The 57,671-nt window shown below is 42.8% G+C and carries 52 protein-coding genes and 5 pseudogenes (2 of these 57 only partly in view); 33 read left to right on the top strand and 24 right to left on the bottom strand.

Features of this window, described 5'->3' with window-relative positions; all coding sequences use genetic code 11:
- The 8 genes and pseudogenes from radC to IPP77_11965 all read right to left on the bottom strand — a co-directional run.
- Window positions 1–462 carry the 5' portion of a DNA repair protein RadC gene (radC, locus tag IPP77_11930; GenBank protein ID MBL0310348.1) on the bottom strand. 240 nt of this gene lie to the left of the window's left edge, so the window shows 462 of its 702 coding nt (coding positions 1–462); it begins with the start codon at window positions 460–462; the stop codon falls past the left edge of the window.
- A gap of 161 nt (window positions 463–623) precedes the next feature.
- Window positions 624–806 (bottom strand): hypothetical protein, encoded by a 183-nt coding sequence (locus tag IPP77_11935; GenBank protein MBL0310349.1) that lies wholly within the window; start codon window positions 804–806, stop codon window positions 624–626.
- Window positions 807–1,681: 875 nt separating this feature from the next.
- A complete protein-coding gene (locus tag IPP77_11940; protein MBL0310350.1) occupies window positions 1,682–5,977 on the bottom strand; it encodes a T9SS type A sorting domain-containing protein in 4,296 nt (1,431 codons plus the stop codon).
- Window positions 5,865–7,883 (bottom strand): hypothetical protein, encoded by a 2,019-nt coding sequence (locus IPP77_11945; GenBank protein MBL0310351.1) that lies wholly within the window; start codon window positions 7,881–7,883, stop codon window positions 5,865–5,867. Before IPP77_11945 ends, IPP77_11940 begins: the two co-directional genes overlap by 113 nt.
- Before the next feature lie 26 nt (window positions 7,884–7,909).
- Window positions 7,910–8,380 carry a hypothetical protein gene (locus tag IPP77_11950; protein MBL0310352.1) on the bottom strand — a complete coding sequence of 157 codons (471 nt, stop codon included), beginning with the start codon at window positions 8,378–8,380 and terminating at the stop codon, window positions 7,910–7,912.
- A gap of 218 nt (window positions 8,381–8,598) precedes the next feature.
- Window positions 8,599–10,137 carry a hypothetical protein gene (locus tag IPP77_11955; protein ID MBL0310353.1) on the bottom strand — a complete coding sequence of 513 codons (1,539 nt, stop codon included), beginning with the start codon at window positions 10,135–10,137 and terminating at the stop codon, window positions 8,599–8,601.
- A 114-nt stretch (window positions 10,138–10,251) separates the two neighbouring features.
- A pseudogene (locus IPP77_11960) lies at window positions 10,252–12,421 on the bottom strand (copper-translocating P-type ATPase).
- Between the two features lie 52 nt (window positions 12,422–12,473).
- A pseudogene (locus tag IPP77_11965) lies at window positions 12,474–13,992 on the bottom strand (asparagine--tRNA ligase).
- A gap of 398 nt (window positions 13,993–14,390) precedes the next feature.
- On the opposite strand from IPP77_11965, the pseudogene rpoN reads away from it, so the two are divergent.
- A pseudogene (gene rpoN, locus IPP77_11970) lies at window positions 14,391–15,892 on the top strand (RNA polymerase factor sigma-54).
- A 72-nt stretch (window positions 15,893–15,964) separates the two neighbouring features.
- Here rpoN and rplL read toward each other — a convergent pair.
- Complete coding sequence (rplL, locus tag IPP77_11975) at window positions 15,965–16,342, bottom strand: 50S ribosomal protein L7/L12 (protein MBL0310354.1); 378 nt, start codon at window positions 16,340–16,342, stop codon at window positions 15,965–15,967.
- A gap of 1,434 nt (window positions 16,343–17,776) precedes the next feature.
- Between rplL and IPP77_11980 the strand changes: the two genes are divergently transcribed.
- The 3 genes from IPP77_11980 to IPP77_11990 all read left to right on the top strand — a co-directional run bounded on the left by IPP77_11980 (window position 17,777) and on the right by IPP77_11990 (window position 23,830).
- Window positions 17,777–18,028, top strand: a complete 252-nt coding sequence (locus IPP77_11980; GenBank protein ID MBL0310355.1) for a hypothetical protein — start codon at window positions 17,777–17,779, stop codon at window positions 18,026–18,028.
- A 154-nt stretch (window positions 18,029–18,182) separates the two neighbouring features.
- Complete coding sequence (locus IPP77_11985; GenBank protein MBL0310356.1) at window positions 18,183–22,742, top strand: PKD domain-containing protein; 4,560 nt, start codon at window positions 18,183–18,185, stop codon at window positions 22,740–22,742.
- A complete protein-coding gene (locus IPP77_11990) occupies window positions 22,739–23,830 on the top strand; it encodes a PorP/SprF family type IX secretion system membrane protein (GenBank protein ID MBL0310357.1) in 1,092 nt (363 codons plus the stop codon). Before IPP77_11985 ends, IPP77_11990 begins: the two co-directional genes overlap by 4 nt.
- Before the next feature lie 102 nt (window positions 23,831–23,932).
- Here IPP77_11990 and IPP77_11995 read toward each other — a convergent pair whose 3' ends face one another.
- From IPP77_11995 to IPP77_12010, 4 genes are all read right to left on the bottom strand, one after another.
- A complete protein-coding gene (locus IPP77_11995) occupies window positions 23,933–25,534 on the bottom strand; it encodes a POT family MFS transporter (protein ID MBL0310358.1) in 1,602 nt (533 codons plus the stop codon).
- A gap of 84 nt (window positions 25,535–25,618) precedes the next feature.
- On the bottom strand, window positions 25,619–25,972 hold the full coding sequence (locus IPP77_12000) for a DUF86 domain-containing protein (protein MBL0310359.1): 354 nt from the start codon (window positions 25,970–25,972) through the stop codon (window positions 25,619–25,621).
- Entirely contained in the window at window positions 25,953–26,255 is a 303-nt protein-coding gene (locus IPP77_12005; protein ID MBL0310360.1) for a nucleotidyltransferase domain-containing protein, read from the bottom strand. Before IPP77_12005 ends, IPP77_12000 begins: the two co-directional genes overlap by 20 nt.
- A gap of 71 nt (window positions 26,256–26,326) precedes the next feature.
- Window positions 26,327–26,695, bottom strand: coding sequence for a hypothetical protein (locus tag IPP77_12010; GenBank protein MBL0310361.1), 369 nt, complete (start codon window positions 26,693–26,695; stop codon window positions 26,327–26,329).
- A gap of 388 nt (window positions 26,696–27,083) precedes the next feature.
- Between IPP77_12010 and IPP77_12015 the strand changes: the two genes are divergently transcribed.
- Together IPP77_12015 and pdxH are read left to right on the top strand one after the other, a co-directional pair.
- Window positions 27,084–27,566, top strand: coding sequence for a hypothetical protein (locus tag IPP77_12015; protein MBL0310362.1), 483 nt, complete (start codon window positions 27,084–27,086; stop codon window positions 27,564–27,566).
- Between the two features lie 91 nt (window positions 27,567–27,657).
- Window positions 27,658–28,299 carry a pyridoxamine 5'-phosphate oxidase gene (pdxH, locus tag IPP77_12020; protein ID MBL0310363.1) on the top strand — a complete coding sequence of 214 codons (642 nt, stop codon included), beginning with the start codon at window positions 27,658–27,660 and terminating at the stop codon, window positions 28,297–28,299.
- A gap of 58 nt (window positions 28,300–28,357) precedes the next feature.
- Here pdxH and IPP77_12025 read toward each other — a convergent pair whose 3' ends face one another.
- Window positions 28,358–28,576, bottom strand: coding sequence for a 30S ribosomal protein THX (locus IPP77_12025; GenBank protein MBL0310364.1), 219 nt, complete (start codon window positions 28,574–28,576; stop codon window positions 28,358–28,360).
- A 109-nt stretch (window positions 28,577–28,685) separates the two neighbouring features.
- The gene (locus tag IPP77_12030) at window positions 28,686–28,961 is read right to left on the bottom strand and encodes an HU family DNA-binding protein (GenBank protein MBL0310365.1); all 276 of its coding nucleotides are present in this window, start codon (window positions 28,959–28,961) and stop codon (window positions 28,686–28,688) included.
- A gap of 198 nt (window positions 28,962–29,159) precedes the next feature.
- On the opposite strand from IPP77_12030, the gene IPP77_12035 reads away from it, so the two are divergent.
- Window positions 29,160–29,360 carry a hypothetical protein gene (locus tag IPP77_12035; GenBank protein MBL0310366.1) on the top strand — a complete coding sequence of 67 codons (201 nt, stop codon included), beginning with the start codon at window positions 29,160–29,162 and terminating at the stop codon, window positions 29,358–29,360.
- 7 nt (window positions 29,361–29,367) lie between these two features.
- Here IPP77_12035 and recG read toward each other — a convergent pair whose 3' ends face one another.
- The 3 genes from recG to IPP77_12050 form a co-directional block, all read right to left on the bottom strand.
- Window positions 29,368–31,470, bottom strand: coding sequence for an ATP-dependent DNA helicase RecG (gene recG, locus IPP77_12040; GenBank protein MBL0310367.1), 2,103 nt, complete (start codon window positions 31,468–31,470; stop codon window positions 29,368–29,370).
- A 62-nt stretch (window positions 31,471–31,532) separates the two neighbouring features.
- Window positions 31,533–31,844: a nucleotidyltransferase domain-containing protein gene (locus tag IPP77_12045; GenBank protein ID MBL0310368.1), complete on the bottom strand. Its 312-nt coding sequence runs from the start codon at window positions 31,842–31,844 to the stop codon at window positions 31,533–31,535.
- A gap of 34 nt (window positions 31,845–31,878) precedes the next feature.
- Entirely contained in the window at window positions 31,879–32,634 is a 756-nt protein-coding gene (locus tag IPP77_12050; protein MBL0310369.1) for a hypothetical protein, read from the bottom strand.
- A gap of 169 nt (window positions 32,635–32,803) precedes the next feature.
- Here IPP77_12050 and IPP77_12055 point away from each other — a divergent pair, with 169 nt between their 5' ends.
- The 5 genes from IPP77_12055 to IPP77_12075 are packed head-to-tail and all read left to right on the top strand — an operon-like array spanning window position 32,804 to window position 36,984.
- Window positions 32,804–33,670: a hypothetical protein gene (locus tag IPP77_12055; protein ID MBL0310370.1), complete on the top strand. Its 867-nt coding sequence runs from the start codon at window positions 32,804–32,806 to the stop codon at window positions 33,668–33,670.
- Window positions 33,671–33,716: 46 nt separating this feature from the next.
- Complete coding sequence (locus tag IPP77_12060) at window positions 33,717–34,205, top strand: hypothetical protein (GenBank protein ID MBL0310371.1); 489 nt, start codon at window positions 33,717–33,719, stop codon at window positions 34,203–34,205.
- 43 nt (window positions 34,206–34,248) lie between these two features.
- Window positions 34,249–35,544 carry a hypothetical protein gene (locus IPP77_12065; protein ID MBL0310372.1) on the top strand — a complete coding sequence of 432 codons (1,296 nt, stop codon included), beginning with the start codon at window positions 34,249–34,251 and terminating at the stop codon, window positions 35,542–35,544.
- Between the two features lie 34 nt (window positions 35,545–35,578).
- Window positions 35,579–36,523, top strand: coding sequence for a hypothetical protein (locus IPP77_12070; GenBank protein MBL0310373.1), 945 nt, complete (start codon window positions 35,579–35,581; stop codon window positions 36,521–36,523).
- 14 nt (window positions 36,524–36,537) lie between these two features.
- Complete coding sequence (locus IPP77_12075; GenBank protein MBL0310374.1) at window positions 36,538–36,984, top strand: hypothetical protein; 447 nt, start codon at window positions 36,538–36,540, stop codon at window positions 36,982–36,984.
- 170 nt (window positions 36,985–37,154) lie between these two features.
- Here IPP77_12075 and IPP77_12080 read toward each other — a convergent pair whose 3' ends face one another.
- Window positions 37,155–37,421, bottom strand: coding sequence for a hypothetical protein (locus IPP77_12080; GenBank protein MBL0310375.1), 267 nt, complete (start codon window positions 37,419–37,421; stop codon window positions 37,155–37,157).
- A gap of 110 nt (window positions 37,422–37,531) precedes the next feature.
- Between IPP77_12080 and IPP77_12085 the strand changes: the two are divergent.
- A pseudogene (locus IPP77_12085) lies at window positions 37,532–38,365 on the top strand (IS5 family transposase).
- Here the strand turns inward: IPP77_12085 and IPP77_12090 are convergent.
- The 3 genes from IPP77_12090 to IPP77_12100 form a co-directional block, all read right to left on the bottom strand.
- Complete coding sequence (locus IPP77_12090) at window positions 38,358–38,666, bottom strand: hypothetical protein (GenBank protein MBL0310376.1); 309 nt, start codon at window positions 38,664–38,666, stop codon at window positions 38,358–38,360. The pseudogene IPP77_12085 and the gene IPP77_12090 overlap by 8 nt on opposite strands.
- A gap of 725 nt (window positions 38,667–39,391) precedes the next feature.
- Entirely contained in the window at window positions 39,392–39,703 is a 312-nt protein-coding gene (locus IPP77_12095; protein ID MBL0310377.1) for a hypothetical protein, read from the bottom strand.
- A 27-nt stretch (window positions 39,704–39,730) separates the two neighbouring features.
- Window positions 39,731–40,003, bottom strand: a complete 273-nt coding sequence (locus IPP77_12100) for a hypothetical protein (GenBank protein MBL0310378.1) — start codon at window positions 40,001–40,003, stop codon at window positions 39,731–39,733.
- 596 nt (window positions 40,004–40,599) lie between these two features.
- Here IPP77_12100 and IPP77_12105 point away from each other — a divergent pair.
- The 12 genes from IPP77_12105 to mscL all read left to right on the top strand — a co-directional run bounded on the left by IPP77_12105 (window position 40,600) and on the right by mscL (window position 47,949).
- On the top strand, window positions 40,600–41,079 hold the full coding sequence (locus IPP77_12105; GenBank protein ID MBL0310379.1) for a transposase: 480 nt from the start codon (window positions 40,600–40,602) through the stop codon (window positions 41,077–41,079).
- 223 nt (window positions 41,080–41,302) lie between these two features.
- Window positions 41,303–41,872: a 50S ribosomal protein L5 gene (gene rplE, locus IPP77_12110; GenBank protein MBL0310380.1), complete on the top strand. Its 570-nt coding sequence runs from the start codon at window positions 41,303–41,305 to the stop codon at window positions 41,870–41,872.
- A gap of 37 nt (window positions 41,873–41,909) precedes the next feature.
- Entirely contained in the window at window positions 41,910–42,179 is a 270-nt protein-coding gene (gene rpsN, locus IPP77_12115; protein MBL0310381.1) for a 30S ribosomal protein S14, read from the top strand.
- Between the two features lie 40 nt (window positions 42,180–42,219).
- Window positions 42,220–42,621 (top strand): 30S ribosomal protein S8, encoded by a 402-nt coding sequence (gene rpsH, locus IPP77_12120; GenBank protein ID MBL0310382.1) that lies wholly within the window; start codon window positions 42,220–42,222, stop codon window positions 42,619–42,621.
- A gap of 21 nt (window positions 42,622–42,642) precedes the next feature.
- Window positions 42,643–43,200, top strand: a complete 558-nt coding sequence (gene rplF, locus IPP77_12125) for a 50S ribosomal protein L6 (GenBank protein MBL0310383.1) — start codon at window positions 42,643–42,645, stop codon at window positions 43,198–43,200.
- A gap of 54 nt (window positions 43,201–43,254) precedes the next feature.
- On the top strand, window positions 43,255–43,608 hold the full coding sequence (rplR, locus tag IPP77_12130; GenBank protein ID MBL0310384.1) for a 50S ribosomal protein L18: 354 nt from the start codon (window positions 43,255–43,257) through the stop codon (window positions 43,606–43,608).
- Window positions 43,609–43,637: 29 nt separating this feature from the next.
- Window positions 43,638–44,156: a 30S ribosomal protein S5 gene (gene rpsE, locus IPP77_12135; protein MBL0310385.1), complete on the top strand. Its 519-nt coding sequence runs from the start codon at window positions 43,638–43,640 to the stop codon at window positions 44,154–44,156.
- A gap of 59 nt (window positions 44,157–44,215) precedes the next feature.
- On the top strand, window positions 44,216–44,395 hold the full coding sequence (gene rpmD / locus IPP77_12140) for a 50S ribosomal protein L30 (GenBank protein MBL0310386.1): 180 nt from the start codon (window positions 44,216–44,218) through the stop codon (window positions 44,393–44,395).
- Between the two features lie 66 nt (window positions 44,396–44,461).
- Window positions 44,462–44,914, top strand: coding sequence for a 50S ribosomal protein L15 (gene rplO / locus IPP77_12145; GenBank protein MBL0310387.1), 453 nt, complete (start codon window positions 44,462–44,464; stop codon window positions 44,912–44,914).
- A gap of 93 nt (window positions 44,915–45,007) precedes the next feature.
- Complete coding sequence (secY, locus tag IPP77_12150) at window positions 45,008–46,360, top strand: preprotein translocase subunit SecY (GenBank protein MBL0310388.1); 1,353 nt, start codon at window positions 45,008–45,010, stop codon at window positions 46,358–46,360.
- A gap of 91 nt (window positions 46,361–46,451) precedes the next feature.
- On the top strand, window positions 46,452–47,252 hold the full coding sequence (map, locus tag IPP77_12155) for a type I methionyl aminopeptidase (GenBank protein MBL0310389.1): 801 nt from the start codon (window positions 46,452–46,454) through the stop codon (window positions 47,250–47,252).
- 325 nt (window positions 47,253–47,577) lie between these two features.
- A complete protein-coding gene (mscL, locus tag IPP77_12160; GenBank protein MBL0310390.1) occupies window positions 47,578–47,949 on the top strand; it encodes a large-conductance mechanosensitive channel protein MscL in 372 nt (123 codons plus the stop codon).
- A gap of 130 nt (window positions 47,950–48,079) precedes the next feature.
- Here mscL and gyrB read toward each other — a convergent pair whose 3' ends face one another.
- A complete protein-coding gene (gyrB, locus tag IPP77_12165) occupies window positions 48,080–50,032 on the bottom strand; it encodes a DNA topoisomerase (ATP-hydrolyzing) subunit B (protein ID MBL0310391.1) in 1,953 nt (650 codons plus the stop codon).
- Window positions 50,033–50,265: 233 nt separating this feature from the next.
- Here gyrB and IPP77_12170 point away from each other — a divergent pair, with 233 nt between their 5' ends.
- On the top strand, window positions 50,266–50,898 hold the full coding sequence (locus IPP77_12170; GenBank protein ID MBL0310392.1) for a carbonic anhydrase: 633 nt from the start codon (window positions 50,266–50,268) through the stop codon (window positions 50,896–50,898).
- Window positions 50,899–50,971: 73 nt separating this feature from the next.
- On the opposite strand, the gene IPP77_12175 is transcribed toward IPP77_12170, so the two are convergent.
- Entirely contained in the window at window positions 50,972–51,460 is a 489-nt protein-coding gene (locus IPP77_12175; GenBank protein MBL0310393.1) for a methylated-DNA--[protein]-cysteine S-methyltransferase, read from the bottom strand.
- Between the two features lie 41 nt (window positions 51,461–51,501).
- Here IPP77_12175 and IPP77_12180 point away from each other — a divergent pair, with 41 nt between their 5' ends.
- The 7 genes and pseudogenes from IPP77_12180 to IPP77_12210 form a co-directional block, all read left to right on the top strand.
- A complete protein-coding gene (locus IPP77_12180; GenBank protein ID MBL0310394.1) occupies window positions 51,502–52,134 on the top strand; it encodes an SDR family oxidoreductase in 633 nt (210 codons plus the stop codon).
- A 91-nt stretch (window positions 52,135–52,225) separates the two neighbouring features.
- Complete coding sequence (locus IPP77_12185; protein MBL0310395.1) at window positions 52,226–53,173, top strand: ribose-phosphate pyrophosphokinase; 948 nt, start codon at window positions 52,226–52,228, stop codon at window positions 53,171–53,173.
- Between the two features lie 42 nt (window positions 53,174–53,215).
- Window positions 53,216–53,875 (top strand): 50S ribosomal protein L25, encoded by a 660-nt coding sequence (locus IPP77_12190; protein ID MBL0310396.1) that lies wholly within the window; start codon window positions 53,216–53,218, stop codon window positions 53,873–53,875.
- Window positions 53,876–53,889: 14 nt separating this feature from the next.
- Window positions 53,890–54,453, top strand: a complete 564-nt coding sequence (locus tag IPP77_12195) for an aminoacyl-tRNA hydrolase (protein ID MBL0310397.1) — start codon at window positions 53,890–53,892, stop codon at window positions 54,451–54,453.
- A 69-nt stretch (window positions 54,454–54,522) separates the two neighbouring features.
- A complete protein-coding gene (locus tag IPP77_12200; GenBank protein MBL0310398.1) occupies window positions 54,523–55,134 on the top strand; it encodes a fumarylacetoacetate hydrolase family protein in 612 nt (203 codons plus the stop codon).
- Between the two features lie 68 nt (window positions 55,135–55,202).
- Window positions 55,203–57,228 (top strand): annotated as a pseudogene (locus IPP77_12205) (tungsten formylmethanofuran dehydrogenase).
- A gap of 264 nt (window positions 57,229–57,492) precedes the next feature.
- A protein-coding gene (locus IPP77_12210; GenBank protein ID MBL0310399.1) for a hypothetical protein crosses the window boundary here: on the top strand, window positions 57,493–57,671 show its 5' end (the start). Its footprint extends 277 nt past the window's final position; the window shows 179 of its 456 coding nt (coding positions 1–179); its start codon is at window positions 57,493–57,495; its stop codon lies off the right edge, out of view.

Below are 57,671 nucleotides of genomic sequence, written 5' to 3' on the forward strand. Positions count from 1 at the left end.
GCCCGAGCTGATATGACGATGACTCATCACTCGGTTTGATTTGTTTAGAAAGAGAGCATAGAACTCTTCGTGATGCAGATCAGCTAGTTCAGGATAAATGTATTCAAATGAATCACGGCTGGAGCGGATGATTGGCTTTTCTCTGATCTCGCAAGACTGCCTTCTTCTACCTATTTCCAAAGCGGCCACGACAGTGATGGATTTGGTATCACCTAAACCCTTCTCCAATTTCTTTATATCGGCCACCGTAAGTTTCCCGAGTTCATTCAAATCGCCGTTCACTTTATGGAGCATCTTTTTGGCAATGTCTAAGGCAGAAGAACCCTTTACACCTGTTCGCAGTAAAATGGCAATCAATTCTGCGTCACTGAGCGCCGATTTTCCTTTCAGCAATAACTTCTCCCGTGGACGGTCTTCCTCTGCCCAACTTTTAATAGACAAAAAATCTGCGTTTGTTTCCATAAAGCTAACGTATTAATTAATTCTCCATTTTTCTAAGAGGCTGTTTGGATTTCTGCATAAAAAATGTGTATCGCACAGAGCCACGGAGCATTACGGAGAAAATACCTCAGTGTTCTCCGTGCCTTCGTGCGACATATCAAATTCATAACAAAGTCCGTTGTTCAAATCCAAATAACTTCTAAGTCTGGTGATTCACAAGAGCATTTTAACTGTAAATAGACGGTAGGGTTTATAATTCCTTCTAGGTATTGCTTTTGTAAGGCATTCAGCCAAAACGCATCTGCAATGATTTCTACTCCATAGCCGTTGGAAATTCTTTTCTGCCGGGCTTTACCGTTTATCAACTGTCTATTTAAGGTTAAATATATGCTAGACGCATGGGTCTCAAGACATAGGTAGTAATCGAAACACAATCATCCGTGGCTAAAGCCATACCTCTTTACACCAGCCAATCCGCCATGAATGGCGGTTTATAACATCGTGCTCCCGCATGGTGAAAATACCGCTTTTATCAGATAGCTTTAGCCATGAGGATTGCAAAGACTCCCCGTTTTAAGCTAACAAGCACCCATCTCCAACTAACAGGGACCGAATAGTAGCTAACAGGGACCTGTCTTTAGCTAACAGGTACCGAGTAGCAGCTAACAGGGACCTGTCTTTTGCTAACAGGTACCGAGTAGCAGCTAACAGGCACCTGTCTCTTGCTAACAAGGACCGAGTAGTAGCTAACAGGCACCTATCTCTTGCTAACAGGGACCGAGTTGTAGCGAACAGGCACCTATCTCTTGCTAACAGGGACCGAGTTGTAGCGAACAGGCACCTATCTCTCGCTAACAGGGACCGAGTAGCTACTAACAGGTACCGAGTAGCTGGAGATGGGTACCGAATAGCAATAAGTCGGTCAAAAATGGAAAGAGAAGAGGACAATTTGGCGTGGAACCGGGAGAAACAGCAGAATCTGATACCCACTTACGACTTCTCCTTTTGTAACTTAGATTTTCAGACAACCATGATTGCCGAATTAACTAACCTAGTAAGGAAAAGACGAAGACGGAAAAATGACCTCGTGTCCGCCATATAAGTTTTGCTTGGATCGAATAAACAGCTCTTCTCCCTATTTTAGAATCCAATCTTTAAATCTCCAACTGACTATTTGCGGTTAAACAAAAAAAGGGCTGTCCTTTCGGACAGCCCTTTGAGAAATTAATTGATTGATCTATTATTTCCCTACTGACAGTTTACCAGTTTTGGTTTCGCCATCAGAGTTCAAACGATAGAAGTAAGTTCCGGCAGAAAGTTGAGATACATTGAACTCAGTATGATATTTAAACTGAGCCTCTGCACTGCCTTTGTAAAGTTCAGCTATTTTCTGACCGCTTACATTGTAGATTTCTAAGGTAACTTGCTTTTTAGCATCCTCAAAAGTCAAATCAATGTTCACCATCGAATTCGCTGGATTAGGGAACACAATAACAGAAGATTCGTTCAACTTTGATTCATCAACGATTGCAAGTCCTTGCTCATCGTTTGATGCGCGCAAAGTTCTGCATTTGCTAACAAGCCCTGCATCAATAGTCTGATTGCATTCGCAATTAGTCAAAGTGAAACAACTTGTCTTGCCGTTATTGCAACCTACATCGCTGTCTTTAGAATCATCTGATCCGGCATTCTGAGTAGTAAAGGAATATCCAGAAGGAAGATTGCTGAAACCAATATAGTAACTTCCAGCAGGTAGATTTGTAAACAAATACATGCCCTTACTGTCCGTATATTTGGTAGCTACTACACTATTGTTGCTGCAATTGTAAAGTGTAACTTTTACGTTCTTCACTCCACACTCATTTGCATCCTGTTTGCCATCCTTGTCCTTGTCATCCCAAACGAAGTTACCGACTTGGGCACATGGGTTGTTATACTTCAGACCAGCATCTACAGTCATTTTGCACTCACACTGAGCCAAATTGAAACAATCTGTCTTTCCAGTGGTAGCATTTGGATCGCTATCCTTAGAATCGTCAGACCCGTTGTTCTGAGTAGTAAATGAATAACCAGAAGGTAGGTTGCTGAAACCTACATAATAGCTTCCGGCAGCTAAATCCTTGAACAGATATTTGCCGTTGCCATCAGTATAGTCTGTACCAACAACACTGTTGTCGCTACATTTGTACAAAGTGACTTTTACGTTCTGGATACCGCCTTCGTTGCTATCTTGATAGCCATCTCCATCTGTATCTTTCCAAACATAATCGCCTACTTGAGCACATGGTTTGTTATTTACCAAGCCAGCATCAACTGTCTGATTACATTCGCAAACACCCAAATTAATACAAGCCGTCTTTCCGGTAGTAGTATTAGGATCGCTGTCTTTTGCATCATCCGATCCGGCATCTTGCGTTGTGAAATCATATCCAGCAGGCAGATTGCTGAAACCTACATAGTAGCCTCCGGCAGATAAGCCAGTGAAAAGATACTGACCATTTGAACCAGTTGTCTTTGTAGCAACTACACTGTTGTCGCTGCATTTGTACAAGGTAACTTTTACGCTACATACACCGCCTTCGCCAACATCCTGTTTGCCATTTCTGTTTGTATCATACCATACAAAGTTGCCTAATTGGGCACATTTTGGATCGCAGAACAAACCAGCATCAACTGTCAGATTATTTTCTCCGGCAGCTAAAGTGATACAAGCAGTATTTCCAGTTGTTCCATCAGCATCGCTGTCTTTGGCATCATCACCACCAGCATTCTGCGTAGTGAACATATATCCACCAGGAAGGTTACTGAAACCTACATAGTAGCTTCCGGCAGTCAATCCAGTGAACAGATATTGACCATTTGAACCAGTCATCTGTGTCGCAACCACACTGTTGTCGCTGCATTTGTACAAAGTAACTTTTACGTTTTTCACGCCAACTTCACCTGCATCTTGGATGCCGTTTCTGTTCTTGTCGTTCCAAACAAAGTCACCGATAGAAGCATCGCAAGGACACTGAGTAATTGTTTGGCTACAAGTTGCTGTGTTTCCACAAGCATCTTCTGCATCCCAAACACGAGTAATAACAGTACAACCGTTTTCTTCAACGATACAAGTACTCTTCACCTTGATTTTAATGTCACCACAACCACCAGATGGTTTTGGCTCATCAAAAGGCAAGCTAGGAAGACAAAGTGTTGCTTTGCAGTCCACCATCTTGTTAGCAGAACAAATCAAAGTAAATGGTGTAGTTGATTTTATTACTGTGAAAGTTGAAGAACACTCTTCACGTTGAGTTCCGCAAGCAGTGCTTCCGCTTTCTGCAACAAAAGTAAAGCTGATTTGACCTCCACAAGCCATCTTCTCTGGAAGGGCTGGAAGATCACCAATGTTAGTGGTTGTATTACATCCACCGGTAGCTTTGAATCCTGCTTTCCATGCGTTATATGCATTCAGAATTTGAGCTTCTGAAGGGCAAGATGGCAATTCTACTGGAGTACATTCCACTGACAATTTTTCTGTTTTGCCCACCTCGAAGGTAGAAGTACACTCGTCACGAGCGATACATTTTCCTTGACCATTTTGAGCAATTAAAGTGAAGCTGATTTTACCACCACAAGTGATATCTTCAGGAAGACCTGGAAGATCAGCAATGTTGCTGTAAGGATCGCATCCACCGCTTACACCGAAGTCTGCTTTCCATGCTTCGTAAGCTATCTGAATAGCTTCTTGGCTACTGCAAGCATCCAGTTTAACTGAAGTTGCGCAATGAGCTACTAATTTAGGAGCTTCGCCTACCTTGAAGGTAGAAGTACAACTTTCGCTAGGTAATCCGCAAGAAGTGTTTCCATTTTCTGCAGTTAGCGTAAAGCTAATTTCTCCACCGCAAGCAATACCTGTAGGAAGAGCCGTGATGTCAGCGATGTTGCTGGTTGGGTTACAACCGCCACTTACACCAAATCCTGTTTTCCACGTATTGTATGCTGCTAAGATTTCTCCTTCGGTGCTGCAAGCATCCAAACTAACTGGTGGAGCACATACTACAACCAATTTAGTAGATACACCCACTTTGAAGGTAGAAGTACACTCGTCGCTACCTGGACATCTGTCTAAGGCGTTCTGAGCTGTGAAAGTAAAGCTGATTTCGCCACCGCAAGCGATGTTCGCAGGCAGAGCCGGAATATCAGAAATGTTGGTAGTAGGATTACATCCACCGTTAACACTGAATCCCATTTTCCAAGCATTGTAAGCTGCATGAATGTCAGCATCGTTTGTACAACCAGCAAGATTAACCGGCGGAGAACAAGTAACTACTGGTCTCGCTGTAGTTCCTACTTTGAAGTAAGAAAAACAATTGTCGCTACCAGCGCAATAGCCTTCTCCATTCTGAGCAACAAAAGTAAATCCAATAGAATCACCACAAAGGATGTTTTCAGGAAGTGAAGGAACATCTGCTTTGTTGTTGGTAGCATGACATCCACCTGTTGAACTAAATCCATCAACCCATGTAGCATAAGCAGCAGCAATAGCTTCTTGACTTGTGCAACCAGGAAGGGTTACGGACTGAGAACAAGTAACAACCGGTTTGTCTGTTGTTCCTACTTTGAAGTAAGAGAAACATGCATCACGGTCAGCGCAATAGCCCTGTCCATTTTGTGCTATGTAGTTAAATCCAATTGAGTCGCCACAAAGGATGTTCTCTGGAAGTGCAGGAATATCACCTTTGTTGTCATAAGCATGACATCCACCTGCTGAACTAAATCCACCAGCCCATGTAGCATAAGCAGCAGCAATATCTTCTTGAGTTGTACAACCAGGAAGGTTTACCGACTGAGAACAGGTAACTACCAATTTCTCAGCTACCCCTACTTTGAAGTAAGAGAAACACTCATCACGTCCAGCGCAATAGCCCTGTCCGTTCTGAGCAGTGTAGGTAAATCCGATTGAATCACCACAAGCGATAGTTTCAGGAAGACCAGCACTGTTGTCAGTTGCATGACATCCGGTATTATTAAATGTGAAGCCTGCTTTCCATGTAGCATAAGCAGCGTTTATGTCTTCTTTGCTCATACAAGCATCGAGACTAACTGACTGAGAACAAGTAACAACCGGTTTGTCTGTTGTTCCTACTTTGAAGTAAGAAAAACATTCGTCGCTACCAGCGCAATAGCCGTCTCCGTTCTGAGCAACATAGGTAAATCCGATAGAATCACCACAAAGAATGTTTTCAGGAAGGGAAGGAACATCAGCACTGTTGTCTGTAGCATGACATCCGGTATTATTAAATGTGAAGCCTGCTTTCCATGTAGCATAAGCAGCATTAATCGCTTCTTGAGTGGTGCAACCAGAAAGGTTCACCGACTGAGAACAAGAAACAACTGGCTTGTCTGTTGTTCCTACTTTGAAGTAAGAAAAACATTCGTCGCTACCAGCGCAATAGCCTTCTCCGTTCTGAGCAACATAGGGTGAATCCGATAGAATCACCACAAAGAATGTTTTCAGGAAGTGAAGGAACATCAGCTTTGTTGTCTGTAGCATGACATCCTGTATTATTAAATGTGAAACCTGCTTTCCATGTAGCATAAGCAGCAGCAATAGCTTCTTGAGTTGTGCAACCAGAAAGGTTCACAGACTGAGAACAAGAAACAACTGGCTTGTCTGTTGTTCCTACTTTGAAGTAAGAAAAACATTCGTCGCTACCAGCGCAATAGCCTTCTCCGTTCTGAGCAACATAGGTGAATCCGATAGAATCACCACAAAGAATGTTTTCAGGAAGTGAAGGAACATCAGCTTTGTTGTCTGTAGCATGACATCCGGTATTATTAAATGTGAAACCTGCTTTCCATGTAGCATAAGCAGCAGCAATAGCTTCTTGAGTAGTGCAACCAGAAAGGTTCACCGACTGAGAACAAGAAACAACTGGTTTGTCTGTTGTTCCTACCTTGAAGTAAGAGAAACACACATCACGACCAGCACAATAGCCTTGTCCGTTCTGAGCGATATAGGTAAACCCGATTGAATCACCACAAAGGATGTTTTCAGGAAGTGAAGGAATATCAGCACTATTGTCAAAAGCATGACATCCGGTATTATTAAATGTGAAACCTGCTTTCCATGTAGCATAAGCAGCATCAATAGCTTCTTGAGTTGTGCAACCAGAAAGGTTCACCGACTGAGAACAAGAAACAACTGGGTTTTCTGTTGCTCCTACCTTGAAGTAAGAAAAACACTCGTCACGTCCAGGGCAATAGCCTTGTCCGTTCTGAGCAATGTAGGTAAATCCGATTGAATCACCACAAAGTATAGTTTGTGGAAGTGTAGGTATTTGATCGAGGTTGTCATAAGTATGACATCCGCCATCTTTAGTAAAACCTGCTTTCCATGTAGCATAAGCAGCATCAATAGCTTCTCTAGTTGTGCAACCAGCAAGGCTTACAGACTGAGAACATGAAACGGTCACTTTAGGTGACTCTGGTACAGTAAATGTTGAAGTACATTCTTTAACTGAATCGCAAACAAGGTCTTTTACTTTATAAGTAATAGTAGTATGACCTCCACAATAATTGGGAGCACTAAACTCACTTAAATCTGTCTGAGCTACAGGACTCGTCCCGCCGCTAAAGCCAAATTGATCTTTCCATAAAGCAAATTGCGTATTGATTTCAGCTTGTGTAAGGCATGTAGGCTGATCACTATTTCCCGGACAATTAATAATTATTGGTTTAGATACTGGTTCTTTAATTGTATCGTTCACTGACGCGGTGCACTCGGCAGTTCCTGTCAATGTTAGAATATCAACTGATGCTGTAGTGGTATATATAATACCACCAGCACTTCCTGACAATCCAGGGAAAATGCCCGTTCCATTAGAAGCACCACCAGGTACTATAGAATAAGTAATTGGTTTAAGAGGATCAGAAGTGCCTAAAGCAGTAAGTATTGATTTCTCTCCATAACACAAAATGGGTGTATGGCTAGAAGTAACATCAACATTAAATACAGTTACTGATTTAGAGCAACTGTTTTGCTTTCCACTTTCAATGTTTGTTACAAGTAATGTAAGCAGAAAACCACCCGGACCAGTACCAGGGAATATCACAAGCGTATCTCTGAAACTGTTGGTACCGGGATAATATTTCCCTGTAGCATCAGATCTGATAAATGCGCCGGTAAAATTATCTCCAACAGGTAAATCATAAATCAAAGTTGGATTATTACCACTCTGCGCAATAAGAATGGGAACTAATATGTCTGCGCGCTCGTCAGAACTAGGACGTACGGCACAAGCCTCTAAGTTTCCACCAATGTTACAAGCAGGCGTTTGAGCATTGGAGAATAGCCCCAAGCCCACTAGTAGTATCAGCATCGTAGCAGTCTTCAGACTACTCGACACATCTTTAAAAATATCTGTCCACGGGGGACAATTTGTAATACTTTTTTTCATAGTGTATTGTTTAATTGGTTAGTAAATTAATTGTTAATAACAGAAACTGATTTACTGCAACTACAACTACCACCACTTGAGTTTGTGGTGTTGAGTTCTAAATTGAATCCGTTTGCAGGACCCGATCCAGGGCTAACAACAATCTGTTGTGTTGTGGTCCCGGTAGCAGCATTAAAACTGCGGGCGCCATAAGATTTGATGATAGCACCGGAGGTATTGTTTTGTAATGCATAAGAAAGAACTGTTGAGGCTTCTGTATTAGCAATAACAGCATCAATAACAATGTCGGCTGGTTGAGCCCTGCCGGTAGTAACAGATTCTAATGCTCCAGACAGATTGCAGGAAGGTGTTCCATTTCCACTCTGTGAAAAGGCATTAAAACAAAACGTGAGTAAAAGAAAACTTAGTGCTACAAGGACTTTGGAATAACCTAGCCTTGTTGGTTTACAGCAGGAGGCCGCACTTTTTTCGCGCCCTGCGTGTGTGTAATCATTCATAGTTAATTGGTTTTGTGAACGTTAAAAAAAAATACTTACGAACTGAATCGGTCTGCAACATACGCACAGAACATCATAAAAAACAAGGGGTACCCCCATATTTATTTTTGGAACAGTGCAAATCGGTCATTTTGGGGTTAAAATCATAGAAAATAGTACCAAATGAGATGTTCGTTAAAATGTTTTCTAAGCAAAATCGGAATAAATCATGGAGATAATTACTCCTGCACTGCTATCTTTTCAGCCACCATAGCTCCATTCTGTTGGCGAAACCAGATACCCTTTTTTAGATTTCTCTCCTGCAAAAAGCCCAATGCCTCTTCTCGCGTAGCAGCAGGGCGAATATTTCTTCCTGCATACCAAACCAATTGAGGTTCCGGGTCTTCTATATTGGCGAAAACAACTTCATCGGGCTTTGATTCTTTTTTAATTTGCTCGCCCCATACCTTATAATGAGTATCCGCTCCTGCTTTTTTGAAGAATGAAGGAGGATTTATCAAGTAGAATTGTCCCACCATAAGGAAAACAACCCCGGTAAGCCCCAACTGCATTCTAATCAAAGGGATAGTACCGCTCTTTTTTATCTTGTCATATAGCACGCCCAACAAGACACTGACAAAGAGCGAAGCATATAAAGCTGTAAAATCATGCTCGGAATAATTAAGAAAAACAATGTGGAGCAACAGAATAGGCAGTACAGAAAGCCAGATAAAGCGGTATCCATTCTCGCTGAAAATTATCTTCAATTTTCTTCTGCTGATAGCCAACCAGATAAAAAACAGCACTAATCCATAAACAATAAAATAGTGTAGGGAGTAATTCACTACCAGCGACTTGAAAAGTTTCAGATAGGAAATCAAGAAATGAAACAATCCCTGATCGGTGGGTTCTACGCTGCCACGAATAGCATACCGGTTAATCATTTCCGTCAGATAAGCCATCGAACCATTGATCTGGGAATACTGATAGACTATTAGTTGCAATACAATAAACGTCACGATAACCGTGCTCCAAACTAAAACTCGGAATCCCCTATTAGAACGAACGTGAAGCAGTGAATAGACCAGTACGCCAAAGGCAAAAAACACACCCAGCCAGGAAGTGTAAATCATCAGTCCCAGACAGGTTACATAAAAGAAAATGTATTTCAGCGAAGTAAATCTTTGCCGGATAATCATTTTCAATACGGTATAGACTCCGATAATAAAAAGCAGGTGTACGGCCATGTCGCTCATATACACATTGCTTTGAAACCACATAGTGACCGGCATGAAAATATACATCACAAAAGCCACAATCGCCGACCGGTAAGGATAGCTGCGCGCCCGAGTGAAACTCAACAAGCAAACAATAAAATATACAAACAGGCCACTTAGAAAATGGAATGACAAATTCACAATTTGCAGCGGCAAAACATCTGGTCTGACATGAAGGATTTTAAAAATAGCAAAGGGGAAATAGTAGGCAAAAGGCGGATGCGACACGTAGTAGTAGTTCCCTGCCTGATCTACCATTTTTCCTGAAGCATTCGCATGATTGTTGATGAACTTATCTGCTTCGTTGTTATAAGTCATCACCGGATTGAATCCATATTTTTCAATACCGTTATCATACCAAATCTGCATAATGCGAAGTGAAAGAGCCGTACAGAATTCATGATGCTTCGACAAGGGTCTGTCCAGAAGAGGAACACGAACCAAGACCGAGAGAAGAAAAATGCCGAATAGTAAGGGGAACGTTCTTTTAATAAACTGCATGCCGAATAATTACCGACGAAAATAAAAAAGTCTCTTTGTTTGATTCAAAACCCTTCGTTAGAGTTTAGAAGGGCTTAAACGATTTGATGGACTTAGTGTATCTATAGAGAGGATTTACTTGACCCATTTGAGTCGTAAACTATTTCCCACTACGCTCACACTGCTCATAGCCATGGCGGCACCGGCAATCATCGGGTTCAACAAAAAGCCGGTGAAGGGATAAAGGATTCCGGCGGCAATCGGAATGCCAATGATGTTATAAATAAAAGCCCAAAAAAGATTCTGGTGAATGGTATTCACTGTCTGCTTGGAAAGTTTTATGGCCTCCGGTATTTTACCTAAATCGGAAGAGATGATCGTCATCTTAGCCACCTCCATTGCTACATCGCTTCCCTTACCCATAGAAATGCTTACATCCGCCTGTGCCAGAGCCGTGCTGTCGTTTATTCCATCACCCACCATCGCTACTATTTTCCCTTTGGACTGTAACTGTTGGACAAAGGCCGATTTATCCTGAGGAAGCATTTCTCCTTTATAATGTTGTATGCCTGTTTGTGCTGCAATAGATTTCGCTGTGGCTTCGCTATCTCCAGTGAGCATGTACACCTCGATTTCCGATTGCTTGAGTTGCTCAATCGCTTTCGCTGAGTTTGATTTTATTTTATCTGCTATAGCAATAACCGCCAAGGCCTTGAAGCTATCAGCAAACCAAATAACTGTTTTGGCATCGCGGCTCCATTCCTCTGCTCGATGGAGCAATTTTTCATTTTGCTCAATATGGCTATCCGACAAGAACTTTGCATTTCCTACATAATATACTTCCGGCTCCTATCGTTGCTTTCACTCCTTTTCCGGTCACGCTTTCAAATCGTTTCAAAGGCATTGATTTTCTTTTACCCAGATGATGAACCACCGCTTCAGCAAGTGGGTGTTCAGATTGATTCTCCATACTGTATAGAATGTCAGATAGCTGCTCATCCGAGCTTAACCATTCTACATTTGTAACGGTGGGTTTGCCCTCGGTAATCGTGCCTGTTTTATCCAGCACCACCACATTGACCTTCTTTGCGCGTTCCAAACTTTCCGCATCTTTAATCAAGATTCCTCGCTCTGCTCCTTTCCCGATCCCCACCATAATAGCTGTGGGAGTGGCCAGCCCCAAAGCGCAAGGACAGGCAATGACCAACACAGTGACCAACGCAAGTATTCCTTGAATCAATCCATTTTGCCCTCCGAATATCCACCATCCGGCAAAGGACAACAAGGCGATAAGAATAACTATCGGAACAAAAACTCCGGCTATTTTATCTACCAGTTTCTGAACCGGTGCTTTGCTTCCCTGCGCCTCCTGGACCATCTTGATGATTTGCGCCAGCATGGTCTCTCGGCCTACCTTCTCTGCTCTAAACTGAAAATTTCCTTTTTGGTTGATGGTACCGGCCCATACTCTTTCTCCTAATTTTTTTAATACCGGTACCGGTTCTCCGCTAATCATACTTTCATCCACATAAGATTCGCCGATGGTTACCGCGCCATCCACTGCAATTTTCTCTCCGGGTTTTACCATGATGATATTTCCCACTACTACACTTTCAATGGGTATTTGCGTTTGATTTGAATCATCGCGAACGACCGTGACTGTTTTGGGCTGCAAGCCAATTAGTTTTTTGATTGAGGAGGAGGTATTCCCTTTCGCCTTTTCTTCCAACATCTTACCTAAAAGGATAAAGGCAATAACCACCGCTGCTGCTTCAAAATATACATGTGCCTGCATTCCTTTTTCATTCCAGAAATGAGGGAACAACGTATTGAACATACTGAATAAATAGGCCGTACCCGTGCTAACAGCTACCAGCGTATCCATATTGGCAGACCGATGTTTCGCCTGCTTCCATGCATTGATAAAAAAATCTTTCCCGAACCAAAGCACCACCGGAGTGGTAAGCACCCACATGATATAATTGCCATAAGGCATATCCATAAAGAACATACCAATGACCAGTACCGGTAAGGAAAAAAGAACTGCCCCAATCGTTTTTCTTCTCAGTTCTTGGAAACTCTTTTGATGTATGGCCTCCAGAGTTTCTGCCGCCTTATTGCTTTCCTCAATCAACAAATCATAACCTATGGATTGAACTGCTTTTTGCAATTCAAGTTCACCGATGACTTCCGGTTGGTACTCAACACTCAACGTGGCGTTGGCAAAATTCACGGCCGCATTTACAACCCCTTTTTGCGACTTAATAATACTTTCCACACTGATCGCGCAGGAGGCACAACTCATTTGCAATACCGGAAAAGTTTTTTACTGTGTTTCACGTTTAATGATTAAGCACCTACGGCAGCAACCTTCCATAAGAACGAGGAAACGGAATCGTTTCCCGAATATGTTGCAGGCCGCAAATCCATGCCACTAATCTTTCTAAGCCCAAGCCAAAACCGGCATGAGGGCACATTGCCGAACTTGCGCAAATCCAGATACCATTCAAAAGGCTTCCATAGGAAGTTCGTGTTCTACGATTTTCTTTTCAATCTATCAATATCTGTCTCGCGCTCGCCACCGCCCACTACTTCTCCGTAACCTTCCGGCGCCAACAAATCCACTCCTTTCGCGTAGCCCTTATCTGTTTCATCTTCTTTCATGTAGAAAGCCTTCACCTCTTGCGGCCAGTTATAAACCATCACCGGTTGTCCAAACATTTTTGTCAGCACCGTTTCATCACTTCCACCAAAATCATCACCCCGCTTAAAGTTCCTGGCACTATTCAGCCATAGCGGTATGTTGGCGAGTTTTTCATCTACGTCTTTCTCTTCCTGTTTCAGCTTATCAATTTTCGACTGGTTGAAATTGATTTCTCCTTTCTTCAATTCTCCGCCCGCAATCTTCTGCTCTCTTTCTTCAATCTCTTTTCTGATTCCCGATTTCTGACTTTTCAATTCTCCCTCCTCTCCTTCCAACATCTGCAAAGTTGTTCTACCCTGCACTTCTTTTTCGCCGCGAATGACGCTTACCGCCTCTTCATATTTCATCCGAATAAAAGGCTGCTTCACTTGGTCAAGGAAGGTTGTATCTCGTTCCAGAACGGACAACTCCGTTTTGCATTTCTCCAACACACTGTTTACTACATACTGAATAAACTCTTCAATCAAATCCATATCCATTTTCAAATCATAGAAAGCCATTTCGGGTTCTATCATCCAAAATTCGGAAAGATGTCTTCTTGTCTTTGATTTCTCAGCGCGAAAGGTGGGGCCAAAGGTGTAAATCAAACCCTGTGCCATCGCCATCGCCTCACCGTATAGCTGTCCGGACTGTGAAAGATATGCCGGTTCACCGTAATAATCGGTTTCAAACAAAGTGGAGGTTCCTTCACAGGCATTGCCAGTAAAGATAGGCGCATCCATCTGCACAAACCCTTTGTCTTGAAAGAACCGGTGGATGGAATAAATAATTTCATTGCGCACGCGCATAATTGCCCACTGTCTTTTGGAGCGCAGCCACAAATGGCGTTTGTCCATCAGAAAATCTACCCCGTGTTCTTTGGGTGTGATAGGATAGTCCACCGCTTCAGAAATAATTTGCAGCGAAGTCACCTGCACCTCATAGCCCCCAAATTGCCGCTCGTCTTTCACGACCTTTCCTTTTAAAGAAAGTGAACTTTCCTGTCCCAGTTTTTTGACTGCTTCAAACAAATCATTGCCCACTACATTCAGGTCAATAATACATTGAACAAAACCGGTGCCATCGCGCAGGGTTAAAAACACCAGCCCTTTGCTGTCGCGCTTTTGTGCATTCCAGCCCCGCAATTCAATTTCACTTCCTTCTAACTTTGATATATCTTTGATGTACGCCATATTCTCTTTTTTCGAGTGGGCGAATATAGACACAATTAAAAAATATCAATCAGCCGCCCTCCCGCAATCTCTAAGGGCAATAAATTGGAGCACTATGATTTTCACTGTTTTTCCCCAAAACAGTCATTTCCAGTGATTTTGTACTGGATGAATAAGATTCATCGAAAGAGTTTAGTGGATAGTGATGTTGCTCGCTCAAATTACGACTATCTAAATATTAGACCTCTTCGGTAAATGAAAAGCAAATCTGTGGGCTAAAGCCTCAATCTCATTTCTTGTCAGTAACCCCATATTAAGTATGAGGTTAACACATGCCAAACAACATGGGCTTTATCCTTGAATGACATTTTCCGAAGAAGTCTATTGAACTTACCCACTTAATTATTTAAACTTGCAAAGTGCTGAAACAAGGACTCTATCAGAAACAATTATTAAAACTATCGCCTCAGCAGATTCAACTCATGAAGCTGCTTCTGGTGCCTACCGCCAATTTGGAGCAGCGGATTAAAGAGGAATTGGAAATCAATCCGGCATTAGAAGAGAGTGAGGGTGGGATGGAAGAAGAAGACATCACCCTAGCCGATGAACCAAGCGTTTCGTTGGAGTCGGAAAAAGAAAATGAGGCTGCCGACGAAGAAATAAAGATTGACGATGAGGTGGACATGAGCGAGTATTATGATGAAGATAATGAAGGGGTAGCGGAATATAAAACCGCCGACCCAAGTGCTGTTCACAATCCAGAGGATGAAAAGAAAACTATTCCGACATCGGTAGATTCTTCTTTTCACGAATATCTGGAATCGCAAGTAGGGATGTTGGATTTAGATGAACGGCAAAAACAGATTGCCTTGCAGTTGATCGGCAGCATAGATGATGATGGCTACCTGCGCCGCGAGCTGGATGCTGTGATAGATGATTTAGCTTTTGGTCAAAACATTCAGACCAACGTAGAAGAATTAAATCAGGTGCTGACAGAAATAAAGAAAATGGATCCCCCCGGTGTGGGCGCGCAGACGATTGAAGAGTGTCTATTGCTTCAGTTAATAAGGAAAGAAGATCCCGGCATTTATACAGAGAAAGCGATTTTGATACTCAAAAAACATTTCGATCTTTTTGCCAAAAGACATTTTGAAAAACTACAGGAATTGTATGGTTTGGAGGATGAGCAGATGCGCTGGGTGATAGAAGAAATTACACAACTCAATCCCCGACCAGGAAGTGGCTTTACAGGCGAAACCAATCAAGCGAGGATTACCATCATTCCCGACTATATTTTGAGCAACAGCAGCGGTGAACTACAGGTTTCCCTTCACTCGGGCAATGCGCCTGAGTTACGCATCAGTAACCAATTCAAGGAAATGATTTCTGTTTACGAAAAGTCGAAAGATAAATCAAAGAGCCAGAAAGAAACCATGCAGTTTATCAAACAAAAAATTGAAGCTGCCCGATGGTTTATTGATGCGATTCACACCCGTTATAATACCATGATGCAGGTGATGCAGACTATTTTAGAGTTACAGCACGATTATCTTAGCACGGGCGATGAGACCCAGATAAAACCAATGATTTTAAAAGATATTGCCGACCGGATAAAAATGGATATTTCGACGGTGTCGCGTGTGGTAAGCAGTAAATATATAGAAACTGAATTCGGTACCATCCCGCTCAAATTCTTTTTTAGCGAAGGGGTTTCTACCGACAGCGGCGAAGATGCTTCTACTCGCGAGGTGAAGCGAATTGTGATAAATATAATTTCAGAAGAAGATAAGACGAACCCCATCAGCGATAAGGAATTAACCGATTTGCTGAATCAAAAGGGGTATAACGTGGCGCGAAAAACAGTGGCTAAATACAGGAACAACTACATATTCCGGTAGCTAGGTTGCGAAGAGTTCTTTAAAGCGGAAATAAATTTAGAGACATAAAAACCCCGAACAAAGCCGGGGTTTTCAATTAGATGATGAAATGAGATTTACTTAACCTCTACTTCAGCTCCTGCGTCCTCCAATTTCTTCTTGAGGTCTTCGGCAGTTGCCTTATCTACTTTCTCTTTGATTGGTTTTGGAGCGCCATCAACTAAATCCTTAGCTTCTTTCAAGCCCAGGCCAGTCAAATCTTTAACCAACTTCACCACGTTCAATTTTTGAGCGCCGGCTGCTTTCAGAATTACATCGAATTCTGTCTTTTCAGCCACTGCACCTGCACCGCCACCTGCCGGGCCTGCTACCATTGCAACTGCTGCTGCTGCTGGCTCGATACCGTAATCTGCTTTCAAAATGGTTGCGAGTTCTTGAACGTCTTTTACAGACAAGTTCACTAATTGTTCTGCTAATGTTTTTAAATCTGCCATGTTATCTGTTTTTTATTTTGTTAAACCATATTGTGCTTTCCTGATACGTTCGCCTAAATGTTCTCACACACATCGGTAAACTTATCCTGAAAGAACGACCCCGGTTTCGATTAAAGTTGGAAGCAATTCCGAAAACGGGACGGCAAAAGTAAAATTTCCAACCAGTTATACAAATATTTGTTCGGGACAAAAATAGGGATATGCGTTTCCAATCAATATTCGGGTATAATAATCTGCTTACACCGTTTAAGAATTATTAGCCCGACAGAAGTCGGAACTATCCAAGCAAAAACCAGGGATTCAATGTAAAATGGCAGCACGAAAGTAAATGCTTGGCAAATTATCTGGCTGCTTAAATCTGGTCAGGGACACCTATTTTTATCTGTTTTGATGTAAAAAGAGGCCGTTTGAAGCAAAACAGTTCGCGTTTGCATATAAACGTGAACTGTTTTGGTGCAAACGCGAGCTGTTTTGGTGCGAATAGATCAGGTTTGAGTGCGAACAGCATCTGTCTTGATGCAAACAGATGCTATTTTGGTCCATTTCGAAAGTGTTTTGATGCAGACACGTTCTGTTTGCATCAAAACACTTCAAGTTTGTATCAGATCATCATTGCAGGGGTGTAAAAGCCGGTTAATCAGGTATTAGAACTGTCAGCACTCATCCGCAGATGAGATGGATTCTATCCATTTGGAAGATGTCGGCATACATTTTTGTAGCCAGCATCTTCTTAAAGAACAGAAGCCGCCCTCACTATTACTATGCTCCTCCTTAACTTAACGGCATAGCATTTCAGGATTGAACAAACGCCATCGGATATGAGCTATGTGTGTATGAATCCTTCGGATTCAATACAAGCATCGGATACAAGAAAACCTCCATCTTGAATTATGAAAAGGTCTATTAAACAGTGGCACCCAAGTATTTTGACTATGCCCAGATTACACAAGTAGGAATTTGCGATATTCGTCAATAACTACATGGACTTATTCCTTCGTACATTTCCTTAAAACTAAAGAATTCCGCTCGAATAGGCGGTTTTCATTCAATAAACATGCATTTTTGATGTCAAAACACATGTTTTGCAACATTTTAATAAAAGAATGATTGTGGTTTTTCGTCTAATTCAATAAAATCTGGTGGAATTGTTAAAAATCGAACAGCAACCTGTCTATCTAAGGGCCATGGAATACGGCAAAAAACAACAATAACTGATTGCCCCGCAAATGTTTACAGCCGACCAAGCAATAGGACATAGCTTATGTTTAACTTTATCAATACATATACTGGAATGGGTTTTTAACATAAACTCAGCATTAATTATTGCAAGTTTGTAGTCCGGCACATGTTTAAAGAGACGCAAAGCATGAATTTTTGTAAAACATGAAAGGAAGCTAATAGAATCAGAATTAAAGAACAGAAAAATAAGGAATTATGAAACGGAGACCAAAACTTAGAGTCATTGAAATGAAATTGGGAAGAAATCAGGCAGTCGGTATGGCTGATTTTGAAAACAATAATATCCTAGTTGATCCTCGTCAAAAACCTTACGAGTATCTTAATACTATGGTGCATGAATTGATTCATCACATGGCTCCAACCTGGAGTGAAACGAGAGTTATCTGGTGGGCGGGAAGAATCTCGCGCTTCTTGTGGGTTCATAATTACCGGCAGGTGAAGCAATAGGGAGTTTTCCATTTCTCAATTTTATTTAAGTTTATTGTGGTGTCTGAATAATATTTATATTTGGACATGTTGGTTGCTATTGTGGAGGGCAACGTAACTCAATGGGACAACTGGTTTTTGTTTTAATTTATCTCCGTACAATGATAGGGCGCGCGTGAGAACGGTTTTACTTGCTTCATTTCTTTTAGTGTTATCTGCGAAAGCATTTGCTTTAGGAGAGTCGTTGTCGGGAATGAAGCGCCCCTCTGAAATGCGTTTTACTGAAAACAAAGGGCAGTGGGACGACCAAATACTTTTCCGGGCCAGTGTTCCTAATGGGCACGTTATCTTAGAAAAAAATGGGTTCTACTTTATCCTATATTCCGGAGAGGAGTTATCGCATCTGCACCACCCCAGTCAAACAAAAGAGGCGACGGTTAAAGGTCATGCCTTCAAAGAAACATTTGTCGGTGCAAATCCTCAGGCAGTTTTAAAGGGCAGAAGCGCCTATTCAGATTATGCCAACTTTTATATTGGCAAGGATCCAGCGCATTGGGCATCAGAAGTCAAAATTTATCCTCAAATAAAGTATGAGCAACTGTATCATGGAATTGATTTACTGTTTCAAACCAAAGGGGCAGATTTATTAAAGTATGATCTGATTGTTCATCCGGGTGCTAATGCTTCGCAGATAAAATGGCGGTACGAAGGGGTTGAACAACTGAAATTACGGAAAGGAGAATTATTAATCCGCACTTCGGTGGGCGATATTGTGGAGCAAAAACCATTTGCCTATCAAGAAATTAATGGTGAGAAAAAAGAGGTGCGTTGCTCTTTCTCCTTAGATAGCACCGAGGTGTCTTTTTCTATGCCGGAAGGATATGACGCTCGTTATGACCTTATCATTGACCCCACCATCGAATTTTCTACCTATACCGGTTCTACTTATGATAATTGGGGATATACAGCCACCTATGATTTCGACGGGAACATGTATGTGGGTGGATATGTCAATGGTTTTGGACAGCTTGCTCCGGGATATCCAACTACTTTAGGTGCTTTTCAAGCCACCTGGCAGGGTGGCTCAGGCTCCAATATGGGAAACGGCAATGGCATCGGCTTTGCTTGTGACATGGGCATCTCAAAGTTTTCGAGCAATGGAGCAGCCTTGCTTTATAGCACTTATCTTGGGGGAACTGACAATGAAACGCCGAACTCATTAGTAGTGGACGCGCAGAATAACTTGATTATTTATGGGGTAAGTTATTCTACTGATTTCCCGGTTTCTCCCAATGCTTATAATCCTATCTACGGAGGAGGAGGCGATATTGTAGTGACCAAATTTAATGCAGCAGGAACAGCATTGATCGGCTCCACGTTTATTGGTGGCGCAGGTATTGATGGCATGAACGGAGACCCCGGAGAATTTACTTCAGGGAATTTGAAACGAAACTACGGAGATCAAAATCGCGGAGAAGTGAACGTGGATAAGGCCGATAATATTTATGTAGCTAGTTGTACTTCATCGCCCAATTTTCCTGTTACCGCTGGTGCTTTTCAATCCACTTTAGGAGGTGTGCAGGATGGATGTGCTTTTAAGTTAAATGATAATTGCTCTCAACTTTTATGGAGTAGTTTCATCGGAGGTATTAGTGATGATGCTTGCTATTCACTCGACATTGGACCCAATGGCACACTTTATATTGCTGGCGGAACAATGAGTAATAATTTCCCAACTACTGTCGGGTCTTTAAACGCCACGTACCAGGGCGGAACTTATGATGGATTCGTTGCGCACATTAATAATACGGGAACCCAGCTATTGGCCTCCTCCTACATAGGCACCGTCGGAAATGACCAAGTGTATTTTGTCAAATTAGATGCCCACGGAGATGTATATTTTGTGGGTCAAACCACCGGTCAGTATCCGGTACTCAATGCTCCTTATTCTAACCCGAACAGCGGACAGTTTATCGCCAAGGTTAATTCATCATTAAGCATGGTCAACTATTCAACCGTATTTGGCAATGGAGACGGCCAGCCTAATATTTCTCCAACTGCCTTTCTGGTTGACACCTGCGAAAATGTTTATGTGGCAGGTTGGGGTGCAGGTATAGGCAGTATATTTTCTTCCTACAATCCTACTTTCCAAAATATTATGACCAATATGCCACTAAGTGCCGATGCGATGCAGACGACTACTGATGGTGTTGATTTCTACTTTTTCGTTTTGGGCAAAAACGCTCAAAATATCCTCTATGGCTCCTACTTCGGCGGTGCAGGAAATGGTTTTTCTACCGGTATAGAACACGTGGACGGAGGAACCAGCCGGTTTGATAGCCGAGGAGTTATTTATGAAGCCATCTGCGCGGGCTGCGGAGGAAATTCTATTACTCCCACCACACCGGGGAGTTGGTCGCCTACCAACCGCAGCAGCAATTGCAATGAATTGGGGTTGAAAATTGCTTTCAACCTAGCCGGAACCAGTGTCTCGATACAAGCCTCTCCCCGCGCCACCGGTTGCGTGCCACTCACGGTTCAATTTCAAAGTACGGTGACTAATACTCAATCTATTATCTGGCATTTTGGCGACGGCACCACTTCCACATTGGGAAACCCCGCACATACTTTTACTGATACAGGTACCTATTATGTGATGCTCATCGGCTTTGATCCCAACTCTTGTAACATTACCGATACTGCCCGTTTAATTGTTTGGGTTCGCAATGATTTCTTGTCGGCTGATTTTTCTCCATCGGTCACCATCACTTGCGACAGCAATCATATCGCTCTGTCTTCCTCCGGTTTTTCAACCACCAAATATTCATGGAATATGGGAGACAACACCAACTATACTACACAATCCGTACAACATAAATATACGTCACCCGGCAACTATAATATCCGGTTAATCATCACTGATTCTACCAAATGTAATTTGACGGATACCTTTATCCGACAGGTAACCATTTTACCGACCGTCCGAGCTGATTTTGCTCCAACCTCTTCGCGAGGTTGTATTCCACACACAGCGAGTTTCAACGTTCCTTTTGTTTCTACCGCCTCTTACCAATGGTTTTTTGGCGATGGAACAACGGGAAATACTTCCTCCGTTTCACATACCTATACTACGGTGGATACGTTCCATGTAATGCTGCTTGTGAAAGATGCTTCATCCTGCAACAAAACAGATACCGCCTACGGATTGGTCATTACCATTGATTCATCTACCAATGCCGATTTTCATTTTATACGAACCTTTATCAATTGCGACACGGTACTCATTACTGCCTGGTCTGATTATCAAGGGGAGGATTCGGAGGTATGGGATTTTGGCGACGGAACTCAAATAGCCAACACAGATACGGTATCACATATTTATTCAGTAGCCGGAACATACACCCTCACTCATTTTCTGACAGATTCCAAAATGGCTTGCCATCCAATAGACACATCCAAGATTACGACTAGTCTTAATCCACTGAACATATCCATCTCCATTCAAGATACGAGCGGTTGCTCTCCTTTGAATCTCCGTTTCGCAGGCACATCTGGATTACCAACGACTCAATATTTCTGGCATTTTGGTGATGGAGATTCTGCAAGTGGAAATAATGTTGTGCATCTATATCAGGGTTCCGGTACATTTCAAGTCAAGTTGGTTGCCGTTGATTCAAATACTTGCACCGGGATAGACTCCGTCTTTGCTCTTGTAACACTTGCAAACGATTCAGTAATCGCTGATTTCAAATTAGATATTCTGAATGATTGCGACTCTAACCTAGTGGTTGATTTGACGAACCAAAGTACCAACGCGGCACAATACTTTTGGAACTTTGGCGATGGTACTTCTTCCTCTGCTATGGACGAAAACCATACATATCATTCTCCCGGTTCTTATGCCATTACTCTGCTTGTGGTGGATAACAACCGATGCCATCCCATTGATTCTATGACGAAAACGGTGAGGCTTCTTCCAAATTCCAATGCTGAATTCAACGCGCTGAATGTGTGTGAAGAATATGCTGTTCAGTTTGAAAATCTGAGCAATCCCAACGCACGCTTTATATGGAATTTCGGTGATGCACATACCTCTACTTCCTTCGCTCCTGCTCATTATTATAAACCGTCCGGAGTTTATACCGTTCACTTGATAATAATTGATTCAGCCAGTTGTAATGTAAGAGATACGGCGATTCACAACGTAGAAGTATATCCGCAGCCAAGCGCCGGATTTCTGATTGCAAACGATACTTTCAAATTTGAAACACCCATCCAACTGCGCAACAACAGCATTGACTATGACCACCTTTTGTGGGACATGGGTGATGGCACTTTATTGGAGGACGAAACCGATCCGCTCTACACTTATCAGAAACCCGGTTGGTTCAGCATCTGCCTGATGGCTTCTAATGATGTTTGTATTGACACCCAATGTCGCAACGTTTACATTTCCTATTCGGGAATCATCGGAGTACCCAATGCCTTTTCGCCAAATGGCGATCACATCAATGATTTTGTTCGCGTCGAGGGCCGGGGAATTGTGGAAATGACCTTTCGTATCTTTAATCGCTGGGGTGAAAAGGTTTTTGAAACAAAGGATCAGCACCTAGGCTGGAATGGAGTGTATAAGGGCGCCCTGCAGGAGATGGATACTTATACCTATACTTTGAATGCAACATTGGTTGATGGGCAGTTTGTAACCATGAAAGGGAACATCACTTTATTGAGATGAAGACGAGTTTACAGTTGGCGGTTCACAGTTCACGGATATGGAAGAATCTTTCATACAAATTTGCCTTCTGTTTTTTTATTGTCCTCAACGGTCCATCGTTAACGGTCAAAGCTCAGGACATTCACTTCACTCAATTCTTTACCACGCCTCTCATCCTTAATCCGGCACAAACCGGTTATTACGACGGCAACTATCGAATCGGTTTCAACTTTAAAGCACAATGGCCTTGGGCGGCCCCAAACTCCACTTACAATTACCACACAGAATCACCCTACATTGATTTTTCTTTCGGCGAACGCAAAATTAAAACCGGTTGGATGGGCATTGGGTTACACTTCTTGAATGACGAAGCCGGTGATGGTCGTCTGACTTCTCGTCGGTTTGGATTGAGCTATGCCTATCATCAATCTTTCGACAAGAAACATCGCTACGTTCTTTCGGCCGGCGCTTCGCTGAACTATGTGGTGCGCTCTGTAGATTATGACAAATTCTATTTCAACAATCAGTGGATTGAAGATAACGGCTTTGATCCTTCGGTGAATTCAAACGAACCTTTCACCCATCAGTCTTTCAGTTTCTTTGATGTAAGTGCGGGTTTGCATTTTGGCGCTAGGGTGTCAGAGAAAGTGAAGCTCGGCGGCGGCTTTTCTTTATTACACATTAACCGTCCTAAAAATTCATTTTATGGAGGCAACGTACGTCTGGGCTTCCGCTATCAAGCGAATGTGAGTGCAGACTATCAAATCTCGAATAGCTTTTCTTTAAGTCTTCAGGCCTATTACGGTTATGAAAAGAAATCTTCCGAAATTATGTTCGGCTCTTTAGCAGGATATAGTTTTCAAAGCCGGAAGAATGTAGTGGGCGATCACATGCTATATCTCGGCGCATACTACCGCCTCAAAGATGCCCTAGCTCCGGTGCTGGGCTATCAATATAAATCAACGCGCATCTTGCTGAACTACGATATAACTCTTTCCAAGTTGATGCCCACAGGAAGAGCCAACGGCGGACCGGAACTTTCCATTGTTCACATTGGTAAATGGAATAAAGAATTTAACGGGAAGAAAGTTTATTGCCCCAGAATGTAAACAGCCCCCTAACCCCCAAAGGGGGAATAAAGACACTATAAAATCCAAGAGTAAAACTCATTCGTTATGGGTCACCAGTTCCTCCTTCGGGGGTTAGGGGGCTTACTCGTGGATATCAATCACCGAAGGTGTTGCAAAGGTTGGTTTGGGTTTAATCATCATCGTAACAAATACATAAACTACAGTTGTTCCCGCCATCACTCCACAGAACAACCAATAGTAGGAAGCTCCGTCAAACTGGCTGAAGAACCCGTGATTCTGAATATTGCTATTGATGGAAGATACAAGGTAATTACCCACCGAAACCGTTAACAACCAAAACGCCATCACCGTACTCTTCATACTGAGTGGCGCCTGCGTATAAGCATATTCCAGACCAGTAACGCTTACCATTACTTCTCCAGCGGTTAATATCACATAAGCCAAAATCTGCCAGCCTACATTTGGTTTCAAGCCGGCATCTAACTGCGATTGAATCCAAGCGATGATGACGAAAGACAAACAAGTGAGGAGAAAGCCCATACCAATTTTCCGAAGCGGCGTTACTTTAATTCCCCAATCATTCACCATCGGATAAAGGAAAATAGAAAACACCGGTACGAAAACCAAAATCAAAACGGCGTTGATAGATTGCACCTGCTCAGCCAGCCAGGTTCTTCCCATAAAATTCAAATCGAGTTGCGTCGCTTGTAACACCCACTCACTTCCATTCTGATCATAAAGCGCCCAGAATACCGGAATGAAAGAAAACACAACCAACACCTTCCACACTTCTTTAAATCCATCTATCCTGTCTGCCGGAAACATTCCTTTCACCGAATCCAAAAAGCCCACGTCGCTTTTCTTTTTGCCAAGGTTCAACAAGGCATGAAGATTTACATCCAAGAAAACATTGGTGGGATATAAATAGGAATCAATCAACTTAACAACCAACATCGCTACAATCAACCAGGCACTCAATTGCATTCCCATCACCACGGTTGCTTCCATGCCTTGTTGCCAAAGCAATAAGCGCAACACACCATAAATGCCCAACAATCCCAAGAGTTTCATCGCCAATTTTTTATGTTCCCCGGTAGGTTGAACCATATTATACCGTTTCCTTCCCATCCAGAAAATCACCGTAGCTATCGCCATCAAAACACCCGGAATACCAAAGGCCACCGCAGGGCCGTAGTGTTCTTTGAGATAAGGAATCGTCAACTGCGAGAAGAACGCACCGAAGTTGATGCTGAAATAAAAGATGTCATAAAGTTTTGAAATCAGATTCTTATTAGAGGCATCAAACTGATCGCCCACGTTAGCACTCACACAAGGCTTGATTCCACCCGAACCCAGTGCTATCAAGAAGAGGCCGAACATAAAACCGTTCAGGTTCAATTCAAATAAAGCCAGACACAAATGGCCGATCACATACACGATAGACAACCACAAAATGGTTTTATATTTTCCAATCATCCAGTCGGCCAGCAGACCTCCGAGCACCGAAAACATATAGGCCGCCGAAATAAACATGTGCGTCGTTTCATTCGCCGCGGCGTGCGAGTTGCCGTAATGCACGTAGAAGGTAGTCGCCAAAAAGGTGGTCAGGATGGCCTTCATACCATAAAAGCTAAAGCGCTCTGCTGCCTCGTTGCCGAGTATGTAAGGAGTCGCTTTCGGGAAACGTTTCAGGTCGTTCCAGTATGCCGTGATTTTATTCATGCCAACGAAGAAAAGAAAATTTGAGAATCAACATGGGGAATGAAAGGTATGGACAGTATGCTTCAGCGAATTTGATTCGACCGATTATTTTTTCTGAGTTTCAATTAAAAACTGCACAGCAGTCCTCACTTTTGGAATCTCTTCGGTAGCCAGCTTATAAATCAACGTATAGTCCACGCGAAAATATTCATGCGTCACTACATTTCTAAAGTCAACAATATCCCGCCACGGAATACCGTGTTTAGATTTGGCGAGCGTAGCCGGAGAGATTTTGTTGACCGCCTCACCAATTATTTCCAACACACGCTCTACGGCATATTTCTTTTCATTATTGCGATAGAAAGAATCTTCGCTAACCTCATTCATGATATGCTCCAAGTCCGAAACACAATTCAGAATGTGTTGCAACCGTGCTGAATCACCCGTCCTTTCTTTCATAAATCAGTTGCTTGTCGCGGTGAATAACTTTTTCCAGAGAAGGATCTAACCATTTGAGCGATACCAAATCCACTTCCTTCTGTAGCTTTTCTTTCAACTCCCTCCAAGCGCTGATGTATGTCCAACCAATGGGCTTTGAATAATCCCAATCAACAAGCAAATCTATATCGCTGTCCTCATGGGCATCGCCCCGGGCATAGGAGCCGAAAACATAAGCGCGCAACACTGGTTTATCCAAAAAGAACTGCCGGATAATTTGCCTTTGAGTTTCGTTAAGTTTCATGGAGCGAAGATAATTTTTACATCATGGCTTTGCAAGTAGCCCAAACTCTTGCGAACCGGGGCAGATGAAACTCAACTCCCCTCCACTTTAGGAATTTTCCTATTCCAAATAATATTCAGTATGAGGAAAATAATTACCCACAACCATTTGGATGTATTTGGTTCTTTAAAGTAGGCGGTATAGATGGCAATAGCAATGATAAGAGAGAGGAGTAGAATTCTATATGTAGTAATCCACTTAGGATATGCTTTCAAATAAATATTTTCAATCGCTCTGACACCAATTATCCCAGCGAGCAGTACAATGGCATATAAGATTTCATTTAGGAAATCAGGATTTTGGGTCTTGGAATAATCAAAAATCAAGAAAATAATGACCATGCCAAGCAAAAATAACCAAGGCCACATATTAGCTTTGATAAACTCTTTGAATACGCTCATGTTGTTTCTAATTTTCTTTCCTCCAAAAATAACAATACCTAAAATCTCCCCTCGCATTCTATGATAATTCCAAACGAATCTTTAACTAAATTTTTAGGCAGCAAACTACGTCAGGGGGACGAATTGATTTAGTGATAAAGTTGTTGTCAATTCAAATTCAGAGAGGATTTTACCATTTCTGGCCTGTTCAATGGATAAAAAATCTTCACCAACATAGAACGGAGAGTCGTAAATTGGGAATGAAGGGATTAAAATCAGGAATCAGGTCCTTTAGCTCAGATTCCAAAAACTGTTGTTTTTCTATTTAAGACAGCCCAAAGCAGCAAGTTAATAAGCCCATGAATTTTATGGCCGAAATACTTAAACTTGCTTTTGTAAAGCGCCGTATATGACCAAAAGATATTTTGCTCCGTCCATCATCGTTCTTTTTGCCACTACTTTAACCTTATGGCTAGGTAGTTGCAATAAAGACAGCCCCACAGAACCCTTAGAACCTATTTCCTTGATTTCGCCCGATACTTCTATCCTGCGCCTGTTCGCGGGCGACTCTCTTCCTATTGAAATCAAGTTCACCACCGACCGGCCCATCAATTGGATTAAGGGAATGATGGATATTGATACATTGGGCAACCCCGGCTACTCGGCGACCTACCCGGACATCCTTTTTGACCTTGAATTAGATACGCTGAATCCTCGTGTCAATCGATATACCTATTCGGGCTTGTTTAATGTTCCTTATGATTTACCTCCTTTCAGCACCATTCGCTTTGAGGTTCGTTTTAATGCGGGCAAATCAACCTTCACTGTGGGTCAAAACTATCCTCCGGGAATCATCGAAGAAAATAAACAGTTCAGAATAGATGTGCGATAATTCCAACCTATTCCTATTCAAAAGACTTTCTGATAATAATCACTTCGGCAGGTTCTTAATTTCAATAGCTTTGAGCTGAAAAGAATTTACTATGTCAACATCAAAAGACTTGCATGATTATCGACGCAACTATACCCTGCATGAATTAACCGAAGATAAAATCTCTCCGAACCCCTATGAGCAATTTGGTTGGTGGTTTGAAGATGCTGGAAATGGTGACGTTCTGGAACCCAACGCCATGATTCTTTCTACCGCAACTAAAGAAGGCAAACCCTCTTCGCGGGTAGTTCTTTTGAAATCTTTTGACGAAAACGGGTTTGTGTTCTACACAAATTATCACAGCAAGAAAGGAAGAGATCTCAGCGAAAACAATCAAGCCTCCCTTCTTTTCTTTTGGGAAAAACTGGAGCGCCAGGTTCGAATCGAAGGAACGGTCGAGAAGTTGGAGACTCATTTATCCGAAGAATACTTTGCCTCCCGACCTTATGAAAGCCGTCTGGGTGCTATGGTGTCCGAACAAAGCGAGGAGATTCCTTCTCGCAAATTTTTAGAAGATAAACTAGAAAAATTGAAGCAAGCAGATCATGTTCAGCGCCCTGAGCACTGGGGAGGGTTTGTCCTAAAGCCAAACTATTTTGAATTCTGGCAAGGAAGAGCCAGCCGCTTGCACGACCGGATTGTCTATACTTCAGACCTCGACGAGGCCTGGAAAATTAAACGCCTCTCGCCCTAATAGAAAATGGTTATTGGCAAATAGTTTACCAATAACCATTTCAGGAATAATTAAGCAATTACTCGGATGCCTTTTTCTTGGCGGCAGCTTTTTTTGCCGGCGCCTTCTTTACAGTAGGCTTGTCCTCTTTCGTTGCCTTTGCTTTTGTTGCTTTTGCCTTTTTAGCTTTCGCAGGTGTCGCATCAGTGGCTACCGCCTTTACCCGTTGAGGCCTTGAGTTGCCAAACGATTTTTTAAATCTTTTTCCTTTTGTGGTTCTTTTATCTCCTCTACCCATAATTTGTTTTTTGTTGGTGCGAATGTAAATAATCAATGCACATATTCAAGTAAAATAAAAACCCCGTCGAGAATCTCCTGACGGGGTTTTCAATGAAAAGAAAATAGAACTATTTGTTCACCTTCTTAGCCAACTCAGTACCAGCTTTGAATTTAGCTACCTTCTTTGCCTTGATGTTGATTTCTTTTCCGGTTTGCGGATTGCGGCCTTTGCGGGCTTTGCGCTTCGTAATAGAGAAAGTTCCGAAACCTACCAGCGTTACCTTTCCGCCTTTTGACAGCGTACCGGTTACGTTGCTGATTACTGCATCCAAAGCCTCGTTGGCTTGAACTTTAGTAATCTTTGCATCTTTTGCGATTTTTTCTACGAGTTCACCTTTGTTCATAGTTTTAAGTTTTTGGTTTGATTAATGAAATATTGAGCAGCGAATATAGATGAATCATTTTTTTTGAATCGAACATTCTAGCCTGAAAGTGTTGATAACTCTATGTTTCAACGATTTATCATTTGCCCCCTTTCTATATGATTCCACAGTGCTTGCATCTAAAGTTCTATCTTTACGTTTATAAGTAAAACAGTTCGGATGTTGCGATTCATCATAATGATTCTGATTTCTCTCACCGCAGGTCTTTACCTGCCTTCTTGTAATAGCAACAAGATTGCCTGCCCAACCTACGCAGATAGTTTTCCTGAGAAGAAAGCGAAGCCAAAAACCAAGCCTGATATTCCGAAAGCTACTAAGACTAAAAGTGGCATCCTACCGCCTAATGCCAAGAAGAAGTAATCGGTGGTTAACTGATTTTGCTCCAAACTTTTTCTTTCAGTATTTCATCCAAGTGTCGAAGCAAAGGCTGATGCGTCGCTTCTTTGAGCAAAGGATCGTTATCTAATATTTCTTCTGCCGCATTTCTTGCCGCCTCTAAAATATTTCCATCCTGAACCAGGTCGGCCAGGCGGAGATTGACCACACCACTTTGTTGTGTGCCTTCTATATCGCCGGGACCGCGAAGTTTCAAATCTTCTTCAGCAATCACGAAGCCATCGTTGGTTTGGCAGAGCACAGAAATCCGTCGCCGACTTTCGTTCGTCATTTTCTTGCCGGTCATCAAGATACAGAATGATTGTTCGGCTCCTCTGCCGACTCTTCCTCGCAACTGATGTAGTTGAGCCAGCCCGAATCGTTCGGCATTCTCTATCACCATCACCGAAGCATTAGGAACGTTTACGCCTACCTCAATCACTGTGGTAGCCACCATGATTTGTGTTTTGCCTTTTACAAACTGCTGCATCTCGAAGTCCTTATCAGCCGGTCGCATTTTTCCATGAACAATGCTGATTTGATATTGTGGTTTGGGAAAAGCGCGAGAGATACTTTCATATCCATCCATCAAATGTTTGAGGTCGAGAGCTTCGCTTTCTTCAATCAAAGGATAGACGATATACACCTGCCTGCCCTTGGCAATTTCATCATGGATAAAACCAAACACCCTCAAACGTTGCGCATCGCTGCGATGGACGGTACGCACCGGCTTTCTGCCCGGCGGCAATTCATCAATCACCGAAACATCGAGGTCGCCATAAACCGTCATAGCCAGCGTGCGCGGAATAGGTGTGGCGGTCATCACCAATACATGTGGAGGCAAACTATTTTTCTTCCAGAGGCGCGCGCGTTGCTCTACACCAAAGCGATGTTGTTCATCAATCACCGCCATGCCGAGGTTTTTAAAAATCACTGCATCTTCTATCAAAGCATGTGTACCGATGAGGATGTGAATTTTCCCTTCCGCCAGATTTTCAAGAATATACTTGCGAGCTTTGCTTTTCACATTGCCGGTCAGCAGTGCTACTTCCACTCCCATACCGGCCAGCATCTGCACCATGTTTTCATAATGTTGATTCGCCAGAATTTCTGTCGGTGCCATCAGGCAAGATTGAAAACCATTATCCAAGGCCATCAACATCACGAGCAAAGCCACCACCGTTTTTCCGCTGCCCACGTCGCCTTGCAGCAAACGGTTCATCTGTTTTCCGGTGAGGGTGTCTTTGCGAATTTCTTTCACCACTCTTTTTTGCGCACCGGTCAACTCGAATGGCAAATGCCCTTTGTAGAATTGATCGAAGTAATGGTCAATCTTTTCAAAAACAAATCCCGTGCTGATTTCTTTTCGTTGATGTTTAGATTTCAGCATCTGCAATTGCAACAAAAACAGTTCTTCAAATTTCAACCGACGAACGGCTTCATGAAGTACTTGTTCGTTTTTCGGAAAATGAATATTCATCATGGCATCGAAGCGCGGCATCATCCGGTAGCGCTGCAATAATTCATTCGGAAGAATTTCGGGAAGGTCGTTCCCTTTCAATTGTTCGGTGAGGGTTTGCATCAGTCTTTGCAGACCGCGCGAATCGAGTCCCCGCTTCTTCATTTTTTCGGTGGAAGAATAAACGGGTTGCAGTCCCTTGCCTTCTGTTTTTATTTCCTCCGTAAAAATTTCTACCTCTGGATGCGGCATGTTGTATTCGCCATTGAAAAGATGCGGTTTGCCAAACACCAGATACTCTTCTTTTACCTTGAGTGTTTTCATAATCCAATCAATGCTTTGAAACCAAACCAATTCAATATGGCAGGTGGCATCGTGAAAAGAAGCGATGAGTCTTCGCTGGCGTTTTTCACCCAACAGTTTGAAACCGCTGATGGTTCCTTTCAACTGGATGTATTGCGTATTGGGATTGATCTCTTTTATCTGATGAATAATACTTCGATCCACATAGCGGAAGGGATAATGCGACAGCAAATCGCCGAAGGTTTGCACTTCAAATTCTTTTCGCAGCAATTCGCCGCGTTGCGGACCAACGCCTTTCAAATATTCGATAGGTGATTGAAGTAATGATTTCATTCGCGGGAACGAATTTAGAGTCTTAAACTTTTACAACTTTTAAAAAGTTGTCAAAGTCTATTTCATCCTTCATAAATCGGAGTTTTGGTTCGATTCATCACCTTGATAAAATAGGGATTGCGAAGTTGCTTCTCCGTAATAATATCCACCGGACGATTCAACAACTCAGGCAACTTTTCATCCAGTGACCAGTACAAGTCGCCGTATTCAATGGGGTCTAAATCATCCTGAAAGGCAATGAGCAAATCCACATCGCTTTCCGGATTAAATCGGTCCGTACATACTGAGCCAAAGGCATAAGCCCGCTTCACCTTATGATTGCGCAACAAGCTTATCAGCAGGGGCAATTTGTTTGCTATACTCTTATGAATCATACTGCGAATATATGGAAAAGCCAAAGCGGAGGTTTTACAAATTCCCCTCCCCATCCGTTTTCTCCCAGGCTTCGCGAATCATGGCTTCGGCGCTGCTTGAAATAAGGAACTGCTGCCAGCCGTTGCGGACAATCAATCCTCTTTTTTTGAGCGAGGCAACGAACTTGGCCGTGCCGTATCGCGAAAGTCCGGTGAGCTTTTGCAGTTCGGAATGGTCGCCGCTTTTTTTGTTGTGGAAGTGAATCAGGAGTTTAGCCGCATTGCGAATTGCGCCATGCCGTATCTTATTAAATCCTTTGCCCTTCAAAATACTGTATAGTGCCGAAATCATTTTCGGAGAAGGCTCGATTAAAGTGGGAAGTGGCTTTGTAAGGTTGGGATTGCCCATGTAAGTTTCGGCGAGTGGCTTTGTAACGCTGAGATTGCCCATGTGAGTTTCGGCAAGTGGCTTAGTAACGTCATGATTGCCTATGTAAGTATTTGCATGTACCATCTCCATGTCTCGAAACGGCTTTCCTGTTTTTGCATCTACCATCTCTTCGTTCGGAAGTGGCTTCCCTGTTTCTGCATGTACCATCCCTTCGTCCGGTAGCCGCTCCCCTGTTTTTGCATGGGCGATCTCCACGTTCAGAAGCTCATTGTATTTAAGCAGAGCGGTAATAACTGCGTTTAGTCGGGCTATCTCGTTTCTATAATAGGCTATCTCTTCCTCCTGCATGGGCATTATTTTATTGTAAATGTATAAAATTGTTTTGGGAATGACCAAGAAGAACCGAGAGACCGAGTTCATACATATATATAGTGGCCAAAACAATTTGCGCTGGTCATGGCCATTGTTTTTTTCCGATTGCCAAATTCATACAATTTGATTCATTCATTTTTTATTAACCAACAGCAATTAGCTGCCGCCAAGCCAATTTTATATTTTTACCTCCGTTATCATACAGATGTTTTCAGCGATGAATAGATGGGCTTTTATTTTAGTGGCGGTTGGGCTGCTGGTTTCGTGCAACAAAATAGAAGAGGTACGGGTGCTGGACAATGTGCCTCCGCCCGATCACACGATTGACTCTTCCACCATGCAGTTATATGTTTATAAAGCCTACGTCAACCTGGCGGGGCGCGAACCAATCGGTAACGAAAAGGCCGAAGCGCTGGTGGTGTTGCGGCAGGATAATTTTTCGTGGGAGAACCGGAAACAGTTTATGGATATGCTGTTAGCTAAAGACGAATTTTATCAAAACAGTTATAATGTGGCGCGAGCCGAATATTTACAAAACACCGACTCGATTGAAATTGATGGGCAAATAAAACTTTTTGAATCGCTGCTTGCACAGCCTTCGTATGCGCCCTTTTTCGATTTGCTGCGCGGCGAAGTGAACCGGTTAGACACGCTGCAAAACACCCGACAAAATCTCCTGAATGGCCAAGTTGATTTCAAGGAAATGCAACGGCGATGTGCCAACAATTATTTCTATGATCAAATCAATATGGGTACAGAAAATTTTGTGATATCCACCTTCCAGAATTTTTTATTTCGCTATCCCACCGCCGTAGAGCTAACGCAATCCAAGTTGATGGCGGACGGGCAAAGCGCGGCCCTCTTTTTTAATTTGGGAAAGAACAAGAATGATTATTTGCGCATCTTCTTCAATTCGGATGATTATTTTGAAGGGCAGGTGCGCTATGTGTTTCGCAAATATCTTTTCAGAGAACCTTCGCCGGCAGAGATTTATTTTTTTGCAGACATTTATAAATCCACCAACAACTACAAGAGCTTGTTGAAAGATGTTTTGTCGCGCGATGAATATGCCGGACTAGAATGATTGGACGATTTGAGAACCTGATGGTATGAAAATGAAATACAAAAATATGAGACCGGCAATTTGGATAGGCGGCCTCGTTTTATTGCTCGCCGTATCAGGATGCAAGAAAGAGCAGCGAGTGATTTATGAGGTGCAAGAGCAGCAGTTGTATCAGAATGCTGCGGAGAAGAAAACGCAGAAGACCACGCTTCAGTTTGTTTCCATTTTATACAACCACTTGTTCGGCACTTCTATAACCAATGAAGAATTAGGGAAGATGGATGTGATCTATCAAGCCTTTGGCGATAAAAAAATATTGGAAGATATGATCGTCAAGAGCCTGCTCAATCGTTCGGGGGTGCAGCTTCCGACCAACGGCGAAATGCGGACAGATGTAGGGGCCTTTATTCAAAGTGCTTATCTGCGGTTTTATAATCGCAAGCCCACCGAGTTCGAAGCATGGAAGATGAAAGATTTGATTGAGAAAAATACGGACATCACTCCGAAGATGATTTTTTATTCTCTGATGACTTCGGAGGAGTACCGATACTATTAGTGCAGGATTTGTATGGGTGAATATTGTTTAAATTGAAGAAAAAATGAAAAGGAAAACGTTCATAAGAAATGCAGGACTGACCGCTGCGGGCAGTATGGTGATTCCCTATATCCTGCCCAGCGGCAGATTGTTCGCCGCCACCGGTTCGCGAAAAGTGAATCACGTCGTGTTCTGCCTCTTTGCAGGAGGAGTGAGGAACTTAGAGAGCATGCAGAAAGCCGAAGGCAATCTGATGCGCAATACGCTGACCGGTGATGAATCTATATCGTCGGATATAGCCGGCTCTATGACTGCGCTGCCTTCACCCGCTTCACAAAGATTACAAACGATGGGCACCTTGTTTAAGGATGTGCGATACGCCAGCGGTCCCACCGGTCACTACAATGGGCATACGACTGCCATTACCGGAAAGTATTCTGATGAGTCTATTCAACTGAAGCAGCCGCCCAAATACCCGACCGTTTTTGAATATTACCGGAAACATAATTCACCCACCAACAGCGCGCTCAACTCTTGGTGGGTCAGTGATTCATTGGGGCCTTATCCTTTCTTGAATTACAGCGCCTATCCGGGATACGGCGCCTTGTATGGGGCAAATTCTATTCAGCCTTTTTCTATGGTAAATCCCTCTACCAACACGGCGCTGAACAATCCGGCTCAATTCACTCCCGGCGAAAAATCGAAGAATGATTTGATGAAGGAATTGATGAACGGTCAGTTTAGAACCAGTAGTGAACTGGTTTTCAACGGCATTCAAAACACACCGGGAGATGCCTTGCTGTTGCAGGATTTTCTGTACTCAGAAATGAATAAGGCGGCAACCGGCGTTTATTCTAATCCCTGGGGCGTGCCGATGCAAGGCGACATGCTGAACATCTTCGCCAGCGTTCAAATCATGAAGCAGTTCAAACCGGAACTGATGGTGGTGAATATGCAAGGCATTGACATCGGACATTTTGACTTTACAAAGTACGTGGACAATATCCGCTTAGCTGATTTTGCATTATATAAATTGTGGGAAGCAATTCAAGCCACACCCGGCATGGCGAATGATACGGTGTTGATTGTAGCACCGGAGCATGGACGAAATCTGCAAAACAACACAGTGCGAGATATTAACGGTCGCTTTGCCTTAGACCACACGAACGATGAGATGAGCCGGAAAGTATTCTGTCTCGTTGTTGGTCCGCCAAGTGTGGTGAAACAAAATCAGGTGATTAATACGACGGCGGGTGAAAGCGTGGACATTGTTCCCACCATAGCCAAGGTATTGGGTTTTGATTCAGAAATGCCCGGAGGGATTTTGGATGGAAGAGCTTTGGATGCCGCTTTTGTATAGTTGATTTGAAGGTGATTAATTGGAGGAATTGGAAATGAAATACAACCGGGAAATTTTTTTAGCAGCATCAGTAGTGCTTGTATTATTCCTGATTCATTCGTGCAAGAAAGATGGCCTATTGCCCAAGAATCCTTATGATGCTATCCTTCGCGACGATACCACTCGGCAAGAGATTCCTTTAGATTCATTGACCATTACTTATGTTCATAATAAAGTTCTTGCCAGCCGTTGTGCTTTGCCGGGCTGCCATGTCGGAAATTTTGAACCGGACTTCAGAACGCCGCAGTCGTCCTTCTCTTCTTTAGTATATGCACCGATCAGTAAAAACAATGCCGCCAAAACATTTTTCTATCGCGTGATTCCTTTCGACACGGCGAAGTCGGTGTTGCATGAACGGATTACTAAGTGCTGCTTCGTGAATAACAATGACCGGATGCCACAGGATACTATCGGCGTTCCCTTACCCGATTCAAGTATTAACCTCATCACACAATGGATCATGCACGGAGCAAGAGATATGTTTGGAAAAGTAGCTAAACTGCCAAACGCCGAGCCGGTGATTGAGGGCTATGCCGCCGCCAATACCTCGTTGACAAAATATTATTCGGTGGAAGTAAAAGACCGGTTAGATTCTGTGTATTATAATCCGTTCATCATTCCTGATTCGGTGGCTTCTTTTTATGTGGCCTTTCAGTTGAGCGATGACAGTACACCGGTCAGTCAGTTGAAGAAGAATACACTAAAGATTTCTACCGATGCAGATAATTTTAGTTCCGGTTGGTCTTATACGGCCACCTATTTCACTCTGGGTCTTCAGTCGGCGTGGCTGGTAACGGTTCCTGCTTCGTCGCTGCCGATGAACGATACTTTGTTTATGCGCTATTATGTGAACGATGGAAGCCGCCCGAATGATACAGAGTATCCGCGCAATGAAACTTTGTTTCCATACAAAAGCTATTGGTCATTTATCAGAAAATAGAAAGCAACCGTCCGATGAAATTATCCCGTATCATTTATCCTGCCCTTTTTCTCCTCTTGCTCTTTGCGGGTTGCAAGAAAGAAGAAGCCATCAGCGAGGTGCCTTCTATAAAGTTTGTTTCGATGAATCCCAATCCGGCTATTCGTTATCAGGACGAATTGGTAATTACGATAGAATATACAGATGGCAATGGCGATTTGGGAGAAAACACACCGGATGCAAAAAATCTTTTTGTGCGGGATAATAGAAACAATGTAACCAGCGAATTCAGAATTAGGCAGTTGGCTCCCGACAATGCAAACATCATCATCAGCGGTCCGCTAAAAATCAATTTGCCTCCACAGGGTTTTATTGACGATAACAATACGACCGAAACCGCTACCTATTCTATCTACTTGGTTGACCGTGCAGGCAATCAAAGCAATACAATTGAAACTCCCGCATTGATGATTAATAAATAGTCATTACCTCGCGAAAAGCAGAACTCCTCGAACCATCATAAAAAAAGAAACCCCGTTCCGCTTTCGCAGAACAGGGTTTCAGAGCTAACCAAAGCAACCGCGTCCCCGCAGTAAATCTTACAGTGTGATACCCATCGCCGGGTCACTCCAAGCGCTGACACCAGAGGCATTCAGCGCCATGACTGGAACCAATAACGGGTGATGGAATTTAGATTACCGGCAATGAAACGACCTTTCAAACTCGCACCCATGATGATCGGTTCTGCGCTCATTGTTCCGACGTACATGCGATAGATATATGCTTTCGCGCCGCGCACCGGTTTGACAATAACTTCCAGTTCATCATCATGCTTTGCCGGATTCACTTTTACAGATTGAGGCTTATCGGGCACCGGTATCGGTGCCCGCTCCTTCCGCACTTCAAACCCACTGCTCAAGATAATAGACTTCTTTCCAAAATGGGTTTATTCTAAAAATAAGTACACTAGACTATGTGTTCTGTTGATTGAATTGTGGAAAAACAGAAGTTTGATAATTTCTTTGCTTCATGCGATGGACAATTATTCAAAAACAGCCAAAGGCACAGTTTAAACGTAGTACAGGAGTCACCCGAGAGGTGTTTCATCTGATGGTGCAGGCTCTAGAAGAGGCAAATGCAAAAGCAAGAAAGCACCCAAGCCGTGGAGTGGCTTCCAAATTAAGTTTAGAGGACAAGGTTTTGATGCTCCTGATGTATTACAGGGAGTATCGAACGATGTTCCATATTGGCGTTACCTATGACATTAGTGAATCGGCGGTTTGCAAAATAATTATGGATACGGAGCATAAGCTCATCAACGATCCTCGGTTTCATTTGCCGGCAAAAAGGTACTTACCCGTCCGGAAAATAAGTTTGAGCTAGTCTGGATAGATGTGACGGAAACCCCTATTGAGCGACCTAAAAAAAACAGCGGCGTTATTACTCAGGTAAAAAGAAAAGACACACCTTAAAATCACAGATAATAGCAGACCAAAATACCCGACAGATTGTTTGCACCGAAGTGGGAAATGGACGCAAGCATGATTACAAGCTGTATAAACAAAGCCAAACACCCATCCATCCCACCATAACCGCAGAAGTAGATACCGATACCAAGGATTACAAAAGGCACATCCCAATACCGAAATACCAAAGAAAAGAAGCAAGAAAAATCCGCTTACCAAAACAGATAAACAAAGAAACCAACGGATATCCTCCAGCAGGGTGGCTATCGAGAATATCATCCGAAAACTCAAAATATTCAGAATACTGGCTGAAAAATATCGAAACAGAAGAAGAAGGTTCAAATTGCGGCTCAACCTAATCGCGGCTATTGCTAACTTACTAACTAAGCCTATTTGATTTTGGAAAGAGGTCTAATCTCCTCATCGCCTCCGCTTTGCGTTTGCACATAGTCCGCCAGCTTCACGATCAATTCCTTCAGTGCGCGGCGACGGATGCGCATGATGCGTTTCTTTTCCTTGTCGCGGTTCAGGGCTTCTATGTAGGCTACCTCCAGCGCATCAACGGCAAGCGTTATATCGGCCAGCGCCGGAATCGGCATAGCATAGAATGGATTACCGGTCAAGCTGATTACAAAGTTCCGCGATTTTTCAATCTGCTGCGGCACAGATACATTGAATCCAATTTTTACTCTACTCATAATTTTTTGTTTAAACTGTTATAAAATTTACCTCATTTCCTTTTTTGTCCTTCAGTCCCCTCCTGCCTAGGCCTACCGGCTGGAGAGAGATAAAAGGGCAACCAAAACAAATTTCGGTTTCAAATTTGCAAACCATTCCTGCCTTACGGCCTGACTCGGTGTCTTTCGATAAGCTCAGTAACCAATGCGCGCCTTGGTCGTTGAGTCTGTCGAAACTTCTCCTATATAGGTAAGGAGGATTGGTTTACTTTATCTTTCAGGTCTGGGCTTACGGGCCTTGTCCTAATTGATGGTGCAAATATAAGCAGCCGACATGCTAACTGATATAGCAAATCGAAAAAATTATCTTTACAGGATTAGAAATACGCATAAAGCCCTGTGGCATAAGCTAGAAAATATATAAACATTTCGGCTTAAATAGATTTGTTTTGAGCATAATACCAGACTACCAAACAAGCTAATTCGCTTTGCAGCAGGTGGTTAGCGAAACAAACCATCATCGTTGCGATTCAAGCATGAATCGCTCCTGTTTATGTATAAATCGTTTCGAAACTAGTGAGAACAGTAACGAAACTAGTGAGTTTCGATGCTGTTTAAGTGATGATTGCAACGGGAATAATGAGAATCGGAGCGGTTTATGTGAGTTTTGTCGCTAAATAGGTTAGAATCTAACCTGTTTTGTTGTGAATAGGAACAAAGCTAGTGATAATTGGAGCGGAAGAAAATTAGAACTCTGTGCCCGGAAGCATCTTAGTAAAAGAGGGGTTGTTATGCAAATAAGGGTTTTCGCGGCTAACCATAGGACGCTCCTCCTCATTGGGTATTATTCGTATGTCATTTCTTAAAAACTCTGTTACTGCTAAATTATGCTGTATTTCAGCCAGTTCCAAACTATCCGATTTCCTTTCCTCTTCAATTATCACGCCCCCCGTTTCGATGCTAATATTTGTAAAATAGCCCATCTCAGTTTGAATGGTAGTCACGATCACAGTTAAGTCTTGTCTTTTATCTTGCTTTATGATTGTGGGTTGTTCCATAAACTTATGTTGTGAGAATTTCAACTTCTATTTTGTAAACTCGTCATGTACGGAAGCTAAATATTTCTGTTCGCAGCCAAGACAACGAGTTGCAATTATCTTTTTTATTAAAAGATGCCTTATCAATTCGTCTTCATTCTCATAACTAAGTGAAGATATACCTGAATTTAAGTGAAACTCTTCCTTTTTTTCATAATCTGCATTAAGATCTTTACAATCTCGATACAAGTGGTATTTGATTGCATTTGATTTGTCTTTGTCAATTACTCTATTTGAATGATTGGTTATAAAGTAGTCCATAATACATTTTTTAGTTTATCAACTTGCCGCCAATGGTATTATCACTAGTTGAAGCGGAAGATAATGACCATTTTTTTTACCCTGTTCTTCCAAGTATCAGCGCAACGCACTTGGAAGTATTAATAATAGAAAGTCTCCAACTTTAAAGATCGCCAACCCTCCTAGCCGCAGGCTGTTCCTCCTCCCAATTCAATCAGGCTGCTTTTAACCCTCCATTAGCCAAAGGCTAATTTCTTGTTGCGTGAATTTTGCAAATCATCTTAACTTTTGCCTTTATTTATCATTCCAACCAATTAAAGAGGAGATTATAAGGGTGAATAAAGGCAAGACGAAAGACATATCATCTGTATGATAGAAAAAGAGGTAAGCACTAATATCAATGGATTTGTTTCCAGAACAAATACCGAATTCCATCTGCCCGACTGTCGGGCTATGATTATGGTTCACATGGAATGTATTTCATAACCATTTGTACCCAAGACCGGTTGCCCTATTTTGTAGAGACGCAATATTTTGCGTCTCCTGATGACAGAATCCGAAACCAACATCTTGGGTCTCCGAATGACAGAACCCGAAACATAGTACCGAAAAATATTGTGTTTGATGGTAGAGATGTCAATGATAAAGAGACGCAAAATATTGCGATTGATGGTGATAGGGGCGATTTTAAAAAGACGCAAAATATTGCGTCTCTACGGTACAGCCCTATCGGCAAAATTGCCGCAGCATTCTGGACAGAAATTCCAAAACATTTTCCTTTTGTGGAATTGGATGAATTTATTGTGATGCCCAATCATGTTCATGGTATCTTGTTTTTCAATAAACCGGAATACCGAGATTGGAAACCGAACCAGTTCGGGCCACAGTCTCAAAACCTTGCCTCGGTCATTCGCGGTTATAAGGTAGGGGTAAAAAAACACGCGACCATGAATGAAATTGATTTTGCCTGGCAATCGAGATTTTATGACCACATTATCCGCAGCGAAAAGGATTTGAACAATATCAGGCAATATATCATAGATAACCCGGCAAAATGGGCAGAGGATAAAGAGAACCTCCAAAACCTGTGGATGTAGAGACGCATTATTATGCGTCTTTTAGTAGAGCCGCAAAATTTTGCGGCTGATGGTGAGGGGGACAATTTTTAAAGAGAGATGCAATATTTTGCGTCTCTACGGATCAAAGGGCAGATATTTTACCCTAATTTCTACATAATTATTTGGAACTATGGTGGCAAAGGCTATTTTTGCAGTCCTTTTTTAAAAACCGCACGGTTGGAATCGTGCCAAAACATATAGAATGAAGACAGCGAAATATGCTCCGCGCCTAGCGAAGCGCTACAAAGACGAAATTGCTCCGGCATTAATGAAGAAGTTCAATTACACTTCTGTCATGCAGGTTCCTTGCTTAAAAAAGATTTGTTTGAATCAAGGTGTGAACGGCGCTACGACCGATAAAAAGTTGGTGGATGTGGCTGTGAACGAAATGACTGCTATTGCTGGTCAGAAAGCCGTTGCTACGTATGCCAAGAAGGCCATTTCCAATTTTAAATTGCGTGAGGGAATGCCTATCGGCACTCGCGTTACTTTACGTCAAGAAAGAATGTATGAGTTCTTAGACCGTCTGGTTTCCGTTTCATTGCCTCGTGTTCGTGACTTCAAAGGAGTGAACAACAAGGCTTTTGATGGACGCGGCAATTATACACTGGGTATTAAGGAGCAGATTATTTTCCCTGAAATGGAAATTGATAAGGTAACTAGAATTAACGGGATGGACATCACGTTCGTCACCAATGCCAAGACCAATGAAGAGGCCTATGCTCTTTTAGAGGCATTAGGTATCCCTTTCAAAAAAGATATTAAAGCATAATTTTCAAAAAATAAAATACCAAACAGAATATTAAGGTATGGCAAAGAAATCAGTAGAAGCCCGTCAGCGCAAAAGAGAAAGATTGGTGGCGAAGTTTGCGGAAAAAAGAAAGACCTTGAAAGAAGCAGGTGAATGGGAGCTTTTGGACAAGTTGCCCAAGAACAGTTCTAAGGTAAGACTGCGCAACCGTTGTGCCCTGACCGGAAGAGGTAGAGGTTATGTACGGATGTTTGGCGTTTCGCGTATTAAGTTCCGCGATTTGGCTAGTGCAGGAAAAATTCCGGGTATCACAAAATCGTCTTGGTAAACTATTGTCATTAAAAATTAACCATTAATCAACATACAATATGATTATTGATCCTATTTCAGATTATTTGACCAGAATCAGAAACGCACAACAAGCGGGACACCGTATTGTGGAGATTCCGGCCTCTAAGACTAAGAAGAAAATAACCGAGATTCTTTACGATCACGGTTATATTTTAAAGTATAAGTTTGAAGACTCTGAAAACAATCAGGGTGTTATCAAAATAGCTTTGAAATTTGATAGCAACACGAAAGAGCCCGTGATTAAAAACCTGAAAAGGGTTTCTACACCTGGTTTGCGTCAGTATCGTGGTCATGAGGAGTTGCCGCGCGTATTAAGCGGATTGGGAATTGCCATCATTTCCACTTCAAAAGGTCTGATGACAGACAAGCAGGCAAGAACGCAAGGCATTGGTGGAGAAGTTTTGTGTGAGATTTTCTAAATCGAGATAAACCAAATAATTATGTCACGAATAGGCAAAGCGCCCATCACTCTTCCGAAAACTGTTTCGGTTGAAATCATGAGCGGAAACGTAGTAAAGGTAAAGGGACCCAAGGGAGAATTATTCCAAACGGTGGATCCGGATATTACCGTGAAGGTAGACAACGGAATTTTGAGCGTTGAAAGACCGACAGAACAAAAGCGCCATAAATCATTACATGGTACTTACCGTGCGTTGTTAAATAATATGGTAACTGGTGTTTCGGATGGCTATACTAAACAAATGGAACTGGTAGGTGTGGGTTTCCGTGCCGATGTAGCCAAACAAGTGCTCAGCCTTCAGGTTGGTTATTCTCACCCGGTGGTGGTTTTGCTGCCGAAAGAAATTACAGCTTCTGCGAAGCAAGATAAAGGCCAGAACCCTATCGTCACTTTAGAGTGTAGCGATAAGGATTTGCTGGGTTTGGTATGTGCCAAAATTCGCTCTATACGGAAGCCGGAACCCTATAAAGGAAAAGGTATCAAGTTTGTTGGTGAATCACTGAGAAGAAAAGCAGGTAAATCAGCATCTAAAAAATAAGGTTAGTTAATAGAAAGCCGTCAGGTAGTTAACGAATAACAAATAATAGAAATCATGGCAGTAGATAAAGCAACAAGAAGAAAGAAAATCAGGAGTAGAATCCGCGGTAAGATTGCAGGCACAGCCGAAAGGCCGCGGTTGAGTGTTTATCGTAGCAACAAGGAAATCTATGTTCAATTGGTCAACGATGAAACAGGAACTACCTTGGTAGCCGCATCTACGAAAGACAAGGATTTTGCCCGCACGGGAAACAAGATTGAGCAGAGCAAATCTATCGGCACAACGCTGGCGCAGAAAGCGGCTGAAAAAGGAATTACTTCTGTCGTGTTTGACCGTGGCGGATATCTATATCACGGCAGAGTGAAAGCCGTTGCAGAAGGTGCACGTGAAGGAGGATTGAAATTTTAATAAATCATTAGACAGATTCAATAAAGAAAATGGCAAAACTGAACGTTCAAAAGCTCAAAGCGAGCGAACTCGAATTGAAAGACAAGGTGGTAAACATTCGCCGGGTGACCAAAGTAACCAAAGGTGGACGTACCTTTACCTTCTCAGCCACTGTGGTGGTAGGTAATGGCAACGGCATTGTTGGTGAAGGACTTGGAAAAGCCCGTGAGGTTCAGGAGGCAATTAAAAAAGCTATTGATGATGCCAAAAAGAATTTGGTGAACGTTCCGATATTTAAAGGAACCATTCCTCACGTTCAGCACGGAAAATTTGGTGCGGCTAAGGTGATGTTGCGTCCAGCTTCTGCCGGAACCGGTGTAATTGCCGGAGGTTCCATGCGTGCTGTTTTGGAAAGCGCAGGTATAAAAGATGTGTTGGCGAAGTCTCAGGGAGGTTCAAACCCCGCAAACGTTATTAAGGCTACATTGGATGCTTTGACGCAATTACGCGACCCTTATACTGTTTCTAGAAACAGAGGAGTAGCTATGGAAAAAGTATTTAAAGGATAAAATAGTTAACAGTTGACTGTTATCGGTTGACAGTAAACACAGCAATTAATTAAAGAACTATGGGAAAGATTAGAGTCACTAAGATTAAAAGCACCATCGAAAAGGATGAGCGCCAGAAAAGAACAATGAAAGCACTGGGTCTGAACAAAATCGGTGCAAGCAATGAAATGGAAAATACTCCTGCCATTGCCGGAATGGTCCGCAAAGTTTTGCATTTAGTAAAGGTAGAGAACATTTAAATCGAATTTGGAATTTAAAGGGATAACAATCTCTCTTCTAAAATCCGAAATCTAAAATCAAATAACATGGAATTACATAATCTCAAGCCTGCAGCAGGTTCGGTTAAAGGGAAAAAGAAAAGATTAGGAAGAGGACAAGGTTCTACCGATGGTGGTACATCTGCCCGCGGTCATAAAGGAGCACAGTCTCGCTCCGGTTACTCGCGTAAGGCAGGCTTTGAAGGAGGTCAGATGCCTTTACAGAGAAGAATGCCTAAGGTTGGTTTCAAAAACTTCTCCCGCGTTGAATACAAAACAGTTAACCTAGGTCAGATCGAAGCATTTGTACAGAAATACGGATTGCAAGAATTTACTGTAGATAGCCTTCGTGAAAAAAAACTACTGTCTAAGAGCGCTTTGTTGAAAGTGTTAGGCGGTGGCGAATTGAAAACAAAGGTTAATATATCGGCTCACGCTATCAGCGAATCGGCAAAAGGAAAAGTTGAAGGACTAGGTGGGACTATCGCTATTGTCAAGTAACCGTTGAAAAAAACAAACAGAAAGTCCCGGTAAACGGGACTTTTTTAATTAGAATTGCAGCCTTAAAGGCATTAAAAAGAAATTAAACCCTGCATGAAACTGATTCAAAAACTTAAAGAAATCTGGAGTATAGAAGAACTTCGCCAAAGAATTCTCCTGACCCTTGGTCTTATTCTTATTTATCGTGTTGGAACGTTTATCACACTTCCGGGTATTGATCCCACGAGTCTTGATAATATTTCATCTCAGGGAGCCAGCGGTTTGTTGGGGTTGGTGAACTTATTTGCAGGAGGTGCGTTTTCGCGTGCTTCTATTTTTGCGTTGGGTATTATGCCATATATCTCGGCCTCTATCGCTATCCAGTTGTTGACGTTGGCGGTTCCATATTTTCAGAAATTGCAGAAGGAAGGAGAAAGCGGTAGAAGAGAATTGAATCAATATACTCGTTTACTGACCATCGTTGTGACTGCTTTTCAGGCAGCCGGTTATGTGGTGTATCTGCGCAATGCAGATTCAGCAGCTATCATTCCCTCTCTATCACCCATTCTTTTTTCGATATCGACGATCGTTTGTCTCACAGCAGGAACTTTGTTTGTGATGTGGATGGGCGAAAGAATTACCGACAAAGGAGTAGGCAATGGTATCTCCCTCATCATCATGGTAGGTATATTGGCGCGTTTCCCTCAGTCTATCGTTGAGGAATTAACAACCAGAGTAGCTAAGGGGGGCATTCTTGCTTTTGTGATCGAGATGGCTTTCTTGATTGTTGTGATTGGCGCATGTATTCTTTTGATTCAAGGAACTAGAAGAATACCTGTTCAGTATGCTAAAAGAAATATCGTTCAGGGAGGAAAAATGATGCAGGCCGGTGGTGTACGTCAATATCTTCCTCTTAAATTGAATGCCTCTGGTGTAATGCCCATTATTTTCGCTCAGGCTATCATGTTTTTGCCCGCTACCATTGCTCAGTTTTTACCAGGTATGGATCAAAACAACCCAATTTTGATGGCGTTCAATGATTTAACTTCGGTTATTTATAACGTAACCTATTTTCTTTTGATAGTAGCCTTCACTTATTTCTACACTGCATTAATTGTAAATCCGACTCAGATTTCAGAAGACTTGAAGCGCAATAGCGGATTTATTCCTGGAGTGAAACCTGGCAAAAAAACGGAAGATTTCATTGATACAGTGATCTCTCGCATCACACTTCCCGGGGCCTTTTTCTTAGGATTGGTTGCCATCTTACCGGCTGTGGTCATGGTGTTTGATGTGAACCGCTCATTTGCTCTGTTCTTTGGAGGCAGTTCCATCCTTATCATGGTGGGTGTTATTTTAGATACGCTGGCTACCGTAGAAACATATTTATTGAACCGCCACTATGACGGGCTCACTTCTTCCGGTCGTATCAAAGGGAGACAGGGCTTTGCCACCGCCAGTATGTAGTGACAAAAGTTGACCGCAAATCTATGAACGGCTTGATAAGCCTGCAGAACTTGTCAACTGATAGTGGTCCACTTTCAATCTGCTTTTCAACATGGCTATTAAAATAAAATCGGTTGAGGAAATAGAAATCATTCGCAAGAACTGCGTACTGCTTTCTAAAACTATGGGCGAAATAGCCACCCAGATTCATGCAGGCACTACCGGTCTCCAACTCGATAAAATTTCTGATGAATATATCACAGATTTAGGTGCTCACCCATCCTTTAAAGGTTATAATCGCTACCCAAATGCACTCTGCATATCGGTAAATGACGAGGTGGTGCATGGAATCCCTACCAATGTAGCTTATAAATCAGGTGATATAGTTTCGGTAGATTGTGGATTATATATGCATGGCTATCATGCTGATATGGCTTATACATTTGGTATCGGTGAAGTTAAAACCGCCACGCAAGATCTGCTCCGTGTTACTAAGCAGTCTTTACTTCTGGGAATTGACCAAGCCATTGCAGGCAAACGTACAGGTGATATAGGATTCGCCATTCAAGATTATTGCGAGCACCAGCATCCATATAAATGTGTACGCGAATTAGTAGGACACGGCTTGGGAAAATCACTGCATGAAGATCCGCAGGTGCCGAATTATGGAAGGCGGAATGACGGTGCTAAATTACCTGAAAACTGTACCATTGCCATTGAGCCGATGGTAAACTTGGGCAAACGAGATGTTTATACCAAGCGCGACAACTGGACCATCGCTACTTTGGACGGTACCCCTTCTGCTCATTATGAGCATACGATTCTTGTCAAAGTAGGAAAGGCTGAAATTCTTAGCTCTTTTGAATGGATTGAAATGTCCATATCCAAAAACCAAGAGTTGGTTAAAATATAACCGATCAGCTAGTATCTTCTACAAAATATTTATTTCCAATCTCTGGAAAGCATATTTTCTTCCGACGTTTTGCACCAACGTATTCCGGGTTAGGTCCTTTCCGTGGTCTTGACCAGTTTTGCAAAACCTTATACCCGGTTAGAAACTGTAGATACCCCATAACCCGACGACTTAGTCGGTCAACCTTCCCCCTCTGATATTCAAACCCATTGAATGTTCTGAATTAGATAAAAAATATGAGGATAATATGGATTTGAATAACTGCAAATCAAACAATCGCTTACTTTAGCCCAAATATTTAACCTAAAAACAAAAAACTATGAGCATGTTAAAAGAATTTAAGGATTTCGCCATGAAAGGGAACGTGGTAGACCTCGCTGTGGCAGTCATTATTGGCGGTGCCTTTGGTGCCATTGTCACTTCATTGGTTGCCGATATTATCATGCCAGTTATTGGAGTGCTGACCGGAGGAATTGATTTTAGCGGACTATCTGTGGAGATAGGCGCGGCAAGTGTTGCTTATGGCAAGTTCATTCAAGCCATTTTCACCTTTATCATCATTGCATTTTCACTTTTTCTACTGATAAAGGGGATGAATGCAACCAAGAAAAAGGAAGAAACTGCTCCTGCAGCTCCAGCCGGACCCTCTTCAACCGACAAACTTCTAATGGAAATCAGAGATTCACTGAAAAAATAGATAGAAGGATTTTAGAAGTAAAAATGCAAATAATAAACCCCGAAGGTCAATCTGACTTTCGGGGTTTATTTTTGGGGTAGCGGTTCGACTTTATTTGCAGCTAACTGTCAAACAAAAACTGCCATCTGACTTACGCGTCTATCCGTGCAAACTTAGCGTGGCTTTCAATGAATTCGCGACGAGGAGGTACCTCGTCACCCATGAGCATACTGAAAATATAATCTGCTTGCGCCGCGCTATCAATCGTTACCTGGCGCAGCGTCCGAGTAGCCGGGTTCATCGTGGTTTCCCAAAGTTGTTCAGCGTTCATTTCACCCAAACCTTTATATCGCTGGGTATGAACCGAATCTTCCTTGCCTCCTTTGGCTAATTCCTTAATTGCATTTATGCGCTGCTTATCGTCCCAACAGTAAATTTGATCCTTACCTTTCTTGACAAGATACAAAGGCGGAGAGGCAATGTATATGTGCCCGTTTTCCACCAATACTTTCATATACCGGAAGAAGAAGGTAAGAATCAGCGTAGTGATGTGTGAGCCATCCACGTCGGCATCGCACATGATGACGATTTTTCCATATCGCAATTTGGCAATATCGAGTGCTTTGGAATCCTCTGCGGTTCCTATTTTTACGCCCAATGCGGTAAACATGTTACCGATTTCTTCGTTGTCGTAAATCTTATGCTCCATAGCCTTTTCTACATTCAGGATTTTTCCGCGCAAAGGAAGGATGGCTTGAAAGTGCCGGTCGCGTCCCTGCTTGGCCGTTCCGCCCGCCGAATCGCCCTCCACCAGAAATATCTCGCTTTCATCACGGTTTTTACTGGAGCAATCAGCCAACTTACCAGGCAGTCCACCACCACTTAGGACACCTTTTCGCTGCACCATTTCACGCGCTTTGCGAGCTGCAAAACGAGCAGTAGCAGCTAAAACCACTTTGTCAAAAATAATTTTCGCTTGCTTGGGATTTTCCTCCAGATAATGTTCTAATACTTCGCCAAAGATTTGCTCTACTGCACCGGCTACTTCATTATTACCAAGTTTAGTCTTTGTTTGCCCTTCAAACTGAGGCTCCGGAACTTTAACTGAAATTATGGAGGTCAATCCTTCGCGGAAGTCATCACCTACAATTTCCACCTTCAGCTTTTCAAACATCTTATTTTTCTCACCATAAGATTTGAAAGTTCTCGTCAGTGCCCGTCGAAATCCAGCTACGTGAGTTCCTCCTTCAATCGTGTTGATGTTGTTGACGTAACTATGTACATTCTCACTATAAGTAGTGTTGTATTGAAGCGCTACTTCCACCACGATATTGTCGCGGCTGCCTTCTACCCAAATGGGCTGTGGAATCAGTGGCTCACGGGTGCTATCTAAGTATTTGACAAATTCAATCAGACCGCCTTCAGAATAAAAATGATTCTGTTTGAAATTGCCTTCTTCATCTTTCACTCTTTCATCCACAAGATTTAGATGAATGCTTTTGTTCAGGTAAGCTAACTCACGGAGGCGAGCTGCCAAGGTATCATAACTATACACCGTTTGTGTAAAAATCGTGGCATCGGGTTGAAAGGTAACAATGGTGCCTCTGTAATCGGTGGTTCCGATTTCCTTTACTGGAGCTAAGGGTTTCCCTTCGGAGTAATCCTGCTCATACATCTTGCCCTGACGGTGAACTTGCACCTTCATATGTATAGAAAGAGCATTCACACAAGAAACACCCACACCGTGTAGCCCCCCGGAAACCTTATAGGAATCTTTGTCAAACTTTCCACCAGCATGCAACACCGTCATAACCACTTGCAAGGCACTGACCCCTTCTTTTTCGTGTATGTCAACCGGAATACCGCGGCCATCATCCTTTACGGAAATAGAATTGTTTTCGTGGATAGTTACAAAGATGTTTTTACAATGACCTGCTAACGCTTCATCAATCGAGTTGTCCACTACTTCGTAAACCAGGTGGTGAAGCCCCTTTGCACCTGTGTCGCCTATATACATCGCCGGGCGTTTGCGCACGGCTTCCAAGCCTTCTAACACCTGAATACTGCTGGCGGAATAATCTGATTTGCCCTTTTTTTCTTCCATGGATATATCTTGAGTTTCTGCTGTCATTTTTTAGGATTATTTGACCGGAATCCGGTTCTTTTTTAAGGTGTCGCGAAGTTAATATTTCCACCCCCTTTCTTCTTCTTTTTCACAATTATTTTATCCCTAAATAATTCGGACAAAAAACGAGGTGATTTAGCCTCAAAGAACGCCCTTGTCACACGATCTTTTTACCAAAATGTTACATTTAACACCAAAATTAAGGAAGTGATATGGATACAATTCGAAAACTGCTTTCGGCAAATAAACAGTGGGCCAAACGACAGGTAGAAGTAGAGCCTGATTTCTTCGAAAAACTTGAGAAATTACAGAATCCAGAAATCTTGTGGATTGGATGTAGCGACAGCCGAGTGCCTGCCAATGAAATTACAGATACAAAACCAGGAGAAATATTTGTTCACCGAAACGTGGCAAATCTGGTTATTCATACAGACTTAAACCTATTGAGTGTATTGCATTATTCCGTGGTGGTGCTTCACGTGAAACATATTATTGTCTGTGGGCATTATGGCTGCGGAGGGGTGAAAGCCGCCATGACGCATCAAAGTTTTGGGATTCTGAATAAATGGCTCCGGAATATTAAGGATGTCTATCGCATTCATCAGCAGGAAGTAGATGCTCTTGCTACTGAAGAGGAGCGCTTGAACCGCATGGCAGAGTTGAATGTGAAAGAACAGGTGATGAATCTCGCCAAAACGTCTATTGTGCAAAAGTCATGGGCAGAACACGGGATCCCTCACATTCACGGATGGATTTATTCCTTGCATGACGGGATCATCAAAGCTATTGAAATTATACCACCCGGAACGACCTTGGATAGTGTATATCAGTTCGATAGTTTTTAAAACACGAGCTAGCATCTGATTCTTTCAGATATCAAATGAGTTAAATAGCGTCGTCGTAATTCGCAATAAAAGTTTAAAAAAGTGTCGGATTCTTTCCTGAGGTATTCCCCTCATGTTCCAACAGCCACTGTTTTCGCCATAAACCGCCGGCATAGCCGGTCAATTTACCATCTTCACTTATTACCCGATGGCAAGGAATGATAATGGCGATAGGGTTTCTGGCATTGGCATGCCCCACCGCACGCACTGAACCAGGATTTTTTAATTGTATGGCTATGGTACGGTAAGCAGTAGTCTCACCATAAGGAATATTGCGAAGTTCAGACCACACTATCTGTTGAAATGCAGTTCCTTCAGGGCTTAAATTCAAGGTAAACTCCTTCCTTTTCCCTTCAAAATATTCCTGTAATTCATCTTTGCACTGCCGAAGAATCTCAGGGACCTTATCAGAATCTTCACCCCGGTCCATTACAAATTTCACCTCGGTAATAAATTTATTCGTGCCGACTATTTCTAGTTCTCCAAGAGGACAGCCTAGATAAGTCGAGAAATGCTTCTTCATCTAGGATAAAAGTAGCATTTTCATGATGAAATATAGACAGGATGAAGAAGGTTATTGTATTCGGCGCAACAGGAAGAACTGGGCGATACATAGTTCAATATGCTTTGGAGGCAGGCCATGAGGTAACGGCATTTGCTCGCAATAACAAATCTGTGGTCAAGCACCCTGGTCTAAGTGTTGTTGAGGGGAATGCTCTGGACGAGCAAGCGGTGCTTAATTCTATAAAAGGAAATGAGGTAGTTATCTCCGCATTGGGAACAGATCAATTAGAAGGAGATGCCGTGAATATGATGAGCGAAGCCATGAAGATTTTTATCAGAGCCATGAAAGAAAATAATATCCTAAGAGTGTTAGCGGTTGGAGGCTTAGGGGTATTGCAGTTTAATGAAACGATGCAATTGCTTGACAAACCAGATTATTCACCCAAATATAAAGCCATTGGGGAGGGACACAATAAGGTGTATCAGGTGCTTCGTCAAAGCCAAATGGATTGGACTTATGTATGCTGCCCTGATATAGTAGCTGCCGTCAAAACTGAAAGATATCGGGTTAATAAGGATTACCCCGCAGAAGGTTTATTCAAGATAAATACAGGCGATCTGGCAAATTTCATAGTTAAGGAGATGGTAGAGGATAAGTTTTTGAAGACCAGAGTTGGTATTTGTAATTACTGACAAAACCAGTCCCTTCATTAGCCTTTCCTCCGCCAATTTGTTTTTTCCACTAAGAAATTATCTTTGCAGTCCTTTTTAAAAGGCTTCCCTAATGTTATTAACTACAGATGTTCAACTTTTTTCCGGCACAGCAACCAAATATCTAGCTGAGGACATTGCTGACCACTATGGTCAAGACCTAGGTAAGATGGACGTTCTTAGATTTAGCGATGGCGAATTTCAACCCGAAATACAGGAGTCTGTGCGCGGTTCATTTGTGTTTATTATTCAAAACACCAATGCGCCCGGAGACAATCTGCTGGAGCTACTGATGATGATAGATGCTGTTAAAAGAGCCTCTGCGGACTATATCACCGCGGTGATTCCGTACTTTGGCTATGCACGTCAGGATCGTAAAGATCGTCCCCGTGTAGGTATTGGCGCAAAACTGGTAGCCAACCTTTTAACTGCGGCCGGTGCTAATCGCGTCATGACGATGGACCTTCATGCGGGACAAATCCAAGGATTCTTTGATATTCCCTTAGATCACCTGAATGGCTCGGCCATTTTCCTTCCCTATATCCAGAAGCAAAAGTGGAGCAATCTCTGTTTCGCCTCTCCTGATGTAGGAAGTGTGAAAAGAGCTCGCATCTATGCCCAGCACTTCAATGCAGACATGGTGATTTGCGACAAATACCGCAAACGTGCCAACGAAGTAGCTGAAATGACCCTAATCGGAAATGTGGAAGGGAAAGATGTGGTCCTAGTGGATGACATGGTAGATACCGGAGGCACCCTTTGCAGTGCGGCTAACATGCTGATGAGCAAGGGAGCTAAAAGTGTTCGTGCCATTTGTACCCATCCGGTACTTTCGGGAAATGCTTATGAGAATATTGAAAAAAGTCAACTAAGTGAGTTGATTGTCTCTAACTCACTCCCCCTCAAACAGGAATCAAAGAAGATTAAGGTGCTTAGTGTGGCGAAACTCTTCGGTCAGGCTATCAGAAATACACATGAACACAAGAGCATCAATTCCTTATTCCTAACGCCAAGCGTATAATTAATAATCATCAAATCGTAAACAAATAAACAATCATAAACAATGGAAACAGTAGTAATCAACGGCACGCCAAGAACCGAATTAGGTAAAAAGGCTACGCGTGCACTGCGCAAGGCAGGTAACGTTCCTTGCAATCTTTACGGTGGCAAAGAAACCATCAATTTTCAAGCTCCGGCAACGGCATTCCGCAAACTGATTTACACGCCCGACTTTCGTCTGGCCGAGATTCAGTTAGATGGCAAATCATACAAAGCGATTCTGAAAGACTCGCAGTTTGACCCCATCAAGGATGGCATTCTTCACCTCGACTTTCAGGAGTTGATGGATAATGTGAAAGTGAAAGTGGCTATTCCGCTTCGACTTCAGGGAACTCCGAAGGGAATCATAGACGGTGGAAAGTTGGAGCAGGCGTTCAGAAAACTGAATATCATGGCTTTGCCTAAAGACCTTCCGAATGTAATCGAAGTAGATATCACCGACATGAAACTTGGCGACATTAAAAGAATCCAGGACATCAGTATTCCGGGAGTGGCCATTTTGCACAGCGGGAAAAATCCTTTTGCTTCTGTATTAATCCCACGGGCCGTGAAAGAGGAAGTTCCGACGGCGGCAGCAGCTACTCCGGCAGCGGGTGCAGCACCGTCAGCGGATGCCAAAGCTGAAGCAAAAACCGACTCTAAGGCAGACGATAAGAAAAAGTAAACCGATAGCAAACTGTGGGTTTTCTGATTGCCGGCCTTGGCAACATAGGCAACGAATACGAAAACACAAGGCACAACATCGGCTTCAAAATTCTCGATCAATTTGCCAATACACAAGGCGCTCCGTTTCAAATGGAGCGCCTTGCTTTTTTTGCTGAGTATCGCAGTCGCGGTAAGAATATTTATCTCATCAAGCCCACCACTTTCATGAACCTGAGTGGCAAGGCTGTTCGATATTGGATGAATGAATTTAAAATTCCACAACAAAATTTGCTTGTGGTTCTCGACGATCTCGCTATTCCCTTTGGTCAGGTGCGTTTGCGCGCCAAAGGCAGCGACGGTGGGCACAACGGACTGAAAGACATTGACGCTGCACTCGGCAACAACAATTATCCGCGCCTGCGCTTCGGCATCGGCAGCGAATTTTCAAAAGGACATCAGGTGAATTATGTATTGAGCCCTTGGAGTGGAGAAGAACAAAAACTTCTGCCAGAAAGAATCAAAGTGTCCTGCGACGCTATTAATAGCTTTTTATTTGAAGGCCTAGAGAGAGCTATGACAAAGTACAATAAGAGTTAACAGTTCACAGTTGACAGTTCGAAGTTTTCTTACCGTAAACGGTGAACCGTTAACCATCAAACCATTCTCATGAAGATTATTTGCATCGGCAGAAACTATTCTGAACACACCAAAGAAATGAACGCGGTCATTCCCGACGATCCGGTTGTGTTTATGAAGCCGCAAACGGCTTTATTGAAAGACAATAAGCCTTTCTTTCATCCCGAATGGAGTAAGGACATTCATTATGAAACCGAACTGGTGTTCAAAATCTGTAAGCAGGGGAAATATATTGATGAAAAATTCGCATCAAAATATTATGACGAGGTCACGACCGGTATTGATTTCACAGCGCGCGACCTTCAGTCCATTCAAAAGGAAAAGAAACTGCCCTGGGAAATCTCCAAATCATTTGACAATTCTGCTGTGGTGGGTAAATTTTTCAAACTCGCAGAACTGGGCAAGTCCAGCAACTTTCAGTTTTCGATGAAGTTGAATGGCAAAGAAGTCCAGCGGGGCAATTCAAACCAAATGATGTTCTCTCCTGAAAAAATCATTGCCTACATCTCTCAATTTTTCACACTGCAAGTAGGCGATTTACTCTATACAGGCACACCGGTAGGCGTAGGCGCCGTGAAACCCAGCGATCGCCTCGAAGGCTTTCTGGAAATGGAAAAGGTTTTTGATTTTGAAGTGAAATAGTTTCTTTGCCTGTCAAGGCCAAAATTTTGAAAGCAACCAAGGAAACTCTTTTAAACGCATACCGGCTCATGTGTACCGCCAAAGCTATGACGGAACTTTATGAGGAGCGTAAAGACATCACCTCTAAATATGTCCACGCTACCTCACGAGGGCATGAAGCTATCCAACTGGCAGCCGCGTTTCAGTTACTACCCCAGGATTTCGTCTATCCTTATTACCGGGATGATTCCATATTGCTGGGTATTGGGTTCACTCCTTTTGACCTGATGTTACAACTGATGGCCAAAAAGACTGATTACTTCTCAGGCGGACGAAGTTATTATTGCCATCCCTCCTCCACGCGCGAAGACCTGCCTAAAATTCCGCACCAGTCCTCTGCTACCGGTATGCAGGTTATTCCAGCGACCGGTACTGCACAGGGACTTCAGTATAAGGAAGAACAACTGTTAGCCAGTTTCCCCAAAGGAGAAAATCCGGTAGTTATTTGTTCTCTGGGTGACGGCGCTATAACTGAAGGCGAGGTGAGCGAGGCCTTGCAAATGGCGGTGCTGCATCAATATCCCATTATTTACCTTGTGCAGGATAATGAGTGGGATATTTCGGCTCACTCTTCTGAGATCCGCGCACAGAATGCATCAGAATATGCCCAAGGTTTTAAAGGGTTAAAGGTGGAAACGATTAACGGCACCGATTTCACCGAATGTCTGGATGCTATGAGTAGGGTAGTGACCTATGTACGCAATAATCGGGAACCCTATCTGGTTCACGCGAAGGTACCGCTGCTTAACCACCACACTTCAGGTGTGAGAAAGGAATGGTATCGTCCAAAAGAAAATCTGGACAGCGACCAAAAGCGCGACCCTTTCAACCATCTTAAGAAACATTTGCTTTATGAAGTCAATGTAACGGAATCCAAACTGAATGACATAGAAGCTAAGGCTAAGTCGTTGGTACAAAAAGACTTTGAACGTGCTTTGCTAGAACCTAATCCGGACGAAGAAGATTTGACAACACACATATTCGCCCCTACACTGGTAACGGTAGAAAAAGGAAATCGCAGTCCCAAAAATGGAAGCGTGGTAGTGATGGTTGACTCTGCTCTACATGCAGTGGATGAAATTCTGCAAAAGCATCCCGAAGCGCTGCTTTATGGTCAGGATGTTGGTGGTGAATTAGGCGGTGTATTCCGTGAAGCAGCTTTGCTAGCTAAAAAATATGGCGATGGGCGCGTGTTTAATACGCCCATCATGGAAGCATATATAATTGGTTCTACAGTAGGCATGAGTGCAGCCGGCTGCAAGCCCATAGTCGAGGTTCAGTTTGCGGACTATATTTTTTCTGGTGTAAACCAGTTATTTACAGAGGTGTCGCGCTCTTGTTATCTCACCAATGGAAAATATCCGGTTCAGGCCCTCGTGCGCATTCCCATTGGTGCCTATGGCAGCGGCGGCCCCTATCATTCTTCCTGCGTCGAAAGTTTTGTATTGCAGATTAAGGGAGTCAAAGTAGCCTATCCCCTCCAATGCCGCTGATATGAAAGGCTTGCTTAAAGCAGGTTTCTATGATCCCAACCCAGTGGTGATTTTTGAGCATAAGGGTTTATACTGGAGCAAGGTGAAAGGAACCGAACAGGCCAAAACTGTAGAGCCGGATGAAAATTATATCATTCCTTTTGGCAAAGCTCGGCAAGCATTGGCCGCTTCTGAGAAGAATATTAATAACGGTGAATCTCTGGTGGTGATAACTTATGGCATGGGAGTTCACTGGGCGATGAATGCCGCGAAGAAGTTTGACCAACAAATTGAAGTACTCGATTTGCGCACGCTGAACCCACTCGATGAAGAAGCGATTTTCGCTGCTGTAGAAACACATGGAAAGGCGATTGTCTTAACCGAAGAGACCGTCACTCATTCATTTGCCGAAGCTTTGGCCGGAAGAATCTCGAATCACTGCTTCGGCTATCTTGATGCACCGGTTCAGGTCATCGGGGCCATCAATACGCCTGCGGTCCCACTCAATGAAAATCTAGAAAAGACCATGCTGCCAAATGCAGATAAAGTGGCGGCAGTGATGGACAAGTTATTGAAGGGATAGCCAACTTTTTTTCACTGGAGTCTCCTCCACCGAAACTAATTCCGGGTAGTGAGACTCTAGCGGTTAGGAAAACCGAATATCCTTTACTTTTTAGCTGGCAATGCCATCTTACTTAGAAAGCCACCCAGTTTGTCCCCTTTCCCAACAATTCTAATTTAGATTTGGCCTATTTTGCTTCTTCTTATTTAGTAGAAGGCGATAATTCAAGATGAAAATGTGTAATTTTAGAAAATAGTTCATGGTGATAGGATTAATTAAGAGCAGATGAGGGTGTACTGTTATCAGATTTTTCTGTGTAGCTTTCTATTTATTTGTTTATCAACCGCGAGCTATGGGCAGGATCATTATTGGAGCCAGCAATACGGAGGCCCCGCCACGCTCACCGGAGGCACAGCGGTCGTTGGAGCGAATGATCACAGCGGTCTTTTTTATAACCCCGGTGC

The sequence above is a fragment of the Bacteroidota bacterium genome (assembly GCA_016722375.1).
Classification (GTDB): domain Bacteria; phylum Bacteroidota; class Bacteroidia; order Chitinophagales; family LD1; genus Bog-950.

Excerpts from the sequence above, each read along its gene's own strand:
- IPP77_11940 (MBL0310350.1), bottom strand. The coding sequence starts at position 5,977 with ATGCTACAGACAACAAAGCTGATGTTCCTTCACTTCCTGAAAACATTC.
- IPP77_11945 (MBL0310351.1), bottom strand. The coding sequence starts at position 7,883 with ATGAAAAAAAGTATTACAAATTGTCCCCCGTGGACAGATATTTTTAAA.
- IPP77_11950 (MBL0310352.1), bottom strand. The coding sequence starts at position 8,380 with ATGAATGATTACACACACGCAGGGCGCGAAAAAAGTGCGGCCTCCTGC.
- IPP77_11955 (MBL0310353.1), bottom strand. The coding sequence starts at position 10,137 with ATGCAGTTTATTAAAAGAACGTTCCCCTTACTATTCGGCATTTTTCTT.
- rplL (MBL0310354.1), bottom strand. The coding sequence starts at position 16,342 with ATGGCAGATTTAAAAACATTAGCAGAACAATTAGTGAACTTGTCTGTA.
- IPP77_11980 (MBL0310355.1), top strand. The coding sequence starts at position 17,777 with ATGAAACGGAGACCAAAACTTAGAGTCATTGAAATGAAATTGGGAAGA.
- IPP77_11990 (MBL0310357.1), top strand. The coding sequence starts at position 22,739 with ATGAAGACGAGTTTACAGTTGGCGGTTCACAGTTCACGGATATGGAAG.
- IPP77_11995 (MBL0310358.1), bottom strand. The coding sequence starts at position 25,534 with ATGAATAAAATCACGGCATACTGGAACGACCTGAAACGTTTCCCGAAA.
- IPP77_12000 (MBL0310359.1), bottom strand. The coding sequence starts at position 25,972 with ATGAAAGAAAGGACGGGTGATTCAGCACGGTTGCAACACATTCTGAAT.
- IPP77_12005 (MBL0310360.1), bottom strand. The coding sequence starts at position 26,255 with ATGAAACTTAACGAAACTCAAAGGCAAATTATCCGGCAGTTCTTTTTG.
- IPP77_12010 (MBL0310361.1), bottom strand. The coding sequence starts at position 26,695 with ATGAGCGTATTCAAAGAGTTTATCAAAGCTAATATGTGGCCTTGGTTA.
- IPP77_12015 (MBL0310362.1), top strand. The coding sequence starts at position 27,084 with ATGACCAAAAGATATTTTGCTCCGTCCATCATCGTTCTTTTTGCCACT.
- pdxH (MBL0310363.1), top strand. The coding sequence starts at position 27,658 with ATGTCAACATCAAAAGACTTGCATGATTATCGACGCAACTATACCCTG.
- IPP77_12025 (MBL0310364.1), bottom strand. The coding sequence starts at position 28,576 with ATGGGTAGAGGAGATAAAAGAACCACAAAAGGAAAAAGATTTAAAAAA.
- IPP77_12030 (MBL0310365.1), bottom strand. The coding sequence starts at position 28,961 with ATGAACAAAGGTGAACTCGTAGAAAAAATCGCAAAAGATGCAAAGATT.
- IPP77_12035 (MBL0310366.1), top strand. The coding sequence starts at position 29,160 with ATGTTGCGATTCATCATAATGATTCTGATTTCTCTCACCGCAGGTCTT.
- recG (MBL0310367.1), bottom strand. The coding sequence starts at position 31,470 with ATGAAATCATTACTTCAATCACCTATCGAATATTTGAAAGGCGTTGGT.
- IPP77_12045 (MBL0310368.1), bottom strand. The coding sequence starts at position 31,844 with ATGATTCATAAGAGTATAGCAAACAAATTGCCCCTGCTGATAAGCTTG.
- IPP77_12050 (MBL0310369.1), bottom strand. The coding sequence starts at position 32,634 with ATGAACTCGGTCTCTCGGTTCTTCTTGGTCATTCCCAAAACAATTTTA.
- IPP77_12055 (MBL0310370.1), top strand. The coding sequence starts at position 32,804 with ATGAATAGATGGGCTTTTATTTTAGTGGCGGTTGGGCTGCTGGTTTCG.
- IPP77_12060 (MBL0310371.1), top strand. The coding sequence starts at position 33,717 with ATGAGACCGGCAATTTGGATAGGCGGCCTCGTTTTATTGCTCGCCGTA.
- IPP77_12065 (MBL0310372.1), top strand. The coding sequence starts at position 34,249 with ATGAAAAGGAAAACGTTCATAAGAAATGCAGGACTGACCGCTGCGGGC.
- IPP77_12070 (MBL0310373.1), top strand. The coding sequence starts at position 35,579 with ATGAAATACAACCGGGAAATTTTTTTAGCAGCATCAGTAGTGCTTGTA.
- IPP77_12075 (MBL0310374.1), top strand. The coding sequence starts at position 36,538 with ATGAAATTATCCCGTATCATTTATCCTGCCCTTTTTCTCCTCTTGCTC.
- IPP77_12090 (MBL0310376.1), bottom strand. The coding sequence starts at position 38,666 with ATGAGTAGAGTAAAAATTGGATTCAATGTATCTGTGCCGCAGCAGATT.
- IPP77_12095 (MBL0310377.1), bottom strand. The coding sequence starts at position 39,703 with ATGGAACAACCCACAATCATAAAGCAAGATAAAAGACAAGACTTAACT.
- IPP77_12100 (MBL0310378.1), bottom strand. The coding sequence starts at position 40,003 with ATGGACTACTTTATAACCAATCATTCAAATAGAGTAATTGACAAAGAC.
- rplE (MBL0310380.1), top strand. The coding sequence starts at position 41,303 with ATGAAGACAGCGAAATATGCTCCGCGCCTAGCGAAGCGCTACAAAGAC.
- rpsN (MBL0310381.1), top strand. The coding sequence starts at position 41,910 with ATGGCAAAGAAATCAGTAGAAGCCCGTCAGCGCAAAAGAGAAAGATTG.
- rpsH (MBL0310382.1), top strand. The coding sequence starts at position 42,220 with ATGATTATTGATCCTATTTCAGATTATTTGACCAGAATCAGAAACGCA.
- rplF (MBL0310383.1), top strand. The coding sequence starts at position 42,643 with ATGTCACGAATAGGCAAAGCGCCCATCACTCTTCCGAAAACTGTTTCG.
- rplR (MBL0310384.1), top strand. The coding sequence starts at position 43,255 with ATGGCAGTAGATAAAGCAACAAGAAGAAAGAAAATCAGGAGTAGAATC.
- rpsE (MBL0310385.1), top strand. The coding sequence starts at position 43,638 with ATGGCAAAACTGAACGTTCAAAAGCTCAAAGCGAGCGAACTCGAATTG.
- rpmD (MBL0310386.1), top strand. The coding sequence starts at position 44,216 with ATGGGAAAGATTAGAGTCACTAAGATTAAAAGCACCATCGAAAAGGAT.
- rplO (MBL0310387.1), top strand. The coding sequence starts at position 44,462 with ATGGAATTACATAATCTCAAGCCTGCAGCAGGTTCGGTTAAAGGGAAA.
- secY (MBL0310388.1), top strand. The coding sequence starts at position 45,008 with ATGAAACTGATTCAAAAACTTAAAGAAATCTGGAGTATAGAAGAACTT.
- map (MBL0310389.1), top strand. The coding sequence starts at position 46,452 with ATGGCTATTAAAATAAAATCGGTTGAGGAAATAGAAATCATTCGCAAG.
- mscL (MBL0310390.1), top strand. The coding sequence starts at position 47,578 with ATGTTAAAAGAATTTAAGGATTTCGCCATGAAAGGGAACGTGGTAGAC.
- gyrB (MBL0310391.1), bottom strand. The coding sequence starts at position 50,032 with ATGGAAGAAAAAAAGGGCAAATCAGATTATTCCGCCAGCAGTATTCAG.
- IPP77_12170 (MBL0310392.1), top strand. The coding sequence starts at position 50,266 with ATGGATACAATTCGAAAACTGCTTTCGGCAAATAAACAGTGGGCCAAA.
- IPP77_12175 (MBL0310393.1), bottom strand. The coding sequence starts at position 51,460 with ATGAAGAAGCATTTCTCGACTTATCTAGGCTGTCCTCTTGGAGAACTA.
- IPP77_12180 (MBL0310394.1), top strand. The coding sequence starts at position 51,502 with ATGAAGAAGGTTATTGTATTCGGCGCAACAGGAAGAACTGGGCGATAC.
- IPP77_12185 (MBL0310395.1), top strand. The coding sequence starts at position 52,226 with ATGTTATTAACTACAGATGTTCAACTTTTTTCCGGCACAGCAACCAAA.
- IPP77_12190 (MBL0310396.1), top strand. The coding sequence starts at position 53,216 with ATGGAAACAGTAGTAATCAACGGCACGCCAAGAACCGAATTAGGTAAA.
- IPP77_12200 (MBL0310398.1), top strand. The coding sequence starts at position 54,523 with ATGAAGATTATTTGCATCGGCAGAAACTATTCTGAACACACCAAAGAA.